The following is a 56,115-nucleotide window of genomic DNA, read 5'->3' on the forward strand; positions in this document are numbered from 1 at the left end:
AAAGGAAAATATTCGAACATGAAATGCGCGTCAGGGCGCGGATCAGGGCGTGACTGATCGTTCCCACGCAGAGCGTGGGAACGAGAATTCGCCGGGAGGGAGTTATGCGGGAGAGGGTTAAACGACTTCCAGACGAATCTTGTGCTGGCTCAGCAGTTGCGCCAGGGCCGGCACCGGTTGCTGATCGGTGACCAGGCAATCGATCAGGCTGATCGGGCCGAGGCGGATCATCGCGTTACGGCCGAACTTGCTGGAGTCCGCCGCCAGGATCACCTGCCGGGCATTGGCGATGATCGCCTGGGACACCCGCACTTCCTGGTAATCGAAGTCGAGCAGGCTGCCGTCTTCGTCGATACCGCTGATGCCCACCAGCGCAAAGTCGACCTTGAACTGGTTGATGAAGTCCACGCTCGCCTGACCCACCACGCCGCCGTCGCGACGCACGTTGCCGCCGGTCAGCAGCACATCGAAATCATCCTTGGCGCTGAGCATCGAAGCGACGTGCAGGTTGTTGGTGATGATCTTCAGGTGGCTGTGATTGAGCAGGGCGCGGGCAATCGATTCGGTCGTCGTGCCGATATTGATGAACAGCGAGGCGTGATCGGGAATCTGTGCGGCGATGGCTTCGCCGATGCGTTGCTTTTCATCGCGCATCTGATCGGCGCGCATCGCGTAGGCGGTATTTTCGACGCTGGAATCATAGGCGGCGCCGCCGTGGTAGCGACGCAGCAGATTGGCTTCCGCCAGTTGATTGATATCGCGGCGGATGGTTTGCGGGGTAACAACGAACAGCGTGGCCATTTCCTCGATGCTCACATAGCCGCGTTCGCGGACCAGCTCGAGGATTTGCTGCTGACGGGGAGGCAGATTCATGGGGCTTCCTTTGGGCTGCCGTGCAAAATTTGCCCATGATGACGCAGGAATCCGCTCCCTACCAGTTTCCAAACAACGTGAAAGCTACTTCGTGCTGGGCGCCTTCGGCGTTACGCAAGCAATCCTGCGTTAAAAACAGGCTCGGACTGCTCATTTACAAACCCGTAAAGTCGAGTGCGACCCCAGCCGGCCCTCGCCTGTTTTTGCCTTGTCTTGCCTTCGCTCGCTACGCTTTCACGCTGTTTGGACCAGCCTTAGTCAGTCCTCAGACTGGCTTATTCAGCGTCTTCACGTTCCCAGTCACGGGTACGGCTGACGGCTTTTTTCCAGCCTTTATAGAGCTTCTCTTTGGCTGCTTCGTCCAGGCTCGGTTCGAACTCGCGCTCGATCACCGCTTTGCCGCGCAGTTCTTCCAGGCTGCCCCAGAAACCGCACGCCAGGCCGGCCAGATAAGCTGCGCCCAGCGCCGTGGTTTCGCGCATTTTCGGACGTTCGACCTGGGTGCCGAGGATGTCGGCCTGGAACTGCATGAGGAAGTTGTTCGCCACCGCACCGCCGTCCACGCGCAGGGCCTTGAGGCGTTCGCCGGAGTCCTGTTGCATGGCGTCAAGGACGTCGCGGGTCTGGTAAGCGATCGATTCCAGCGCAGCGCGGATGATGTGATCCACGCGCACGCCACGGGTCAGGCCGAACAGGGCGCCACGGGCATACGGGTCCCAGTAGGGCGCGCCGAGACCGGTGAAGGCGGGCACCAGATACACGCCGTTGCTGTCCTTCACTTTATTGGCGAAGTATTCGGTGTCGTGGGCGTCGTTGACGATCTTCAGTTCATCGCGCAGCCACTGCACGGTCGAACCGCCGTTGAACACCGCGCCTTCCAAGGCGTAAGCCACTTCGCCGCGCGGGCCGCAAGCGATGGTGGTGAGCATGCCGTGTTGCGATTTCACCGCTTTGTCGCCGGTGTTCATCAGCAGGAAGCAACCGGTGCCGTAAGTGTTTTTCGCTTGGCCCGGCTCGACGCACATCTGGCCGAACAGCGCAGCCTGCTGGTCGCCGGCGATACCGCCGATGGCGATGCCGCTTTTGGTACGGCCGTAGATTTCCGACGACGCTTTGACTTCCGGCAGCATCTCGCGCGGGATGTCGAGGATCTCCAGCATCTTCGCGTCCCACTCCAGCGTGTGGATGTTGAAGAGCATGGTGCGCGAGGCGTTGGTGTAGTCGGTGACGTGGACCTTGCCGCCGGTGAATTTCCAGATCAGCCAGCTGTCGACGGTGCCGAACAGCAGTTCGCCGTTGCGCGCTCTCTCACGGCTGCCTTCGACGTTGTCGAGGATCCACTTCAGCTTGGTGCCGGAGAAGTACGGGTCGGTGACCAGGCCGGTGGTGTCGCGGATGTAGTCTTCATGACCGTCGCGCTTGAGCTGTTGGCAGATCTCGGTGCTGCGGCGGCATTGCCAGACGATCGCGTTGTACACCGGGCGGCCGGTGGTCTTGTCCCAGACCACGGTGGTTTCACGCTGGTTGGTGATGCCGATGGCGGCGACCTGGTCATGGTGCAGACCGGCCTGGGCCAGCGCTTCGACCATCACTGCGCTCTGGGTGGCGAAGATTTCCATCGGGTCGTGTTCGACCCAACCGGCTTGCGGGTAATGCTGGGCGAATTCGCGTTGTGCGGTGCAGACCACGTTCGCGTCACGGTCGAAAATGATCGCGCGGGAGCTGGTCGTACCCTGATCGAGGGCAATGATGTAGTTCTTGTTCTGAATGTCGGTCATGTCGATTGCCTTGGACGAAATAAGGGAGAGTGGGCCGGGGCGCGGGCTCTATAAGGGCAGGAACCCGCGCCGACTGTTTCAAGAAGTTCTTGGTTTGCCGTCAATGGCCGGTTCTGCATCCTTTGTAGCAGGTGTGGCGCCGGTCAGGTGACGGGCAATCAGCCCGCGATACCCGGCAGCGCCGAGGCAGGCACCGACAATCGGTGCAAAAATCGGAATCAGGAAGTACGGGATTTCACGTGCGCCAGTGAAGGAAATTTCACCCCAGCCGGCGAAGAAAGTCATCAGTTTCGGGCCGAAGTCCCGGGCCGGGTTCATCGCGAAACCGGTCAGCGGGCCCATCGAGCTGCCGATCACGGCAATCAGCAGACCGATCAGCAGCGGCGCCAGCGGGCCTTTCGGCAGGCCGTTGTTGTCGTCGGTCAGGGACATGATCACGCCCATCAGGATCGCGGTGATGATCACCTCGACCAGGAACGCCTGGGCCGTCGACAGCGCAGGGTTCGGGAAAGTGGAGAACACCGACGCCAGTTCGAGGCTGGCTTCAGTGCCACGAACCATATGGTGAGTCTGTTCGAAATCGAAGAACAGGTTGCTGTACAGCGTGTAGACCAACAGCGCGCCGCAGAAGGCGCCGGCGATCTGGGCCAGAATGTAGAACGGCAGTTTGCGCTTTTCGAAGTCGGCGAAAATGCTCAGGGCAATACTGACGGCGGGGTTCAGGTGCGCACCGGAAACGCCGGCGGTGAGGTAGATCGCCATGCTGACGCCGACGCCCCAGATGATGCTGATTTCCCACAGGCCGAAGCTGGCGCCCGCGACCTTGAGCGCGGCGACACAACCCGTACCGAAAAAGATCAGGAGTGCAGTACCCAGAAACTCGGCCAGGCACTGGCTCGAGAGCGATGGTTGCTGTAACGCAGTTGTCATTGAAAACCTCGGTTTTTGTTGTTGTCTGGCGCGTTGCCGACAGGGCAAGGCGCTATTTTCGCCGAGGCAGGATCCCCATCCTGTTCCCGGTTTACTGCTGGGTGCTGCGATGACGATAATTCTTACATTATTCAGATTCGAAAAAATATAGACAAGAAAAAAACCTGTCAAAGGTCGAAAGTGAACCGTCAGTCACAAATAAACTATCAGTCATGTGAATGATCCTGCGGGTCACCCGGCCTGCGCGGTTGTTACTGGCCTGCAAACCCCGGGAAACGTGGCGCGTGGTAGAGCCTTTTGCCCAGCGATGGCCTAAAATCCGCCGCAGGATTTTTTGCCACTGCCGAGCCCGGAGCTGCCATGACCCCTGCGTTGGACTTGTTGAAAAAAGTTCGTGCCGAACATCGCGTGCACAGTTACGAACATGACCCGAAGGCCGCGTCGTATGGTCTGGAAGCCGCGGAGAAACTGGGGCTCGATCCGGCGCAGGTGTTCAAGACGCTGCTGGCGGCCAGTGAGAAGGGTGAGTTGCTGGTGGCGGTGGTGCCGGTCGTCGGAAGTCTCGACCTCAAGGGGCTTGCCCACGCCGCCGGCGTGAAAAAAGTCGAGATGGCCGACCCGGCCGCCGCGCAGCGCTCCACCGGTTATCTGTTGGGCGGCATCAGTCCGCTGGGGCAGAAAAAACGCCTGCGTACTTTCATCGATAATTCGGCCCAGCCTTTTGCGACCATATATGTCAGCGCCGGTCGGCGCGGGCTGGAAGTGGAACTGGCGCCGGCGGTATTGGCGGAACACACCCAGGCGAAATTTGCCGACATCGGTCGCCCTTGACGTCTGTATGAAGAAAATTGGCCGGCACTGTCACTGGCGCTGATCCGGCCGGCGCTGCATGCTCGTTCGACTGACACAGGGAGAAGGTTATGCAGCTCGAGTTTCATCAGGTCGACGCGTTCAGTGATCGGCCGTTCAGTGGCAATCCGGCAATGGTCTATCGGCTCGACGCGTGGCTTGCGGATGAGCTGATGCAAAAGATCGCCGCCGAGCACAATCTGGCGGAAACCGCGTTTCTGGTGCGCGAAGGGCAGGCGTGGCACATCCGCTGGTTCACGCCGACCACCGAGGTGCCGCTGTGCGGTCACGCGACCCTGGCCAGCGCCTATGTGCTGTTCGAGATCTATAAGGAAAGCGCCGAGCGTCTGGACTTCACCTGCAAGTCCGGGCCGTTGAGTGTCAGCCGCGAAGGTGGCCGGTTGTGGCTGGATTTTCCGGCCATCGAAGCGGTGGAGAAAGGCGTCACCGTGGAGATCGAGCGGGCACTGAATGTTCAGGCAGTGGATGTCCTGAGTTCCAACGAGTTGTTCGTGGTGCTGGAGTCCGAGCAGGCGGTGCTCGATTGCACGCCGGACATGGTCGCCCTCGCCAAGCTACCGTGGTTGGGTGCGATCGTCACCGCGCGGGGCAATCAGCATGACTTCGTCTCGCGCTATTTCGCTCCGGCCATCGGCATCAATGAAGACCCGGTGACCGGTTCGACCCATTGCAGCCTGATACCGTACTGGTCGAAACGTCTGGGAAAATCCAGCCTCACTGCATGCCAGCGCTCGGCGCGGGGCGGCGAGCTGTTCTGTCGGCTGGAAGGTGAGCGGGTGAAGATCGGCGGGAATGCGACGCTGGTGGCCAGCGGCACATTGATGCTGGGCTGAGAGCAAAAAAACAGGGGAGCCATCAGGCTCCCTCATTGTTTGTGTGCAGATCAGTGCGCGGTGCTGTAACGGCGAACGCCGTTTTCCACCGCCGGAATCTGCGCAGCGGTGCTGCCGGAAGCCTGGAACAGCACCAGATGTTCCGCCGCCACACGAATCCCGACATCCGCACCCACCTGATGGTCGGCATGGCTCGGGAAGATCGATTCCAGCTGTGCGCCGGTCGGCAGTTGCAGGCGATACAGGGTCGAGGCGCCGAGGAAGGTCTTGCCGACGATTCGCGCTTTCAACCCGCTGTCCGGCGCGTAAACGATGTCGTCCGGACGCAGCAGCACATCCACCGCGCCACCGATCGGCCAGGTGTAGGCGCGATTGCCGCGCAGTTCGCCGAGTTCGGTCTGCACCGATTCCGGGCTGCCCAATTGGCCGCGAATGAAGTAACCCTGACCGATAAAACTGGCCACGTACGGTGTCGCCGGCTCGTGATAGAGGTTGTAGGGCGTGTCCCACTGCTCCAGCCGGCCTTCCTTGAACACGCCCACGTGATCGCTGACGGCGAAGGCTTCTTCCTGATCGTGAGTCACCAGAATTGCACTGGTGCCACGGGCTTTGAGGATGTCGCGCACTTCGTGGCTGAGCTTGCGGCGCAACTCGCCATCGAGGTTGGAGAACGGCTCGTCGAGCAATAAGAGTTGTGGCTCCGGCGCCAGGGCGCGGGCGAGGGCGACACGTTGTTGCTGGCCGCCGGACAGCTCATGGGGGAAGCGTTTGCCGAGGTTCTTCAGGTTGACCAGTTCCAGCAGCTCCTCGGTCACGCGCTCCTTGTTCGGGTGCTTGCGGATGCCGAAGGCGATGTTGTCCGCGACACTCAGGTGCGGGAACAGCGCGTAGTCCTGGAACACCATGCCGATCCGGCGTTTTTCCGGGGCGAGGGTGAAACCGGCGCTGGAGATCACTTCACCGCCGAGAGAGATTTCCCCTTCGTGCACCGGTTCGAAACCGGCAATCGCACGCAGGGTGGTGGTCTTGCCGCAGCCGGAGGAGCCAAGCAGGCAGCCGATGTCACCGGCGTTGAGGTGCAGATTGAGGTTCTGCACCACACGTTGATCTTGATAGCCGCAAGCGAGGTTGCGCAGGTTCAGCAGTAATTCATGACTCATGCGTGGTGATATGCCGGTTCGACAAGGAACTCGAGCAGGGCCTTTTGTGCGTGGAGACGGTTTTCTGCCTGATCCCAGGCGACGGAGCGCGGGTCATCGAGCAGGTCGAGGCTGATTTCCTCACCGCGGTGAGCGGGCAGGCAGTGCATGAATAGCACGTCATCGGCTGCCAGGTCGAGCAGGGCACGGTTGACCTGAAACGGCGCAAACAGCTTCAGGCGCTTGGCGGTCTCCTCTTCCTGGCCCATGGAGGTCCAGACATCGGTGCTGACCAGGTGCGCGCCACGCACGGCGTCTTGCGGGTCGCGGACGATGGTCACGCGGTCACCGGCCTTGGCCACGAACTCAGGGTTTGGTTCGTAGCCTTCGGGGCAGGCCACGCGCAACTGGAAGTCGAACTGGATCGCCGCTTCTATATAGCTGTTGCACATGTTGTTGCCGTCGCCGATCCAGGCCACGGTCTTGCCCTGGATCGAGCCGCGGTGTTCGAGGAAGGTCTGCATGTCGGCCAGCAACTGGCACGGGTGCAGGTCATCGGACAGGCCGTTGATCACCGGCACGCGTGAGTTGGCGGCGAATTCGGTCAGGGTGCTGTGGGCAAAGGTACGGATCATCACCGCATCGAGCATGCTCGACATGACGATGGCGCAGTCGCCGATCGGCTCGCCGCGGCCCAGCTGGGTGTCGCGCGGCGACAGGAAGATCGCCTGGCCGCCGAGCTGGATCATGCCGGCTTCGAAGGAGATGCGTGTGCGGGTCGAGGATTTCTCGAAGATCATCCCCAGGACGCGGTTTTTCAGAGGCTCGAACAGTACGCCGCGGTTACGCAGGTCCTTGAGCTCAACGCCTCGACGGATCACGCTGACCAGCTCTTCGGGCGTGCAATCCATCAGGGAGAGAAAGTGCCTTGCGCTCATCATTGACTACCTTTTTGCTACAAACCGCAGATGCTCAAAGCCTTGTTTATCGGAACAACGGGCGAGACCTGCGGCGTAAGCCGCACGGGGGCGACGAAATAGGGGAAGGCGCGATATTGACACTAAATGTCGCGTTTTTCCAATAGGCTACGGTTTTTGCAGAAATGCGCCGGGGTGTCAGCAGTGCGGACACTGTGATTTCCGGTCAGTTTTCGAGAGGGCAGCGAGGTCTTTGTACACTGGCCCCACCGGGGTTGGCAATCCGGCGCGGCGGGGATGGCAGCGCTCTGGTCGGTTTGCGACCGGTGAGCCACCGGTTCGCTTGGTCGGATGCGCAGGTTGAAACATTTGCTAAAGCAAAGTGCTGGGTTATAAATAAATCACGAGCGACGCAGGAAGCCTCCGCATGGAATCGAAAGAAAAACTGTTAATGGAACTGCTGGGCCACACGGCACGCTCATTGACCCACCTCACCGCCTCGATGACCTCGATGTCCTTCGAACTGATGCGCAGCGAAGACGACGTGGTCAAGGCCGCCAGTCGACAGATGATCGACCGTATGGCGACCATCAGCGCCGGGCTCGACGAGCATTGGCGACTGATCGGCGAACTCACCGGCGTCCACGTCGCCCACGAGCAGATCGAGACCATCCAGGAAATCCAGCTGGCCGCGCCGCCACAGCTTCCGGCGAACTGACGCGGGTCTATCGGCCGGCCTGATGGCCGCCGATTCACAAGACGAACGTCGCTGGCGCTGCATCGGGCTGCGGGCCATAGTTTTGTTCCCGCAGGCGTGATTGCCTGCCCAGAACAAGACAGAGACTGGCCATGACCAAGACTCTCCATCACCGTGCCTGCCACCTGTGTGAAGCCATCTGCGGCTTGACCATCGAAACCACCGAAACCGACGGTCAGGTGCAAATCACCTCGATCAAGGGCGATGCTCAGGACACGTTCAGTCGTGGGCACATCTGCCCCAAGGCCGTGGCGCTGCAAGACATCCAGAACGATCCGGATCGCCTGCGCCAGCCCATGCGCCGGGTCGGCAACGAATGGCTGCCCATCGAGTGGGACGAAGCGTTCGAGCTGGTCGCCGAAAAACTCTCGGCGATTCAGGAGCGTCATGGGCAGAACGCGGTTGCCGTGTATCAGGGCAATCCCAGCGTGCATAACTACGGGCTGATGACGCACAGCAATTACTTTCTCGGCCTGTTGAAAACCCGTAACCGCTATTCGGCGACGTCGGTCGATCAACTGCCCCATCACCTGACCAGCTACTTGATGTACGGCCACGGCTTGCTGCTGCCGATCCCGGATATCGATCACACCGATTTCATGCTGATTCTGGGCGGCAATCCGCTGGCGTCCAATGGCAGCATCATGACCGTGCCGGATGTCGAGAAGCGTCTGAAGGCGATTCAGGCCCGGGGCGGCAAAGTGGTGGTGGTCGATCCTCGGCGCAGCGAGACGGCGGCGATGGCCGATCAGCATCTGTTCGTGCGCCCCGGCGGCGATGCGGCGTTGCTGTTTGGTGTGCTCAACACGCTGTTAAGCGAAGGGCTGACATCTGACAGTCATTTGCCGGTGGACGGACTGGACGAAGTTCGCGCGGCGGTAGCGGGTTTCACCGCCGAAGCCATGAGCCCGTTGTGCGCCGTTCCCGCCGAGCAGATCCGCCAACTGGCCCGGGACTTCGCCGCTGCACCAAGTGCCGTTTGCTACGGCCGAATGGGTGTTTCCACTCAGGCCTTCGGCACGCTGTGTCATTGGGTTGTGCAGTTGATCAATCTGGTCACCGGCAACCTGGACCGCGTCGGCGGTGCCTTGTGCACCGAGCCTGCGGTGGATCTGGTGGCGTCGACTTCGGGCGGGCATTTCAACAAATGGCAGAGCCGCGTATCCGGGCGTCCTGAATACGGCGGCGAGTTGCCGGTCTCGGCGCTGGCCGAAGAAATGCTCACCGAAGGCGAGGGCCAGATTCGCGCGCTGATTACCGTCGCTGGCAATCCGGTGTTGTCCACGCCCAACGGCCGGCAACTGGAGCAGGCACTGGACGGGCTGGAGTTTATGGTCAGCGTCGACCTGTACATCAACGAAACCACGCGCTATGCCGACCTGATCCTGCCGTCGACCTCGGCGCTGGAGAACGATCACTACGACACCACCTTCAACCTGTTCGCGGTGCGCAACGTCAGCCGTTTCAATCGGGCGATCCTCGCCAAACCCGAGGGGGCACTGCACGACTGGGAGATCTTCGTCGGCCTGGCCAGGGCCTTTGCCGCGAAGACCGGCAAGGAGCTGAAACCGACGATGCCGCCGGCGAAGATGATCGATATGGGTTTGCGCATGGGCGCCTATGGCGATGCGTCCGAACACAAATTGTCGCTGGCGACGCTTTTCGATCATCCACATGGCGTTGATCTGGGAGCACTGAAGCCCAACCTGACACCGCGATTGAAGACCGCCAATCAACGAGTTCAGGCGGCGCCGCCGGAAATCCTCGCCGACCTGGCGCGCTTCGCCGCGTTGCAGGCGCCGGCCGCCGATGAGCTGTTGATGATCGGCCGCCGTCATGTGCGCAGCAACAATTCGTGGATGCACAATTACCATCGACTGGTGAAGGGCAAACCGCGTCATCAGCTGCTGATGAACCCGGACGATCTCGCCAGTCACGGGCTCAGTGATGGTCAGCTTGTGCGGGTCAGTTCGCGGGTCGGGCAGATCGAGGTCGAGGTGCTGGGCAGCGCGGACATGATGAAAGGCGTGGTCAGCCTGCCGCACGGATGGGGCCACGCCCGTCCTGGTGTGCAGTTGGCGATTGCCAGCGGCCAACCCGGCTCCAGCGCCAATGACCTGACCGATGAATGCCAGCTCGACGAGCTGTCAGGCAATGCGGCGCTCAATGGCGTGCCGGTGACGGTGGCGGCGGCTTGAGCAAGTCTGTCGGGGAGACCGAGCAGCGCGCTCGGGATTCCGTTACAATGCGCCACCGTGCCGACCCATGAGTCGGAAAGTTCAGCCGAGGTGCTCCATGGATATCATCGAAACGATTAAAGAGCAGATTGCCAACAACACCATTCTGCTTTACATGAAAGGCTCGCCGAATGCCCCGCAGTGTGGCTTCTCCGCGAAAGCTGCGCAGGCTGTGATGGGCTGTGGCGAGAAGTTCGCCTACGTCGACATCCTGCAGAACCCGGAAATCCGTGCCAACCTGCCGAAGTACGCCAACTGGCCGACTTTCCCGCAGCTGTGGGTAGCCGGTGAACTGGTCGGCGGCAGCGACATCATGGCTGAAATGTTCGCCAACGGTGAGCTGCAGACCCTGGTCAAGGAAGCATCCGCCAAGGCTGCTGCGGCCAAGTCCGAAGCCTGATTGGCTTCTGCCCGGATTTCGGCGAGCTGAAGTCCGGGCAATAAAAAGCCCCGCCTCTCGAAAGAGGGCGGGGCTTTTTAATGTCTCGAGTTTAGCGCTGGCTGATTACTCGTCTTCGCCCATCTGCGATTGCAGATAGTTCTCAAGACCGACTTTATCGATCAGGCCCAGTTGGGTTTCCAGCCAGTCGATATGTTCTTCCTCGGATTCAAGAATGTCTTCGAGCAGTTCGCGGCTGCCAAAGTCACCGACGGACTCGCAGTGGGCGATGGCGGCCTTCAGGTCAGCATGGCCGGTCTTCTCGATGCGCAGGTCGCATTCCAGCATTTCCTGGGTGTGCTCGCCGATGTGCAGCTTGCCCAGGTCCTGCACGTTCGGCAGGCCTTCGAGGAACAGGATGCGCTTGATCAGCTTGTCCGCGTGCTTCATCTCGTCGATGGATTCGTGGTACTCGTGCTTGCCGAGCTTGTTCAGGCCCCAATCTTCATACATGCGCGCATGCAGGAAGTACTGATTGATCGCGACCAGCTCATTGGCAAGGATCTTGTTGAGATGCTGGATGACTGTTACGTCGCCTTTCATGATGGGAGTCCTGCCCTAAGTAGCGGTATATAAGGCAGAGTTTGAGCTTGGTATTTATAAGTGTCAAACCTAAGTTATTGAATAATAAATGAAAATTAATCGGAATAAGAATGTTTGTGTTCCGCGTCTAGACGCTAAGCAGTTGATTTTCAGGCATAAAAAAACCGGACTTAAGTCCGGTTCTTCGAAATCGGGATAATTACGCGGCTGTAAATTCTGCCGGGTAGGGGATCGCGGCCTGGGCGGTTTGCAGCGTGGTCAGGGTTTCGCGAACCACTTCCTTCGCCAGGCACGCGCATTTGCCGCATTGGCTGGCGACGCCGGTGGCCTGACGGACTTCTTTATAGCTGCAGCAACCTTCATAGATCGCTTCGCGGATTTGTCCGTCGGTGACGCCAGTGCAGAGGCAAACATACATAAGTGAGAACCGTCGCTGGTTGTGACTCAATTGCGATGGATCTTAATGTTAACGAGAATGATTGTCAAAGTGCTTTCCGAAGGGTTTTCATCGCCAACGGCTGTGACTGACGAACGGTGGTGCATGGCTGAATGCCAGCCGGGATTTCGCGAAAAACCGTTAAGGCCAGTCGAAAAACGCAGTGTATGATGGTCGGCCCTTGCGAAGGGGGTTCGTGTCACAGGGCTGTCGCCTGAGGGTGGCAGGCTGGCCCGGACCCTGAACTTCAAGTTTCTACACCAGGAGATATCAATGAGCGTACTCGTAGGCAAACAAGCCCCTGACTTCACCGTCCCGGCCGTACTCGGCAATGGCGAGATCGTTGACAGCTTCACTCTGTCCTCGGCCATCAAAGGCAAATACGGCCTGGTGTTCTTCTACCCGCTGGACTTCACCTTCGTCTGCCCGTCCGAGCTGATCGCCCTGGACAACCGCATGGCCGACTTCAAGGCACGCAACGTAGAAGTGATCGCCGTATCGATCGACTCGCACTTCACCCACAATGCCTGGCGCAACACCCCGGTCAACAATGGCGGCATCGGCCAGGTGAAATACACCATGGCTGCCGACATGAAGCACGACATCGCCAAGGCCTACGACGTTGAGTCCGAAGGCGGCGTGGCTTTCCGTGGCGCGTTCCTGATCGACGACAAAGGCGTTGTCCGCTCGCAGATCGTCAACGACCTGCCGCTGGGCCGTAACATGGAAGAGCTGATCCGTCTGGTCGACGCTCTGCAATTCCACGAAGAGCACGGCGAAGTCTGCCCTGCCAACTGGAAAAAAGGCGACAAAGGCATGAACGCTTCGCCAGAAGGCGTTGCGGCTTACCTGACCGAGAACGCGGCTGCCCTGTAAGGCGCATCGTCGAGGTACAAAAAAACCGGCTCTTGAGCCGGTTTTTTCATGCGCGGGATTTAACCCGGCGACCCTCAGTCGTCGAAATCTTCCCAGCCGCCCATCTGTTTCCAGCGGTTGACGATGCCGCAGAACAGCTCGGCCGTCTTCTCGGTATCGTAACGCGCCGAATGCGCTTCACGACCATCGAAGTCGATGTCGGCTGCCTGACAGGCCTTGGCCAACACGGTTTGACCGTAAGCCAGACCGGCGAGGGTCGCGGTGTCGAAGCTGGAGAACGGGTGGAACGGATTGCGCTTCATGTCCAGCCGCGCGACGGCCGCGTTGAGGAAGCCCAGATCGAAGCTGCTGTTGTGGCCGACCAGAATCGCCCGCTTGCAGCCGTTGGCCTTCAAGGCCTTGCGCACGCCACGGAAGATGTCGGTCAGCGCCGTCTCTTCGCTGACGGCCATGCGCAACGGGTGATCGAGCTTGATCCCGGTGAACTCCAGTGCCGCCGCTTCAACGTTGGCGCCTTCGAACGGCTCGACGCGGAAGAAGTAGGTGTGATCCGGATAGACAAAACCCTTTTCATCCATGGCGATGGTGGTCGCGGCAATCTCCAGCAGAGCGTCGGTGGCCGAGTTGAAGCCACCGGTTTCTACGTCGACGACAACCGGCAGGTAGCCGCGAAAGCGTGCTGCCATTGGATGGCGGGAACCACCACCACCTTGACCGTCCAGTTCGTCGTCGAAATGGTCTTCACTCACGCGTGTTCCTCCAGCAGGCGCCAGCGCAGTTTTTCACCGGCGCGCAGCGGGATAACGGTCAGCTCGCCGAAAGGCAGGCTGGTCGGGGCGGTCCATTCGTCACGAACCAGGGTGATGCGATCGGTGTTTGCCGGCAGGCCGTAAAAACGTGGGCCGTTGAGACTGGCGAACGCTTCGAGCTTGTCCAGGGCATTGCGCTGTTCGAAGGCTTCGGCATACAGCTCGATGGCGGCGTACGCGGTGTAGCAGCCGGCGCAGCCGCAGGCGGCTTCCTTGGCGTGCTGGGCGTGCGGCGCCGAGTCGGTGCCGAGGAAGAACTTCGCGCTGCCGCTGGTGGCGGCGTCGAGCAGGGCTTCCTGGTGTGTGTTGCGCTTGAGGATCGGCAGGCAATAGAAGTGCGGCCGGATCCCGCCCACCAGCATGTGGTTGCGGTTGTAGAGCAGGTGATGCGCGGTGATCGTTGCGCCGACGTTTGCGGACGCCTCGTTGACGAACTGCACGGCATCGCCGGTGGTGATGTGTTCGAACACCACTTTCAGCGTCGGGAAACGCTCGACCACGCGGCGCATGTGCTCGTCGATGAAGATTTTTTCGCGGTCGAACACGTCGACGTCGCCACGGGTGACTTCACCGTGGATCAACAGCGGCATGCCGACTTCGGCCATGGCTTCCAGCGCCGGGAAAATCTTGTCGATGCTGGTGACCCCGGAATCGGAGTTGGTGGTGGCGCCGGCCGGGTACAGCTTGGCGGCGTGCACGAAACCGCTGGCCTTGGCCTCACGGATTTCTTCGGGCTGGGTGCGGTCGGTGAGGTACAGCACCATCAGCGGCTCGAAACGACTGCCAGCCGGGCGGGCAGCGAGAATCCGCTGGCGATAGCCGCCGGCTTCAGCGGCGTTGCGCACCGGAGGTACCAGGTTGGGCATGATGATCGCGCGACCAAAGGTGCGCGCGACATCCGCAACGGTGTTGGTCAACACGGCACCATCGCGAAGATGAATGTGCCAGTCGTCGGGACGCAGCAGGGTCAGGCGGTCGGACATGAGGGGATTCCAGGCGGGTCAAACTGAGGCGAATGCTACCGGAAAAGACTCTTGCAGGCACTCGCTATCAAGTTTTGCGACGAGCGTCCGATATCCCATAGGTATGCCGTAAAGATGTATGTCTCGGTCTTTTTTGTTGTAGAAGCCAATGGAGCCTCCCGTGCGCCAGCGATATTTAGCCTTGCTCAGTGTGTTTGCCAGCCTTCCCGCGATGGCACTGACCTACCAGACCCGTCTGGAGAACATTGAGTGGACGGTCGAGGGCGACAAGTTCGAGTGCCGTCTGACGCAGCCGATCACCGACTTCGGCTCGGGGCAGTTCGTGCGCAAGGCCGGTGAGCAGGCGACCTTTCGCCTGAACGCCTACAACGCCATGCTCGGCGGCGGTTCGGCAACCTTGCTGGCCGCGGCAGCGCCGTGGCAGCCGGGGCGTGGCGACATCAATCTGGGCACGGTTCGACTGGGCAGCGGCAACGTGCTGTTCAACAGTTCTCAATCCCAGGCCGGGCAACTGATCAGCGGTTTGATGGATGGTCGCAGCCCCGTGGTGCGCCGGGCCTCGGGCGATGGTCGGGTGTCTGAAGTGCGCCTGTTGCCGGTCAAGTTCAGCAAGGCGTTCAATGACTATCAGACCTGCGTGGCGAAACTGCTCCCGCAGAATTTCGATCAGGTCAAACAATCGCAGATCGGCTTCCCCGGCGAAGGCATCGAACTGGACGCCGCCGCCAAGGCCAAGCTGCAAGTGATGCTCGAGTACATGAAGGCCGATCCGACGGTCAATCACATTGAGCTCGACGGCCACTCCGACAACAGCGGCAATCGCCTGACCAATCGCGAGCTGTCGCGCCGCCGCGCGCTGGCCGTGGTCGACTTCTTCAAGGCCAACGGCATCCAGGAATCGCAGATCACCGTGCGTTTCCATGGCGAACGCTACCCGTTGGTCCCGAACACCAATGCCGCCAACCGGGCCAAGAACCGCCGGGTCAACGTGCACCTGGCGCGGGTGGCACCGACTACCGCACCGGCGCCTCAGGCCAGCACTCCGGCCAACACGGCGGCGACTTCCTGACCTGCCGGTCATCGTCGCCCTCTCGACAGATTCTGTCGCTTTGTCGTCTTAAGCTGTCGCGCCTCTGTAAATTATCGCGTTTGGGCGGTAGACTCCTCGGCTTTCCGTAGAACCCCGTGGAGTGATGGCATGGCGGACGTAAACAAGGTCGTTCTGGCGTATTCCGGCGGCCTGGACACTTCGGTGATCCTCAAGTGGCTGCAGGATACTTATAACTGTGAAGTCGTGACCTTCACCGCTGACCTGGGTCAGGGCGAAGAGGTCGAGCCGGCTCGCGCCAAGGCGCAGGCCATGGGCGTCAAAGAAATCTACATCGACGACCTGCGCGAAGAATTCGTGCGTGACTTCGTGTTCCCGATGTTCCGCGCCAACACCGTTTACGAAGGCGAGTACCTGCTGGGTACTTCCATCGCGCGTCCGCTGATCGCCAAGCGTCTGATCGAAATCGCCAACGAAACCGGCGCCGACGCCATTTCCCACGGCGCCACCGGCAAAGGCAACGACCAGGTGCGTTTCGAACTGGGTGCCTACGCACTCAAGCCAGGCGTGAAAGTAATTGCTCCATGGCGCGAGTGGGACCTGCTGTCCCGCGAGAAGCTGATGGACTACGCCGAGAAGCACGCGATCCCGATCGAGCGTCACGGCAAGAAGAAATCTCCGTACTCGATGGACGCCAACCTGCTGCACATCTCCTATGAAGGCGGCGTGCTGGAAGACACCTGGACCGAGCACGAAGAAGATATGTGGCGCTGGACCGTCTCCCCGGAGAAGGCTCCTGACACTCCGCAATATTTGGAACTGACCTACCGCAACGGCGACATCGTCGCGCTGGACGGCGTCGAAATGACCCCGGCCACCGTACTGGCGACCCTGAACAAGATCGGTGGCGAGCACGGCATCGGTCGTCTCGACATCGTCGAGAACCGTTACGTTGGCATGAAGTCCCGTGGCTGCTACGAAACTCCGGGCGGCACCATCATGCTGCGCGCTCACCGCGCAATCGAGTCGATTACCCTGGACCGCGAAGTCGCTCACCTCAAAGACGAGCTGATGCCGAAATACGCCAGCCTGATCTACACCGGCTACTGGTGGAGCCCTGAGCGTCTGATGCTGCAACAGATGATCGACGCTTCCCAGGTCAACGTGAATGGCGTCGTGCGCCTGAAACTGTACAAGGGCAACGTGATCGTGACCGGCCGCAAGTCCGACGATTCGCTGTTCGACGCCAACATCGCGACCTTCGAAGAAGACGGCGGCGCCTACAACCAGGCCGATGCGGCGGGCTTCATCAAGCTCAACGCACTGCGCATGCGCATCGCTGCCAACAAGGGCCGCAAGTTGTTCTGAATCGTTTGGTTCGGATGTGAAACAAAGGCCTTGTCGTAAGACAAGGCCTTTGTGTTTCTGGGCGCTCCGTTCTTCAAACTGATCCGGATCTGTATTTTCGTTGCGGTTGCTGTGCCCGTCTTCTGCAGCGCGTTCAAACCTTTTCCACCTGGATCATACTCATTGAATCCACGTCGTAAGCAATGCAGTAGGTAGTTCCGGCAGCCTTCTTTGCTTGTTTAAACGATTTTAAGACGTTTTCTGTTAATGAAACGTCCGATATCGAGCGGGTCAGGAACAGGAATATTCTGAGCGAGTGCTTGGAAGAGGGTGGGATTTTTTTCAATAGCGCGTCTGTGTCAAATTCGACACTTCGTCCCCTGATATCAACGATATATAGCGTAGTGAAAGATTTTTGCAGTTTTACTGTGTGCAATTCTATATCGGGCTGAGTCGCTGTTTCATGCAAGTGGGATGCAGTTTCCTCAAAAGCCTTTAAAAAGCTGTCGTCGTTTTCAAAATCCGAAGGTGCATAAAGGGACCGATAGTTGAAATTAAGGGTTATGAAGAAAAGGAACGACAGGAAAAAAGGAAAACTGATTAGAAGCCAGATGTAGATCTTCCGGTCTTCGTTATCCAGAAAGGGCAAGGAAACCGCTGCGGAAGTCTCGGTTATCAATGCAAATACGGCGATAATGTTTATGGGGTTGTTGATCTTTCTGTCGGTTTTTAACATGTGCTCTGCTCATGAAGTTGTTGGTCTCGTTATGGGGTTTCTAATGATTTGTATAGCGGGCTGTCAGATTGATGGTCTGACGCTGGTTAGTTGGTGTTTATCGGAAATGTCGTTGAATTAATATAGGTATGTTGTTTCTGGTTTTTATTTCTTTTGGTTGGTTTTTTTGTTGGGGGGCTTTGTCAAGATATTGTCGAGTTTCGAACGGTTGGGTGGCGGGTTTTATGTTCTTCAAGACTGTCATTTTTCTCGTGGTCCTTTTCTGTAGGAAAAATCTTTATTGGCTGTAGGAGTTGTCTCTTGATGCCGGTATGAATGAACTTCTCCATGCCATGAGTGAAATGACTGCGTTATTGTGCCGGTTCTAAAAATTCGAACAGCGAAACTGGACTTGCCCATGAATAAAGTGCTGATCGTGGATGATCACCCCGTCATTCGTCTTGCGGTGCGTATGCTGATGGAACGTCATGGCTACGAAGTCATTGCAGAAACCGACAATGGAGTGGATGCATTACAACTTGCCCGTGATCAGATGCCGGATATCGTAATACTGGATATCGGCATACCGAAACTGGATGGACTGGAAGTCATTGCGCGTCTTACGACAAGTGCGATGCCGTTGAAGGTGCTCGTGCTGACATCCCAGTCGCCTGGGCACTTTTCCATGCGCTGCATGCAATCGGGGGCGGCGGGTTATGTTTGCAAGCAACAGGATCTGACGGAGTTGCTGAGTGCAATCAAGGCGGTACTGTCCGGATACAGCTATTTTCCGAATCAGGCGTTGCATACGGTGAGGACCAGCCTGGGAAACGCCAGCGAGGCCGATATGGTGGATCGCCTGTCCGGGCGTGAAATGATGGTGTTGCAGCAACTGGCGCGCGGCAAGACCAACAAGGAAATCGCCGACGGGATGTTCCTCAGTAACAAGACCGTGAGTACCTACAAGACCCGATTGCTTTTAAAGCTCAATGCGCGGTCGCTGGTGGATCTGATTGAGTTGGCGCAGCGGAACGGCCTGGTCTGAGAGTTTCTGTGGCTGACGGATCATGGGCGGATCGGAATCAGCGTATGCCAGAAAGAGAAAAGCCTCCGTTTCGGGAGGCTTTCAAATATCAGAGATCAAAGTCGTAATCGGCCAATTGCTTCTGCAGTCGGCGCTCCTCAAGCAGGTTGTCGATGGTTCGGCGCTTGCTGAGATTGGTCTTGGCAACTTCAACCACCGGTTCGGCGTCTTCGGCTTCGGCAGCGATGAAATCGTCGTCTACATCCAGTTGTTCTTTGCTGTCAGTCATAAGGTCAACTCCAGGCTAAGACTGCCTTTGGCGCCCCTTATATCGATATTCCAGCAGATGGTAAAAAAGATTTTTTCAATCGATAAATCAATAACTCCAATAGCCGCTCAATCGTCGGAAGTCTTGTGCTTGTACTCGCACAAATCTTCGATCCGACAGCTGCCACAGCGGGGCTTGCGTGCCAGACACACATAGCGTCCGTGAAGAATGAGCCAGTGGTGCGAGTCGAGCAGGTATTCCTTTGGCACGAACTTCATCAGCTTCTTTTCCACCTCGACCACATTTTTTCCCGGTGCAATGCCGGTGCGGTTGCTGACCCGGAAAATGTGGGTGTCAACGGCCATGGTCAACTGTCGGAACGCAGTGTTGAGCACGACATTGGCAGTTTTGCGGCCAACGCCCGGCAAGGCCTCCAGTTCTTCGCGAGTCTGCGGGACTTCGCCATTGTGCAGCTCGACCAGGAGACGACAGGTCTCGATCACGTTTTTGGCCTTGCTGTTATAGAGGCCGATGGTCTTGATGTATTCGGACAGACCTTCAACGCCTAGCGCGTGAATGGCCGCCGGCGTGTTCGCCACCGGGAACAGCTTGGCCGTTGCCTTGTTCACCCCGACATCCGTCGATTGCGCGGACAGAATCACTGCGATCAACAGTTCGAAAGGCGAAGAATAGGCCAGCTCGGTCTTGGGTTCGGGGTTGTCCTCGTGAAACCGGCGGAAGATCTCCAGACGTTTTGCGGCATTCATGGGTGATGCGTTTCCTCGGGTAGGTCGGCAGGGCGAGTCCAGGCCTGACGGGCGGCCAGTAACAGTCCAAGCAATATGAAGGCGCCGGGAGCCAGCGTCGCGAAATGAAGACTGTCGCCGAACAGAATCAAACCTTGCCAGTGTTCCGACAAATGATGGCCGATGCTGCCCTGACCGATCAGCTCACGCAACATCGCAAGCGCAATCATCAGCGCGACAAACAGCCCGCACTGTTTCAGACGTTCACGTACAGGCTGGCGAAAAAATCCATCGTGCTCCAGCACGACGCACTGCAAGCCAATCAACCCGGCATAAAGACTGATCAGTTGATGCCACTGCAGCGCACCGCGTTGCAGAACAATATCGGCGCAGCCCGCAAGGGTTGCGGCCAGCACCAGGCTGACCGGCAACAGGCTCTCGCTGCTCAGGCGCGAGCGCAGCGGTGCCATGCACAAACTGTAAACGCCCACGACAACCGTAAACATCAACAGCGTCGCCAGCGCACCCGCCACGGAGTCGGTGGCACCGATCAACAGCACCAGCATCATTGAATTGGACAGAGTCGCTGACGTATTCATTGCGCGCTCCCGAGCAGGGTGGTCCGGTGTTCATCGAAATAACGCAGGGCATCGTGGAGTGCGTTGATCGCCGCACGAGACGTAATGGTTGCGCCCGCGATCTGGTCGAATTGCCCCTGATCCTTCTTCAAGGCCCACCCGGCGTCCGTCGGTTGGTTGCTCGATTTTCCGCTAAAGGTCTGAAGCCAGCTATTTGGCCAGTCGCCGATATGTCCACCCAGCGAAGGCGTTTCGTTTTGCTCGAGGGTTTTGACACCGAGCAATCGACCGTTGGCGTCGATGGCAATCAGCAACTGGATATTGCCGGCATAACCTTGGGCCTGGCTGCGTAACAGCACCGCCACGGGTTGGCCGCTTTTGCTCGCCCGATAAGTGCCCAGCAACTGACTGTGGCTCAGGTTGATGTCGGTCAGCGCCAGAGGTTGTTCAAGCGGCTGATTGTCGTAACTGTCGGCCGGAAGCACGTCCAACAGCTTGCGACTTTCAAGCAGACGCTGTTCGGCGGCGATCTGCGGTGCGTTGCTGCGTTGCACCAACCACGTCACGCCGATGCCCAACGCAGTAATCAAAGCCAGTGTGATCAGGCTGCTCGTGCGATTCATGGCGCCACCTGCGCCTGACGGGCCATGGCGAAACGCTCAAGCGCCGGCACGCACAGGTTCATCAGCAGCACGGCAAACGCCACGCCGTCGGGGTAACCACCCCAGGTGCGAATCACATAAGTCAGCAACCCCACGCCGACGCCGAACAGCAGGCGGGCGAGCGGACTTTTGGCGCCCGACACCGGTTCAGTGACGATGAAGAACGCCCCCAGCATCGTCGCGCCGCTCAGCAGGTGAAACAGTGGCGAGCCGTGGGAGTCCGATCCCGAACCGTTCCAGCACAACAGGCTGATCACGAACAGGCTGGCGAGCATGCCGACCGGCGCGTGCCAGCCAAACACCCGACGCTGCAACAGCAACAACCCACCGCCGAGGAACGCCAGGTTCACCCATTCGACGCCGTGCCCGCCAACGCGACCGAACGCCGGATCGCCGGCAAACAGTTCATCCATGGTCAGGCTTTTATTGATGCGCAGACTGTCCAGCGCGGTGGCCTGAACCCAGGCGTCCGGTTGCGCGCCCAGATTGAACACCTGGCCAAAAGCCGCCGTCAGCTCCATGCCGTGGGCCGGCCAGTGGGTCATCGGCTGAGGGAACATCACCATGGCCAAGGCAAAGCCGAGCATGGCCGGATTGAAAGGGTTTCGGCCCACGCCACCGTACAGATGTTTGCCCAGCAGCAGGCCCGAGGCGATCGCCGTGACCGTCAGCCACCACGGGCAATAGGGCGGCAGCGCGATCGCCAGCAGCGTGGCGCTGACCACCGCGCTGCCATCGCTCAAGGTGGACTGCAGCGGTTGCCGGCGCAGATAAGTCACGGCAGCTTCAACACCCAAGGCCGTGACGACGGACAGGATCAGGTTGATCAACACGCCCCAGCCGTAAAACCAGAACAACGCCAGCCATCCCGGCAATGTCGCCAGCAAAACCAGCTTCATTGCCTGTTGCAGGCGCTCGTCTCTGGTTTCAATGGATGACATGGGCTTGTACCTGCCGCTCTGCTTCTTGCAGGCGGGCGCGGGCCTTTTCGAGGATGTCGGCGGGCGTGCCGTCGCGCCGTTGCAGTTTGTTCAGGTCGGCGCGAGCGTAGGCCAGTTCGGTTTTCAGCTGACGCAGCTGATCGTCGATCGGACGTTTCTCGACACGCACAAGCTCGGGCGCCGGTTGATCACTGGCGGCTTCGGCGCTGTGCAGGGCCTGTTCAGCGTCACGCAGCGCTTGCTCCAGTAAGGCGATCTCGGCTGGCGGGGCCTCTGCGGTTTGCGCTTTTTTCAGTTCGGCACGGCGCATCGCCAACTGGATTTTCGCCCGTTTCAGATCGGCGTCCTTTGCCGGGGCGGCCACGACCGGCGCAGGTGCCGCGCTGCTTTCCAGCTTCGCAAGTGCCTGTTCGGCCGCTTCGAACTGTTGTTGCAGGACGATCAGTTGCGATTGCTGATCGAAGGTCGGCGGATGACCGAAGGCCTTGAGCGACTTGTTCAATTGCGCCCGACTCATGGCCACGTCGATCTTGGCTTTTTTCAGCGCAGCATCGGCGGTCGCGGCTTTTTGTGCGCGCACCCGTTCCAGCGCTGCCTGCACCGGATCGAGCGTGGTGGCGGCGACTTCGACCTGGGCCGCGCGCTGCGCCCGGGCTTCGCGTTCGGCCTGCTTCTGCTGTTCTTCACGTTGCAGGCGAGCATTGCGTCGTTCGAAACGCTGGCGGGCGTGATCCCGTTTGGCCGCACGAGCCTGTTGTTCTTCAAGGCTGGTGGCCAGACCACCCACCACCGGCAGCGTGCCGAGCGGCAACGGGTGCATTTCGATGCAGTCGACCGGGCAGGGCGCCACGCACAGATCGCAACCGGTGCATTCGTCGATGATGACGGTGTGCATCAGCTTCGCCGCGCCGACGATGGCGTCGATCGGGCAGGCCTGGATGCACTTGGTGCAGCCGATGCATTCGGCCTCGCGGATGTAGGCCACTTGCGGCGGCGCCGAACCGCGACTGGTGTCCAGCTCCAGCACCGGGATTTTCAACAGTTCGGCCAGCGCCGCGATGGTTTCGTCGCCACCCGGCGGGCACTTGTTGATCGGCTCGCCGTTGGCGATGCCTTCAGCGTAGGGTTTGCATCCGGGATGGCCGCACTTGCCGCATTGGGTCTGCGGCAGCAGGGCATCGATGCGTTGAATCAGACTCATGTTTTGATCAGTCCACTGAATCCGAGAAAAGCCACGGCCATCAGTCCGGCGCCGATCAACAGGATCGGCAGGCCACGAAAGGGCAGGGGAATATCGTTGTCGGCTGTGCGTTCGCGCAAATCGTTGAACAGGCTCAACACCAGCCAGAAACCCAAGCCGGCGCCAAGGCTCAGCGCTGTGGCATGCAACAGACCCGTGTCCGCTTGCGCGTTGATCAGCGTCAGTCCCAGCACACCGGCATTGCCCAGCAGCAGCGGCCACAAACCATCGAATGGCAGAGCGGGGAGCCAATACGCCAACAGCTTCAGCAACGGCGTGATCAGCAAGATGCTCAACGGCATAAACACAAACAGGCGCAGGAATTCCAGTTGCAACGGCACCAGCAGCCAATGCCAGAGCACGTAACCCGCCACACCGACAAGCAGCATCAGACACAACGTCGCCAGCCCCAGCGCATGCACTTGTCGACGCTCACTGCCCAGCAGCGGATCGACACCCAGCGGCCAGTGCAACACGAAGTTGTTGATCAGCGCAGCACTGAAGAGCGTAAGCACGAGTTCGGTCATGGTTCTGCCGGCAGGAACGGGCCTGTGTCACTTAAGGTTAGGCATTATCCGGCAGCCGTGGAGGGCGGGCCAGATATGAAAAATCCCACAGGCGCACGGAGCACGCCTGTGGGATCTGTCAGGGCAGAATCTTACTTGATGCGCTGACCCGGCTTGGCGCCGCTGTCCGGGCTCAGCAGGTAGATTTCTTCACCACCAGGGCCGGCTGCCATCACCATGCCTTCGGAGATGCCGAACTTCATTTTCCGTGGCTTGAGGTTGGCGATCATCATGGTCAGGCGGCCGTCGAGCTTCGACGGATCCGGGTAAGCGCTCTTGATCCCGGAGAACACGTTGCGTTGCTCGTCACCGATGTCGAGGGTCAGACGCAGCAGCTTGTCCGCACCTTCAACGTGTTCAGCCTTGACGATCAGCGCGACGCGCAGGTCGACGGCGGCGAAGGTGTCGAAGTCGATTTCCGGCGACAGCGGATCCTTGGCCAGTTCGCCATTGCCGGCAGGTGCGGCGGCGCCGGTGTCGGTCTGGCTGGCGGTCAGGTCTTCTTTCGAGGCGTCGGTCATGGCTTGCACTTTTACCGGGTCGATGCGGGTCATCAACGGTTTGAATTCGTTCAACTGGTGGTTGGCCAGCAGGGTGGTGTGGTCGTTCCAGGTCAGCGGCGCGACGTTGAGGAACGCCTCGGCATCGGCGGCCAGCACTGGCAGCACCGGTTTGAGGAAGATCACCAGCTGACGGAACAGGTTGATCGCCGTGGCGCAGACTGCCTGGACTTCATCCTGCTTGCCTTCCTGCTTGTTCAGCGACCACGGGGCCTTGTCGGCGATCCACGCGTTGGCGCGGTCGGCCAGGGCCATGATTTCGCGCATGGCACGGGCGAAGTCGCGGGCTTCATAGGCGTCGGCGATGCTCGGCGCAGCGGCCAGGAAGGCTTCGGTCAGTTCCGGTGCGGCGTTGGTGTCCACCAGCAGACCGGCGTTACCCTTCTGGATGAAACCGGCGCAACGGCTGGCGATGTTGACCACTTTGCCAACCAGGTCGGAGTTGACCTTCTGCACGAAGTCTTCGAGGTTCAGGTCGAGGTCATCCACGCCACGGCCGAGTTTGGCCGCGTAGTAATAGCGCAGGTATTCCGGCGACAGGTGATCCAGGTAGGTACGGGCCTTGATGAAGGTGCCGCGGGACTTGGACATCTTCTGGCCGTTGACGGTCAGGTAGCCGTGTACGTTGATCCCGGTCGGTTTGCGCAAACCCGCACCTTCGAGCATCGCCGGCCAGAACAGGGCGTGGAAGTTGACGATGTCCTTGCCGATGAAGTGGTACAGCTCGGCGGTGGAGTCCTTGCCCCAGAACGCGTCGAAGTCCAGCTCCGGCGTGCGGTTGCAGAGGTTCTTGAAGCTGGCCATGTAGCCGATCGGCGCGTCCAGCCACACGTAGAAATACTTGCCCGGCTCGCCCGGGATCTCGAAGCCGAAGTACGGCGCATCGCGGGAGATGTCCCACTGTTGCAGGCCGGCGTCCAGCCATTCGGCGATCTTGTTGGCCACGGCGTCCTGCAGGGTGCCGCTGCGGGTCCAGGCCTGGAGCATTTCCTGGAAGTCCGGCAGCTTGAAGAAGAAGTGCTGGGAATCCTTGAGCACCGGAGTGGCGCCGGAGATGGCCGACTTCGGATCCTTCAGGTCGGTCGGCGCGTAGGTCGCGCCGCACTTTTCGCAGTTGTCGCCGTACTGGTCCTCAGTGCCGCACTTCGGGCAGGTGCCCTTGATGAAGCGGTCGGCCAGGAACATTTTCTTTTCCGGGTCGAAATACTGGGTGATCGAACGTTGGGCGATGTGCCCGGCGTCACGCAGCTTCAGATAAATTTGGCTCGACAGCTCACGGTTCTCTTCGGCGTGAGTGGAGTGGAAGTTGTCGAAGTCCACCAGGAACTCGGCAAAGTCGGCGCTGTGTTCAGCCTGGACATTGGCGATCAGTTGTTCCGGGGTGATGCCTTCCTTTTCCGCGCGCAGCATGATCGCCGAACCGTGGGCGTCGTCGGCGCAGACATAAATGCACTGATTGCCGCGATGCTTCTGGAAGCGCACCCACATATCGGTCTGGATGTATTCCAGCATATGGCCAAGGTGGATCGAACCGTTGGCGTAGGGCAGGGCGCTGGTGACGAGAATCTTGCGTGGTTCGGACATGTGGGGCTTCGCTACTTGATGAAACGGAGGTCGGCCACTATAAAGCGCCGGGAAAGATATTTCACCTCTGCAAATCGTTGCCGGACATGCCGTCCGGAGGACAGAAGGGGTAGGATACCCGCCATCTTTTCCCAGTCTTGTTATCGGAGTTGCCCATGAGTGCCGTCACTCGCGCAGCGGTGGAAGCCGTCCTCAGCCAATACACCGACCCTTACCTGAACCAGGATCCGGTCAGCGCCGGTTGCGTGCGCAACATCGAAATCACCGGCGATCGCGTCAGCGTGCAGCTGGAAATCGGCTATGCCGCCGGTCTGTTCAAGAGCGGCTGGGCGCAATTGCTGCAACTGGCCATCGAAAACCTCGACGGCGTGGTGACTGCGAAGGTCGAGGTCAACAGCGTGATCGCCGCGCACAAGGCCCAGGCGCAGATTCCCGGGCTGGCCAATGTCAAGAACGTGGTCGCCGTTGCGTCGGGCAAGGGCGGGGTGGGCAAATCCACCACCGCCGCCAACCTGGCACTGGCGCTGGCCCGTGAGGGCGCGAAGGTCGGGATTCTCGACGCCGATATCTACGGCCCGAGCCAGGGCATCATGTTCGGCATTCCCGAGGGCACCCGCCCGCAGGTCAAGGATCAGAAATGGTTCGTGCCGCTGCAGGCCCATGGCGTGGAAGTGATGTCGATGGCGTTCCTGACCGACGACAACACGCCGATGGTCTGGCGCGGGCCGATGGTGTCCGGCGCGCTGCTGCAACTGGTCACGCAAACCGCCTGGGGCGACCTGGATTATCTGGTGATCGACATGCCGCCAGGCACCGGCGACATCCAGCTGACTCTGGCGCAGAAAGTGCCGGTGGCCGGCGCCGTGATCGTCACCACGCCGCAGGATCTGGCGCTGCTTGATGCGCGTAAAGGCGTGGAGATGTTCCGCAAGGTCAACATTCCGGTGCTGGGCGTGGTGGAAAACATGGCCGTGCACATCTGCTCGAACTGCGGGCATGCCGAGCATCTGTTCGGTGAGGGTGGTGGCGAGAAGCTGGCGACCCAGTTCGGCGTCGAGCTGCTGGCCTCGTTGCCGCTGTCGATGCTGATCCGCGAACAGGCCGATGGCGGCAAGCCGACGGTGATTGCCGAGCCGGACAGCCAGATCGCCATGGTCTATCAGGAGCTGGCCCGCCACGTCGGCGCGCGGATCGTGCTGCAGGAAGCGGCGTCGCCGGCAATGCCGAACATCACCATCAGCGACGATTGATGGCTGTGGTTTAAACAAAAACGCCCCGGTGCCTGTGCACCGGGGCGTTTTTCATTGCGCGACAGAGGTCAGATGCGCAACCCGCCGTCCATCTCCAGAATCCGGCCGGTGTAGTAGTCGTTCTCGAAGATGTACGCCGCCGAATGGGCGATCTCTTCCGGTTTGCCCATGCGCTTGAGCGGAATGCCCGAGGTCATTTTCTCCAGCGCTTCGGGTTTCATGCCCAGGGTCATCTCGGTTTCGATGAAGCCCGGGGCAATGCCCGCTACACGAATGCCGTAGCGCGCCAGTTCCTTCGCCCAGGTCACGGTCGCTGCCGCCACGCCGGCCTTGGCGGCGGAGTAGTTGGTCTGGCCGACGTTGCCCGCGCGGGAGATCGACGAGATGTTGATGATCGCGCCGCTGTTCTTCAGCTCGACCATTTTCGCCGCCACTTCACGGGTGCAGAGGAACACGCCGGTCAGGTTGACGTCGATCACCGCCTGCCACTGGGCCAGGCTCATCTTGGTCATCTCGCCGTCCTTGACCTTGAGCAGCAGACCGTCGCGCAGGATCCCGGCGTTGTTGATCAGGCCGTGGATCGCGCCGAAGTCTTCGGCGACCTGGGCAACCATGTGCGTCACCTGCTCTTCGTTGGCGACGTTGCACAGATAGCTGCGGGCCTCGACACCCTTGGCCTTGCAGGCCGCGACGGCGTCGTCGAGTTTTTCCTGGTTCAGGTCGACCAGCGCCAGCTTCGCGCCCTTGCCCGCGAAATACTCGGCCATCGAGCGGCCCAAGCCTTGGCAACCGCCAGTGATAATGATTACTTTGTCGTTGAGTTGCATTCGCATGCCCCCGAGAGCAGGTCAGAGTGGTCCTTACAGGTAGCCTCTCGATCTGCACCGGCCAGCAGCCTGTTGCACATGAGAACTGCCCGATGGCGAGTGGGACAAAACCCATGCGCCTGTCCGTTTTTTCGACGGATTCTATTTAAGGAGTCATAAATTGAGCGTTGAAGTGGCCAAGAATGCCCGAGAATTGCTTCTCAAGGAATACCGTGGCGTGCTGTCGACCCACTCCAGATCGATGCCCGGTTTTCCGTTCGGCTCCGTGGTTCCCTACTGCCTGGACGACCAGGGCCGGCCGCTGATCCTGATCAGCCGCATCGCCCAGCACACTCACAACCTGCAGAAAGATCCGAAATGTTCGCTGCTGGTGGGTGAGCGCGAGGCCGACGATGTGCAAGCCGTTGGTCGCCTGACCTATCTGGCCGAGGCGGAAAAACTCGAAGACGCTGCCGCCATCGAAGCCGCCGCCGAGCGTTACTACCGCTACTTTCCCGACTCGCAGAATTACCACAAGGCCCACGATTTCGACTTCTGGGTGCTCAAGCCGGTACGCCACCGCTATATAGGCGGCTTCGGCGCGATCCATTGGGTCGACCAACTGACACTGGCCAACCCGTTCGCCGGCAAGGCCGAGATCAGCATGGTCGAGCACATGAACAGCGACCACGCCAAGGCCATCGCGCATTACGTGGACCTCGCCGGTCTGCCGAAAACCGTACCGGCGCAACTGGCCGGGATCGACACTGAAGGCATGCACCTGCGCATCGGACAGGCGTTGTACTGGCTGCCGTTTCAAACCCCCTGTCATACGCCGATACAAGTGCGCGAGGCCTTGGTTTCTCTGGCTCACGCCGAGGTCTGGCCAAAAAATGCGCTGGCCGACGCTTGAATTCACGAAAGGGCGACGTCATCTAAGGCTTACTGCAAGGCATTTCTTGCGTTGAGGAAACTTTGATGCGCCCTTTTTTGTTGCTCTTTCTGCTGTTCCCGGTGTTGGAGCTGTTCGTATTCGTCAAAGTGGCAGGGGCTATCGGGTTTTTCCCGGCCCTGCTGCTGATCATTCTCGGCTCGATGTTCGGCGTGTTCGTGCTGCGCATCGCCGGGTTGGCCACTGCACTGCGTGCCCGTGAAAGCCTGAACCGCGGCGAACTGCCTGCGCAGACCATGCTCGAAGGCCTGATGCTGGCCCTGGCCGGTGGTCTGTTGATCCTGCCGGGCTTCATCAGCGACGTGGTCGGTCTGGTGCTGCTGTTGCCGTTCAGCCGTCGGCTGGTCGCCAACAAGATGCGCCAGCGCGCCGAAGAACAGGCCATGCGCCAGCGAGCGTTCGCCGATGACCTGCAACCTCGCGGCGGTCCCGCGCCGCGCCAGCCTCTTGGCCGTGAAGGCGACGTGATCGAAGGCGAGTTCGAACACCGCGACAGCAAGTAAGTTCTGCATCGACACGGCACCTTCGGGTGCCGTGTTCGTTTATGGCACGAATTCATGCAGCCGCATGAAAATTTTTTGTCTCCAGCCCTTGTAATAAGCTTATGCGCCCTTATGTATCGGTCACCGCAAGGTTCCGGCATATGAGTCGGACAGACTTTCGCGGCTCGCTCGACGAGCCGCAACCGGCGCAGGCCGGATTCGTTAAACCCGCCGGGACTACACCGGCCGATGAAAACCACAATTAGGAGAGATCGACAATGAAGCTTCGTCCTCTGCATGACCGCGTCGTCATCCGTCGCAGCGAAGAAGAAAAGAAAACCGCTGGCGGTATCGTCCTGCCAGGTTCGGCTGCTGAAAAGGCCAACCACGGTGTGATCGTCGCTGCAGGTCCAGGCAAGACTCTGGAAAACGGTGAAGTGCGTGCGCTGGCCGTTAAAGTCGGCGACAAGGTTGTGTTCGGTCCTTACTCCGGCAGCAACACTGTGAAAGTCGACGGCGAAGACCTGCTGGTAATGGCTGAGAACGAGATTCTCGCTGTACTGGAAGGCTGATTCCCCGCTCATTTTCCCGCTACTACAAAGTATTTAAGGAATATCGATCATGGCTGCTAAAGAAGTTAAGTTCGGCGATGCCGCTCGCTCCAAGATGCTCAAAGGCGTCAACGTTCTGGCTGACGCGGTAAAAGCGACCCTGGGCCCGAAAGGCCGTAACGTGATCCTCGAGAAGAGCTTCGGCGCTCCGACCATCACCAAGGACGGCGTTTCCGTCGCCAAGGAAATCGAACTCGAAGATCGCTTCGAAAACATGGGCGCGCAGCTGGTCAAAGACGTTGCCTCCCGTGCCAACGATGACGCCGGTGACGGTACTACTACCGCTACCGTTCTGGCTCAGTCGATCGTTAACGAAGGCCTGAAAGCCGTCGCTGCCGGCATGAACCCGATGGACCTGAAGCGCGGTATCGACAAAGCGACCATCGCGATCGTCAAAGAACTGAAAGCCCTGTCCAAGCCATGCGCTGACACCAAGGCCATCGCTCAGGTCGGCACCATCTCCGCCAACTCCGACAACTCCATCGGCGACATCATTGCCGAAGCCATGGAAAAAGTCGGTAAAGAAGGCGTGATCACCGTTGAGGAAGGCTCGGGCCTGGAAAACGAACTGTCGGTTGTAGAAGGCATGCAGTTCGACCGTGGCTACCTGTCCCCGTACTTCGTCAACAAGCCGGACACCATGGTCGCCGAGCTCGACGGCCCGCTGATCCTGCTGGTCGACAAGAAGATCTCGAACATCCGCGAAATGCTGCCAGTGCTGGAAGCCGTTGCCAAAGCCGGCCGTCCACTGCTGATCGTGGCCGAAGACGTTGAAGGCGAAGCCTTGGCGACTCTGGTTGTGAACAACATGCGTGGCATCGTTAAAGTCGCAGCCGTCAAGGCTCCAGGCTTTGGCGACCGTCGCAAGGCCATGCTGCAGGACATCGCCGTTCTGACCGGCGGTACCGTGATCTCCGAAGAGATCGGCCTGAGCCTGGAAAGCACCACCCTGGAACACCTGGGCAACGCCAAGCGCGTCACCCTGTCCAAGGAAAACACCATCATCGTCGACGGTGCTGGCGTTCAAGGCGACATCGAAGCCCGCATCGCTCAGATCCGTGCCCAGGTTGCCGAGACCTCCTCGGACTACGACCGTGAAAAACTGCAAGAGCGTCTGGCCAAGCTGTCCGGCGGCGTTGCAGTGATCAAGGTTGGCGCTGGTTCCGAAGTTGAAATGAAAGAGAAGAAAGCCCGCGTTGAAGACGCCCTGCACGCAACCCGTGCAGCCGTTGAAGAAGGCGTGGTACCTGGCGGTGGCGTTGCGCTGATCCGCGCTCTGGAAGCCCTGACCGAACTGACCGGCGACAACGCTGACCAGAACGTCGGTATCGCTGTGCTGCGTCGCGCTGTTGAAGCGCCGCTGCGTCAGATCGCTGCCAACTCCGGTGACGAGCCAAGCGTAGTCGTCAACGAAGTGAAGAACGGCAAAGGTAACTTCGGTTACAACGCTGCTTCCGGCGAGTACGGCGACATGATCGAAATGGGCATCCTGGACCCAACCAAGGTGACCCGTTCGGCTCTGCAAGCTGCAGCCTCCATCGGCGGTCTGATCCTGACCACCGAAGCTGCCGTTGCTGACGCACCGAAGAAAGAAGGTGCAGCTGGCGGCGGTATGCCAGACATGGGCGGCATGGGTGGCATGGGCGGCATGATGTAAGCCAGCCTTACCCCGGTAACGAAAAACCCCGTCTGCGAGAGCAGACGGGGTTTTTTATTGCCCGCGTTTCAGGGGTCAGGCGTTGGCCGGTTGTACCCGAGTCATGGCCGGGGTCTTGGCTGCCGGGCGATACAGAATCCAGTAATACGAGCCCAGACAGATCAGCCAGCAGAAGATCGCCGTCCAAACGTTATGAGAAAAGAAGTGCGCGCCCTGCATCATCCGGCTGATCGAGAACACCGACCCCAGCGCAAAGGCAAAGATGAACGCCTGACGGGCCAGCCGCGGGCGACGATCACGCAGCACGAAGAACAGCGCAAACAAGGTAAAACCTGTAGCCGCATGACCACCCGGCCAGCAACGACCGGGCTTGTCGGTAGGCGGGCGATGCTCCAGCAGTTTGCTGTAGGTTTCGTGGCCGCCGAACTGTTCGAGGCTCCAGGGGCATTGCACTGCCGTCACCGCTTTCACCGGCGTGACAAACGAGGTGGCCAAACCCAGCGACAGCACCAGGCAGCCCAGCTCACGCTTGAACGGTTTGAGCCGCTCGATGAAAAACGCACCGATGAACCCGAGGATGGCAAACACCGAAAAGGCGATCACCACTTGTTTGGCGCGGTCGTGGAGGATGTTTTCCAGGAAGTAACTGTGGCGGCCGATGAAGTCGCCGGCAGCCGGGTCATAGAAAAGCCGGGCCAGATCCATGTCCAGATCGGTCAGCTCCAGCAACACCAGAATGACGGCCGCCACGGCGGGAATCCCCAGGCACAACCAGAAATTCAGTGGGCGAGGGGCAGGGCGTACAACGCTTGATGACATGACATATCCAGAGCGGGAAACGCCCCGGGGCATCAGCCCGGGGCGCTTCGATTAACGTTCGCTGACTTGCTCGGCGCCCTCCCTGGGCGCTTTCCAGCCAAGCAGCTGTTGCTTGAAGCCATAACTGGCCGTTTGGTAATAGGTGATGGCGCGGCTGATCAGCGGGTCGTCGCTGCCGGCCCTGGACTCGCGACTTTCGGTCAGCGCATCGTCATGCCGGCGCAGGCCCTGGCGCGGGCTGAGAATCGCCAGATCCTTCCCATCGAACAGTCCCAGATGTTGATAGTTGCCGACCACGACTCGCGGTGGCAGCGGGTTGTCCTGCAGCAGGTTGCGACCGAAGAACGTCGATTGGTAATCCAGGTTCAGCAACCCCAGCAGGGTTGGCGCTAGATCGATCTGGCTGGCCAGTTGCGCGTTTTCCCGTGGTTCGATCAGCTTCGGTGCATAGATGAACAGCGGGATCTGGTAGTTGCTGATCGGCAAGTCTTCCTTGCCCGCGCTGCCGGCGGTGTGATCGGCTACAAAGATGAAGATCGTATTGTCGAACCACGGTTTCTGTCGCGCCTGCTCCAGGAACTGGCCGATGGCGTAGTCGGTGTATTTCACCGCGCCATCGCGACCGTTGCCGGACTTGATGTCGATCCGATTGTCCGGATAGGTGTAAGGGCGGTGGTTGGAGGTGGTCATCAGTTGCAACAGGAAAGGCTGCTGCCTGGCGTAATCGGCATCGGCCAGCTTCAGGGTCTGCTTGTACAGATCCTCGTCGGCCATGCCCCAGGCATTCTTGAAGTGAATTTCCGATTCATCGACGCTGCTCTGATCGACGACGCGGTAGCCGTTGCCGCTGAAGAACGCGTTCATGTTGTCGAAATAACCGCGTCCGCCGTAGACGAACACGCTGTCGTAGCCGACGGCGCTGAGCTGCTGGCCGAGGCTGGCGAAGCCGCTTTCGCGGCCGATGCGCTTGACGATCGAACGGCCGGGCGTCGGCGGAATGGCCAGCGTGATGGCTTCCAGGCCCCGATCAGTGCGGGTGCCGGTGGCGTAGAAATTGTTGAAGTACAGGCTCTGCTTGCGCAAGGCATCCAGATTCGGTGTCAGGTTGCGCTCATCGCCGTTGCTGCCCAGGTACTTGGCACTCAGGCTTTCGATGGTGACCAGCACGATGTTCGGTTTTCGCACAGTGCCCGGGTTGTCGATCACCCGGCGGATGTCCTGTGGATCCTGGCCGATGAAGCGCGCGTTGGGTTCGCTCAATTCAGCGCGAATCTGGCCGGCGACTTTTTCCGGCGACAGACTGCTGTAGAACTGGCCATAGTCCAGTTCATTGTTACGGAACGCGGCGAAGAACTGATACGGGCCATTGCTCGCCAGTTCATTCTGATAGGCGTTGCCGCCCTGAGCGCGCGGCGCGTCCTGACTGAGCAGTTGCAGGCTCAGTCCCGCCACCACCAACAGACTGAGGGCATTGAGCAGGCGACCGCGCAGTGGCGGCAACGGGGCGTCCAGCGCCGCGTTGAAAGGTTTGCGCAACGCGAAACTCAATGCGACGGCGAGCAGCGCAAGAATGCTCAGCAACGTGCCGATCGGGTAGGACTCCAGCACGTTATTCAAGACTTCATCGGAGTACACCAGATAGTCGACGGCGATGAAGTTGAAGCGCACACCGAACTCGTCCCAGAACAGCCATTCGGCCACGGAGGTGAACAGCATGGCGAACAGACTGACGGTCAACAGTCCCTGAAGGAACCAGCGATGACCGCGCCGGCGCCACAAGGCCGGCGGACACAGCAGTAAATACAGGCCCATCGGCAGCGCGGCATAGGTGAGAAAGCCCAGGTCATACAGCAAGCCGATGCCGAACATGGAAAGCGCGACGCCGCCGGCCTCATCCAGATGAGTCAGCAACAGCACGGTTCGGGTCAGGAGAAACACCACCAGCCAGGCGCCGGTGACCAGCAGCAGAAAGCGCACAGGCGCTGTCTTGAAGAAGTCCATTGTCTACATTCCTTATATCTAATGGCGCGAGAGTCTCGCGTTGTCACTGTAGTCAGGTTGTGAACCGATAGTGAAAAACTTGTTAACGAATGAATTTGGTTGAAAGACTGGATTTGTGCTGCTTGCCGCCCTAGCCGTGAGTCGGCGATGGCCGTAAGCTGCGCGGGCCAAGACGGCCGCTACCGTGTACGGAGGAGGTGCCCATGCGAATTCTATTGGTCGAAGACAACCGCGATATCCTGGCCAATCTGGCCGATTACCTGGGGCTCAAAGGCTACACCGTCGATTGCGCCCAGGACGGTCTGTCGGGGCTGCATCTGGCCGCCACCGAGCATTACGACCTGATCGTGCTCGACATCATGCTGCCGGGGATCGACGGCTACACCCTGTGCAAGCGCCTGCGCGAAGACGCCCGTCGTGATACGCCGGTGATCATGCTCACCGCCCGGGATCAACTCGATGACCGTTTGCAGGGCTTCAAGTCCGGAGCCGACGATTATCTGGTCAAGCCGTTTGCGCTGTCGGAACTGGCGGCCCGGGTCGAAGCCGTGATGCGCCGCACCCAGGGCGGCGGCCGTCGTGCCCTGCAGGTCGGTGATCTGAGCTATGACCTCGATACCCTCGAAGTGACCCGCGAAGGCAAATTGCTCAAGCTCAACCCGGTCGGCCTCAAACTGCTGGCGGTGCTGATGCAAAAGAGCCCGCATGTCCTGCGTCGGGAAATTCTCGAAGAAGCGCTGTGGGGCGATGACTGCCCGGACAGCGACAGCCTGCGCAGCCATGTTCACCAATTGCGCCAGGTGATCGACAAACCATTCTCCAAGCCATTGCTGCACACCGTGCATGGCGTGGGTTACCGCTTGGCCGAGGGCCGCGATGGAGTTTAAGCAAAGCCTTGCCCAGCGGATCATCATCGCCTTTGCGCTGATGAGCGCGCTGGTAGCCGGGGCGTTTGCCATGGGCATCGTCGCGACCGTGCACCTGGTCGAGGAAAAACTGATTTCCGCCGGGCTGGGCGGCGACCTGCAACGCCTGCTGTTGATGGACAACGTCTCGGACTGGAGCCATCGACCAGAACCGGATCAGTTGTTTTATTTCAGTGGCGGGCCGGGGGATTTCGAGCTGCCCAAGGACCTGCGACACCTGGATTCAGGTTTCCATGAAGTCTTTCGCGAGCAGCTGTCGTATCACGCAATGGTCGAGATCGTTGATGGTCGGCGTTATGTGCTGCTGCAGGATCAAAGCGATTTTGAAGAGCGCGAGCGCGTATTGTTCGCCGTAGTGCTGGTGGGCTTCGTACTCAGTCTGGCACTGGCGGTGTTCCTCGGCTGGGTGCTGGCCCGCAAGGTGATGGCCCCGGTGGTGCGGCTGGCCCGCCAGGTACGTCATCGCGATCAGTTGCTCGGACTGGCGCCTCCGCTGGCGCCCGACTACGCGGCGGACGAGGTGGGCGAGCTTGCGGTGGCGTTCGACGCGACACTTGGGCGATTGCGTCAGGCACTGACGCGGGAACGCTTGTTTACCAGCGACGTCAGCCATGAGTTGCGTACACCTCTGATGGTGTTGGCCAGCTCCTGTGAACTGCTGCTGGAAAACCCGGGTATCGATCAGCGCGGCAAGGCTCAGGTTCAGCGCATCGCGCGGGCCAGTGAGGAAATGCGCGAACTGGTGCAGACCTTCCTGATGCTGGCACGGGCCCAACGTGAAGACGCCGGCGCAGCGCCCCAGCAAAGCCTCTCGCAAGTGGCTGACAGTTTGCTGTGCCTGTGGCGAGAGCCCATCGAATCCAAGGGCTTGCAGCTGATTTTCGAACCGGGCAATCCGCCCGACACCCGTTACAACGCGACACTGCTCAATGCCGTGATGGGCAACTTGCTGCGCAACGCCTTGCACTACACCGAGCAGGGGTTCATTCGCTTGACCCTCAATGCCAACGGTTTTGTGGTCGAGGATTCGGGCGTCGGCATTCCCGAGGAAAAGCGCGAGGCGATGTTCCAGCCTTTTGTGCGCGGCAACGAAAAACGCGGAGAAGGGCTGGGATTGGGTCTGTCACTGGTTCAACGCATCTGCGAGAACCAGGGCTGGAGTGTCACTTTGAGCACGATGGAGCCTAATGGCTGCCGTTTCGAGGTGGATCTGGGCAAGCGCTGAAAGCTGTGCATCTGACACGAGAGTGCCTCCAACCTGTCTAAATCCTGTATAACCTTGAAATAGTTTGCCGGTTTACATGACGTTTTTTTCACAAAGGGATGACCTGACGCTGACACGCCGCTGCTTAAGGTGACGTCATCAGTAATTTCAGGAGTCCTGGTGATGGCCGGCCCGATCAAGCTCGATTTTTCCGAAAAATACGACGACAACCATGCGCAGAAGTACCTGCGTAAACATCAGGACGGTCTGGGGCGTCGTTTGTCCAATTGGCGAGATCAGCAGTTGGCCCGCAAGGCGTTGACCCTTGTTGGCGAGCCGGGCCTGGTGCTGGACCTGCCATGCGGTGCTGGACGTTTCTGGCCACTGCTGGCGGAAAAACCCAATCGGGTGATCATCGGAGCGGACAACTCCGAGTCGATGATCAAGACCGCCATGCAGGCACAACCGGCGGATGTGGTGAAACGGGTACAACCCTTGCACACATCTGCGTTCGACATTGCCTTGCCTGATAACGCCGTCGACAGCATTTTTTGCATGCGACTGCTGCATCACATCGGCGAAGCCGAGCACCGCCGGGCGATTCTACGCGAGTTCGAGCGTGTCACCCGGGACAGCGTAATCATTTCGCTGTGGGTGGACGGCAATTTCAAGTCCTGGAAACGCAAGCGCGCCGAGCGCAAGCGTGGGCAGGAAGGTTACCAGAATCGATTTGTGTTACCGGCCGCAACGGTTGAAAAGGAATTCGAAGAAGCAGGATTCCGGATCCAGGAACAACTGGACTTTATTCCGCTCTATGCCATGTGGCGAGTCTACGTATTACGCAAGAGGTAAGAGGATGGCAGTGCAATTTGCAGCAGAAGCGGAAGTCGCTCCCGAGGATCGCTTCGACTACTACTGGAACCAGCGCGGTGAGTGGGTGGAAGAACCCAATGTGCGTCGTGGTGGCGAAAGTGGTGTGCAGCGGGTGGTGGGGCGCGATGGTCAACTGCTGTATGCCAAGCGCCAGACCGGACATATCTATCGCAGCTGGCGGCACCCGTTCGGGCGGCCTACCGTGTTGCGTGAACTGGATGCGCTGACCGGGGTTTCCCGTCTCGGGGTTCGTGTTCCTGAAATCGTGTTCTGTGGTGCGCAGCCCGATCCGAAATTCAATTGGCGCGCGCTGTTGGTGACCAAATCCCTCGATGGCTTTCAGGAGTTTGAGCAATGGAAGGCCGCCGGCGGTCGTGAGCAATATGGCGAAGCCGTCTATGAACGCGTGCTCAAGGACCTCGCCGAAAACCTGGCGCGCATGCACAAGGGCCGTTGGCAGCACAGCTGCATCTACATCAAGCACGTGTTCGTGCGGGTGACGGGCGCAGGTGAATCGGCCAAGGTCGAAGTCGCTCTGATCGATCTGGAAAAATGCCGTCAGCGTCTGACCGCTCATCGCGCGGCCGCCCATGACATGAAGCAACTGCGCCGCCACTCGTCGTTCAGCGCTACGGACTGGAAAAAACTCGTCTACTTTTATGAGACGGCGTTTGGCAGCGCTATCAAAGGTTTATAGCGATGAAACTAGAAATTGCACGAGGTTTGTTTCTGGTAGGAGCCTTGGCAGTTGCATCATTGGCGGTGGCGGCCTGGGAACAGCCACGCATGCAGGTCATTGGCGCATCGGCCAGTGATCCGCATTGCCCGATGCCACGGGTGGCGAAAGCCGCCGTGGCCACACAACCGGATCATGATCTATTGCTGTTCATGTTCGGACTTTCTCAAGGGATGAGGCCGCAGAGTTGAATCGTTCGATTAGAGCCAAAGGCCTCGCCAATGCGAGGCCTTTTTTATTGCGTCATGGCTTGTTTTACTGCGTCATGCCTTGGGATCGGGTTTCGCCAGCACGGTGTAAACACACGGCAGGACAAACAGCGTAAACAGCGTCCCGATCGACATCCCGGTTGCAATCACCGTCCCTATGTCGAAGCGGCTGACCGCACCGGCGCCGGTGGCCACGATCAGCGGCACCATGCCGAACACCATCGCCGCCGTGGTCATCAACACCGGGCGCAGACGAATAGCCGCTGCTTCCTCCACCGCCTCGCGGGGTGTCAGGCCCTTCTCCTTGCGCAGCTGGTTGGCGAACTCGACGATCAGGATCCCGTGCTTGCTGATCAGCCCGATCAGCGTCACCAGTCCGACCTGGGTGTAGATGTTCATGCTCGACCAGCCGAGGAACAGCGGAATCAGCGCCCCGCAGATCGACAGCGGCACGGTCACCAGAATCACCAATGGATCGCGGAAGCTTTCGAACTGCGCCGCCAGCACCAGGAAAATGATCGCCAGCGCTAACGCGAAGGTCACCCACAGCGCGCTGCCTTCCTGGACGAACTGCCGCGATGCGCCGCCGTAATCGAAAGCAAAACCGGCCGGGGCTTCTTCCCGGGCGATCTGCAACACGCTGTCGATGGCTTCCCCCATGCTCACCAGCGGGAACCCGGACAGCTTGGCCGCGTTGAGTTGCTGGAACTGGTTGAGTTGCCGCGGTCGCGCGCGGTCAGTGACGGTGATCAGGGTCGACAGCGGCAGCAGTTCGCCCTGGGTGTTTTTCACGTAGTAATTGTTCAGCCAGTCCGGGTTATCGCGGTAGGCCCGTTCGACCTGGGCGATGACCTTGTAGCTGCGGCCTTCGATGGTGAACCGGTTGATTTCCGCCTCGCCCAGCAAAGTCGCCAGCGTACCGCCCAGATCCTGCATCGACACACCCATCTGCGCAGCCTTCGCGCGGTCGATGTCGACCACCACTTCGGGTTTGTCGAAAGCCAGATCAAGGTCGACGAAGGCGAACTTGCCCGACTCCATGGCGCGCTTCTTGATCCGGTCGGCCACTTGCAGCAACAGCTCGTAGTCGTTGGCGGTGTTGATCACAAACTCGAACGGCAGGCCCTCACCGGTGCCGGGCAGGGATGGCAGGTTGAAACCGAAGATCTGCAGGCCCGGAATGCCCTCGAGTTTGCCCTGTACCTCGGGGAGGATTTCCATTTGCGTGCGGCTGCGCTCGTTCCAGGGCTTGAGCAGGAAGCCGCCGATGCCGCTCTGCACGCCGTTATAACCGTTGATCTGGAACGATGAGTAGTACTCCGGGAACTCCTTGAAGATCTTGATGAACTCGTCGGTGTAGGTGTTCAGGTAATCGAGGTTGGTTGGCTGCGGGGCGTTGGCCATCATGAAGATGATGCCCTGATCCTCGTCCGGCGCCAGTTCCGACTTGGTGAACTTGAGCAGCACCGGAATCAGGCACAGCACGATCACCGCAAACACCAGTACCACCGGCCGGGTATTGAGCGTGCCGTGCAGCATGGCTTGATAGCGCCGCTTGAGGCTGTCGAAAATCCGGTCGAGGCGGTGGGCCAGGCCAGTGGGGTTTTCATCGTGGCGCAGCAGCATGGCGCACATCATCGGCGACAGGGTCAGCGCGACGACGCCGGAGATTACTACCGCCCCGGCCAGGGTCAACGCAAACTCCTTGAACAGCGCCCCGGTCAGCCCGGTCAGGAAGCCGATCGGTGCGTAGACCGCCGCGAGGGTGATGGTCATCGACACCACCGGCATGGCGATTTCCCGGGCGCCTTCGAGTGCGGCCTCCAGTGGTGTCTTGCCTTCCTCGATGTGCCGGTGAATGTTTTCCACCACCACAATCGCGTCGTCGACCACCAGCCCGATGGCCAGCACCATTGCCAGCAGGGTCAGCAGGTTGATCGAGTAGCCCATCATCTGCATGAAGAACATCACGCCGATCATCGATAGCGGAATGGTCACCACCGGAATCACTACCGAACGCAGGGCACCGAGGAACAGGAACACCACCACGATCACGATCAGCACCGCCTCGAACAGGGTTTTCACCACTTCGTCGATGGACGCCTGGATGAACAGCGTGGCGTCGTAGGCGATTTCGCTCTTGAGATTGGGCGGCAGCTGGGCTTCCAGCTCCGGCATGATCTTGCGTACTTCCTTGATCACTTCCAGCGGGTTGGCCCCGGGCGTGGCCTTGATCCCGATGTATACCGAGGGCGTACCGCCGAATGAACTGATCGAGTTGTAGTTCTCCGCGCCCATCTCGACCCGCGCCACATCGCTGAGCAGCACCCGGCTGTCGCCGCTGACCTTGAGCGGAATCTTGCCGAAGGCTTCGGCGGACTTCAGTTCGGTGTTGGCGTTGATGCTGGTGACCACGTATTCGCCTTTCACTTCGCCGGCGGCGGAGAGGAAGTTGTACTGGCGCACCGCATTGGTCACGTCGCTGGCACTGAGGCCGAAGCCGGCGAGTTTCACCGGGTCAATCCACAGGCGCATGGCGAACACCTGGTTGCCGAGAATCTCCGCTTCGGCCATGCCCGGCAGGGTCGCCAGTTTCGGCTGGATCACCCGCGACAGGTAGTCGGTGATCTGCGGGTTGTTCAGCTCCTTGCTGAAGAAGCTGATGTACATCAGTGCCGAGGCGTCGGCGGCTTCCTTGCTCAGCACCGGATCTTCGGCGTCCTGGGGCAGTTTGTTCTTCACCTCGTTGGCCTTGGCCAGCAATTCGGTGAACAAACGGTCGCTGTTGGAGCCGATGCGCGCATAGATCGAAATCACCGAGAAGTTCTGGCGACTGACCGAGGTCATGTAGTCGATGCCTTCGGCGCTGGCCAGGCTCTGTTGCATCGGCTGGGTGATGTAGCCCTGGATGGTTTCGGCGTTGGCCCCGGGGTACGCGGTGGTCACCGTGATCAGGGCGTTTTCCATTTGTGGGTACTGGCGCAGCGGCAGTTTGCTCCAGGCCTGGAAGCCCAGCAGCACAATCAGCAGGCTGACCACGGTGGCGAGCACCGGGCGGCGGATGAACGGATCAGTAAAAGCCATGGGGTTTCCTTGATCAGTCGGCGCGGGGCGGACTGTTCTGCTCGCCGAGGGTCTTGTCGTCGCTGATGGCAATGTGGGCGCCGTTGTCCAGTTTGATCTGGCCGGCCGTCACCACCTGTTCGCCGCTCTGCACGCCCTTGTTGATCATCACCTGACCATCACGGCGTTCGCCGGTCTCGACAAACCGACGCTCGGCGATCAGTACCGGTTGGCCCTTGTCGTCTTTCTCGACGGTGCCGTCTTCGGCTTTCTTCTGGGTGACCACGTACGTCGAGTTGCCGTAGAGGGTGTAGGTGATCGCGCTTTCCGGGACCACGATGTGTTTCTGCGGATCCGGCAGCAGCACCTCGATGCTGGTGAACATGCCCGGCAGCAACTTGCCATCGGGGTTGGCCAGGGTGGCGCGCACGAGGATGTTACGGGTGGTGCTTTCGACGATCGGGTTGATGGCGCTGATGGCGCCGGTGAAATGCTGGCCGGGATACGCCGCGACCGTGATCTGTACCGGTTGACCGATAGCCAGTTTCGGCACCGACTGTTCGGGCACGTAGAAGTCGGCGTAGAGACTGCTCAGATCCTGCAGGGTGGCGATCTTGGTGCCGCTGGCGAGGTAGTCGCCGATGTCGACGAGGCGGATGCCGATGGTGCCGCTGAAGGGCGCGACGATGCGTTTTTTGGCCAGCGCCGCATTGAGCTGATTGACCGTGGCCTTGTTCTTTTGCAACTGCGCCGAGAGCCGGTCGAATTCGCCTTTGGAGATGGCGCTGCTGCCGACGAGCTGGCTGCCGCGACCGTAATCCAGCTGCGCGAGGCCGAGATCGGCCTTGGCGGTTTCGAGGAAGGCGGCTTCGACGGCGCTGTCCAGTTGCAGCAAGGGTTGGCCGGCCTTGACCTTCTGCCCCGATTCGAACTTCAGCTCGGTGACGGTGCCGGCGTTCTCCAGACTCAGGTCGACACCTTGCAAGGCCTTCAGCGTGCCGACGGTGGGCAGGCGCATCTGCCACGGGCGCTCGACGGCCGTGGCCACGGCGACGCTGATCGGCGGCTTCGGTTTGGAAAAGCCCTGGATCATCGTATAGATCGAGAAGGCCTTGTAACCGGCGAGAAGCAGAACGATCAGCAGTACAACACCCAACATGATCAGCATGCGGCGACGCAGCATATTTCCAGTTCCTTGGAGAAAATCAGGCGAGACAGGCGGGCACATTACCCCGAGTCCGGCAGGGATTCCAACTGCCAGTTTTTTCCGGGTGTAAGGGAGGAAGGTGGAGAAAAGCGGGGCCGCCGACCGAGCGGTCGGCGGCGAATTTCAGGCCATCAGATGAAGATGGTTGTCCCAGAGCCCTGCGGGCAAATCCAGCGGTTTGGCGAGCAGATCATCCTGGCGGCAATCGTAGTAGCGGCAACGTCCCTGACCGGAGGTCACGACAAACCCGTCCTTCACCGCACCGACACCGGCGCAGTCGGGTAATGGCGCGTCGAGGCGCACTTCGCCGCTGTCCAGGTCCCAGATGAAGAAACGGTTGCCACGCGGTGCGGTCAGTGCCACCAGCCGCAGGTCGCTGTGCACGGCGACGCTGGCGGTGTAATGCCCCATCGACTGCAACTGATGCTCCGGCACCGGGAACGCCACGAATGGCTGGCCGGGACGTTTGATCGCCAGCAGCTCCGAACGCTCGTGGGAAGGCCCCATGAATTGCTGGCCGGCAACGATGGTGCCATCGCTGGCAATCCCCAGGTGGCGCACGCTGTTCATCTGCTGGGCGAGGGTTTCCTTGCTCAGCAGGGTGCCGTCCCGTTGCATCAGCACCAGGCTCGGCTCCATGGCGTCGAGGTTCATGTCGACCCGGCTTTCGGCCTCGGTGCGGATCCCGCCGTTGGCCACCACCAGGGTTTCACCGTCGGGCATCCACGACACCTGATGCGGGCCGAGACCGTGGGTGGAAAGCTCGCCGCTGTGCACCAGTCGTTCGCCTTCGAATCTGTACACCCCGAGCAGGCCACGGCCCGGATCGGTGGTGTCGTTTTCGGTGGCGTACAGGTAGTCACCGCTGTGGTGGATCACCGCGTGGCCGTAGAAATGCCGGTTCGGCTGCGAGGTCACGGTTTGCAGCAATGCACCGTTGCGCAGGTCGATCAGGTAGCTCTCGGTGCCCGGCCGGCGGGCGACGAACAGCGCGATCGACAGCGTCGGGTGATTGATGATGTCGTGGCAACGCTGGCCGACTTCGGTGGCGAACACTTGGGTGCCGTCCAGTCGATAACCGACGGCGTAATGCTTGCCGTCGGTGTCGTCCCGCGCCGACAACAGCAGCGGGCTTTGGTGCTTGCGTTTGAACAGCGTCCAGCCGCCCAGCGTCACTGCTCCCAGCAGCAAACTACCTAAAGTCAGAGCCTGGCGTCGCAGCATGGCACGTGCCCTCATCAGTCACCGTCGTTGGCGTTGAAGCCCAGTTGAATGCCCAGCGCCTTGGCCAGCTCGCCTTCGTGCAGGCGGTGGACGACGTTGAGGCTGTCGTAGATATCGTTGAGCTGCTGGCGACCGGCGTCATCGTTGAGCATTTCGGTCAGCGAGCGCTGAGTGCTGCCGAACAGTTTGAGCGACGCCGCGTAGGCTGCATCGATCTTGTCCGCCAACGGTTTCTGCTCCGCCGGCAGCAGGCCGCGCAGACCTTTGTTGTCGACGCCTTCCCAGACGGTTTTGGCCGCTGCGAGGCTGGCTTCCAGCGCCTCCATGGACGACTGGCTGCGCCATGCGTCAGCCTGGAACGGCTGAGGCACGCCCTTGCTCTGGCGGCCCATCGGCGTGCCGAGTTTTTTCTTCAGGGTGTCGAGGGCGGTGACCTGAACCCGCAGCAGATCGGCGATCGCTTCGTGGGAGTCGGCGTAGCGCTGGTTCGGGAACTTGCTCATCTGCGCGAGCATGCCGTCGGTGTTGTTCCAGCTGCTGAGGATCTCTTCGGCCAGTTGTTTCTGACGCTCGCCGATGGCCACCAGCAGTGGGCAGTATTTGGCTTTCTGCGCGTCGTTGGCCACGTCAGGCTTGGCGTCGAACAGAATGTACTCGTAAGCGGACAGGCCTTGCACCACAACGCTGGACTTGGCCAGTGCGGCGGCGTCGATCTGCGGCTGCGCGGTGACCAGTTGCTCGACCTGACGGCCGACCAGGTTTTTCTTGTCCGGCCAGAATTGCACCTGCCACGAGCGGTTGCCCTCGGCCAGCGGGCCGATCAGCAGCGGTTGCAACTCGGCCCAGGCTTTCTGCGCATGCAGGAAGTCGGCACGGGCGGTGTCCAGCGACTCTTTACCCTGGCAGTAGGCGAGGGCGCTGACGGCCAGTTGCTTGTCGGCTTCGACCCAGCGGGTGTAGGTCGGCAGGATCACCGATTTGGCGATGGCCGCCGAGGTGACGGCTTGCGGATCCTGCGGCGAGCACGCGCCGAGGGCCAGTGCGGCAAGGCTGGTGAACAACAGCTTGGGACGGAACATGTCGGGCTCCCGATTCGTTCAAGTGTTTAAAGTGAGTTCAAGAACGCCAGCAGCGCGGCACGCTGCTCGGCGTTGAAAGACAAAACCTGTTGCTGCGCCGCTTTCGCTTCGCCGCCATGCCAGAGCACGGCTTCGAGCAGATTGCGGGCGCGGCCGTCATGCAGAAACTGGGTGTGGCCGCTGACCGTTTGCGTCAGGCCGATGCCCCACAGCGGCGGGGTGCGCCAGTCGCGGCCGGAGGCCTGGAATTCAGTACGGTTGTCCGCCAGGCCTTCGCCCATGTCGTGCAGCAGCAGATCGCTGTACGGGCGAATCACTTGATGGGCCAGTTCAGGTTCGGCGGCATTGGCGGCGGTGGTGTATTTCGGCGTGTGACAGGCCTGGCAGCCTGCCTGGAAGAACAGGTTCTTGCCGGCCAGCACCTGCGCATCGTTGACCCCACGGCGCGCGGGAACGGCGAGGTTGCGGCTGTAGAACAGCACCAGGCGCAGGATGTTGTCGCTGACTTCCGGCTCGCCGTCCGGGCCATTGCCGTTCGGCGCCTGTTTGCAGGCGGTTTGCGCGTCGGTGCAGTCATCAAACGGTCTCAGGCTGGTCGTGAGGCCCATATCACCAGAAAACGCGTGAACATTTTGTTGATTGAGGTTCGGCTGGCCGGCTTTCCAGCCAAATCGCCCCATGACGGTCTTTTGTTGCTCATCATCCCAGACCCGGTTGGGCCGGCCGTTGATGCCGTTGTTCTCTTTGGCCTGCGCGGCGGCGTTGGCGAGGATCGCTTCTTCCGGGATCGCTTCGAGCAGGCCCAGGCCGATCATCGGCGGTGCAACGCGGGCCGAGAAACGTGTGTCCGGGTGCATCGGGCCATAGCTGAGCTGGGTGATCTGCAGGACCGGTTTGCGCAACTCGACTTCGGTGCCGTCCTTGAAGCGTACCGGCACCGGCGTGTAATCGACCCGCACCTTGCCTTCCGGCGCGACGCCGGGGACGGCCATGTCCTGGAACTGGCCGCCGTAGACCGGCTCGGGCACTACGCCCACCTGTTCGATGACCTTGGCATAGGCCGGCGCATCGGGAATCGACAAACGCACCAACATCGACACCGCGTTGGCCGCATCCGGCGTCGGCGGATGGCCGCGGCCGTCCTTGATGTGGCAGTTCTGGCAGGCGTTGGTATTGAACAGCGGGCCGAGGCCGTCGCGGGCGGTGGTGGTCGACGGCGCGATCACCCACGGGCTGCGAAAGAAACTGTTGCCGACGCTGAAGTCCACCCGCCGCGAGGGCGGCAGGTTGGCCGACGGCAGGGAGAACGCGTTCTGATCGCTCTTGCGCACGGTCGCCGCGCCGCCGGAACGGGCTTCACCCGGCTCGGCCTTGGTGAAACGCGGGGCGTCATCGCAGGCACTCAGGCCCAGGGCCAGAAACAGTGCGGACAAGCGAAGAGGCAGCGAGGGCATCAGACTTCCTGCAAGAGGGGCGAATTTAAAGGCGCAAAGTCTAACAGGGCGAGTGGGTTTGAATAAGAGGAATTATCGTTTGCTTGATATGGAGCAGGTTTCCTGTGAGACCAAGGCGCGGCCATCGCTGGCAAGCCAGCTCCCACAGTGATTGCTGGCGTACACATATTTTGCAAACACCTGAAAACCTGTGGGAGCTGGCTTGCCAGCGATGGGGCCATCAGCATCACCACAAATAGCAGCTATGAAAAAGGCGACCCGAAGGTCGCCTTTTTTAACGCGGACGCTGTGATCAGAACTCGTGATCAGCGTTGTCCGGGTTCAGGTCGCTGATGCCGAGCTTGCCGGCTGCGGCCTCGATCGAACCGGTCTGCTTGACCAGCGAAGCGATGGCGTCGCGAACGATCTGGTTACCAGCCGTGTTGCCGGCTGCGATCAACTGGTCGTAGTGCTCACCCTTGTTGGCGTGATCGACCATGACCTGGATCTTGGCCTCGGTGGCGGCCAGATCGGCTTTCAGCGCGGTGTCGGCAGCCGGGTCGACCTTGGCCACCAGCGACGACAGGCTGGCGCCGGTCAGTTTGGTGCCATCGACGCGGGTGTACTCGCCCAGGTAAACGTTACGAATGCCCTTGGCATCGTAGAAGTGCGAGTTGTGGGTGTTGTCGCTGAAGCAATCCTGTTCGTCTTCCGGGGAGTTCGCTTCCAGGGACACCTTCATGCGCTCGCCGGCCAGCTCGCCCAGGGACAGGCTGCCCATGCCGAACAGCATTTTGCGCAGGCCGCTTTCAGCCGGTTCGGCTTCCAGGGTGGCGCGGTAGTTGTCGGCCACGTTCGGCTTCCAGTTGGCGACCATTTCTTCCAGGTCGCTGACCAGCAGCTGGGTCACGGCTTTCAGGTAGGCACGACGACGGTCGTTGTGACCGCCGGTGGCGCCTTTGCCTTCCAGGTAGTCCGACGGTGGACGGTTGCCGGCGCCAGGGCCGGTGCCGTTCAGGTCCTGGCCCCAGAGCAGGAATTCGATGGCGTGGTAGCCGGTGGCAACGTTGGCTTCGGAACCGCCCAGCTCGTTCAGGCTGGCGAGTTTTTCCGGGGTGATGTCCTTGACGTCGACCTTGTCTTCGCCGACCTGTACTTCGGTGTTGGCGATGATGTTGGCGGTGGCGCCCGGGTTGCCCAGTGCGTGTTCGTAGGACTTGTCGACGTAGTCGATCAGGCCTTCGTCCAGAGGCCAGGCGTTCACCTGACCTTCCCAGTCGTCGATGATGGTGTTGCCGAAGCGGAACACTTCGCTCTGCAGGTAAGGAACGCGGGCAGCGACCCAGGCAGCCTTGGCGGCTTTCAGGGTGTCGGCGTTCGGCTTGGCGAGGAACGCGTCGACGGCGGTTTGCAGGGTTTTCGCGGTGGATTCGGCATCGCTGTAAACGGCGAAGACCATGTCGGCGTAGTGCGAGACAACGGCTTTGCCGGCGGCCTCGTCGACTTTACCGGCAGCAGCAGGCGCAGCCGGTGCAGCGGTGCTCGCAGCCGGAGTCGGCGCAGGAGCGGCGGCCTTTTCTTTGTCTTTACCTTCGCCGCAACCGGCGAGGGAAATAGCGATGGCCAGCAGACTGGCGGTAGCCAGAGGCATACGAATCATGGCGAACATCCTGCTTCGGTGATTGAGTGGACAGGCGCGGGGGTGCGCAAAACTGCGACATAATGCAAATCTTTCGCATTATGTGTAAAGGGTTGTAGCTGGAAATATTTCTTATTTGCGCGGGGTCTGCGCTGGATCAACAGCGAGGTTGATGCCCGGCAGAACCCGGGTTGCGTCGGGCCTGGCAGGCACGTTTCAGAGGATGGCCGCGTTGCTGCGCTGGGCCTGCTTGAGATAAATGCCCAACTCGCGCGCCGGCAGCGGTTTGCTGTAGTGGTAGCCCTGACCTTCGTGGCAGCCTTCGGAAATGATGTAGGTTTCCTGTTCGGCGGTTTCCACGCCCTCGGCGATCACCTGCATGCCCAGGCTCTTGCCCAGTTGGATGATGGCGCGAACGATGGTCGCATCATCGTCGTCATCCAGCAGGTCCTGGACGAAGCTCTTGTCAATCTTGATCTTGTCCAGCGGCAGACTCTTGAGATAACTCAGCGAGGAATAGCCGGTGCCGAAGTCGTCGATAGCGATCAGTGCGCCGGAGCGGCGCAGGCTCAGCAGGTGCTGGGCGGCGGTGCTGATGTCTTCCATCAGGCCGGTTTCGGTGACTTCCAGCTCCAGGCTGCGTGGCGGCAGGCGGTACATCTGCAGCAGGTTGTTGACCACCCGTGGCAGCTCGGCGTGGTGCAGTTGCACGGTGGACAGGTTGACTGCCATGCGCAGGTCGACGAAGCCTTGATCGTGCCAGTCGCGCAGTTGCTTGCAGGCCTGATCCAGCACCCATTCGCCGATGGCGATGATGGTGCCGTTCTGTTCCGCCAGCGGGATGAACAGGTCCGGCGGCACCAGGCCGTGTTCCGGATGCTGCCAGCGGATCAGGGCCTCGACCCCGACTACGCGATGATCGCGGTAGCTGATCTGCGGCTGATAGACGAGGTAGAACTGGTCGCGCAGCAAGGCGTCGCGCAGGTCTTTTTCCAGTTCGCGGCGGCGGCGCATCTCGCTGTCGACGCTCGCGATGTAGAACTGATAGCGATTGCGCGAGCGGGTCTTGGCCAGGGTCATGGTCTGCTCGGCTTTCTGCAGCAGCTTCTCGGTGCTGTCGCCGTCTTCCGGGAACAAGGTGATGCCGATGGTCGCGCGCAGGCGGATCTCCTGATGATCAAGGGCGAACGGGGCTTCCAGGTCATCGAGGATACTTTGCGCCAGCTCCGCCGCTTCGTAGGGTTGCTCGATATCGGCCTGCACCAGCGCGAACTGGTCGCCACCGAGACGGGCGAGGGCGCCGAGGCGACCGCTGTGGGCACGAAGCCGGTCAGCCAGGGCCAGCAGCAACTGGTCACCGGTCTGGTAGCTGAATTGTTCGTTGATGCCTTTGAAATCGTCCAGACCTACGCAAAGGACGGCGACCCGCCGTTGCAGCTTGCCGGCATCCACCAGAATCTTGTCCAGCTGCTGCTGCAATTGCTGGCGATTCGGCAGGCCGGTGAGGAAATCGTATTGGGCCATGCGCAGCAGGCTGTTTTCCGCTTCATGGCGCAGGTGGGTATTGCGTTCGATGGATTCGAGTAGCTGGTTGGCGGTGTTGATCCAGATCCCCAGTTCGTTTTTTTCGTGACCCTTGAGCTGCGGGATCTTGTGTTCGCTGGGGCGGTCCGGGTTGATCTCGGTGAGGTGCTCGATGATCCGCGACAGCGGTTTGGTCAGCAGCCAGTGATAGACCAGATACAACACCAGGCCCATGGCCAGGGCGCGCAACACGCCGGAAATGAAGATGATCACCGAACTGACAATGAAACCCTGACCGTAGGTGGCGGTGTCGAGGGTGATGCTCAGGTCGCCGTAATATTCGCTGTACGGCCCGCGCCCCACCAGTTGGGTGGTGAACGTGCGTTCCTGGCCGAGGATCAGGTCGGTCAGCCAGCGGCTGTTGGATTGCTGCAGCTCACGCGACTTTTGCGCGAGCATCGCTTCGTTGGGATGGCCGATGGACGCCTGACGCACGGCGTCGTCCTGGAACAGGCCTTCGATCACCTGCATGCCCATCTCCCGGTCCAGGCTGTAGACCGCCTGGGTGGAGGGATCGCGGAACATGTCGAGGATGCGCTCGGCATCGCCGGCGACGGCCTGGCGTGTTTTATAGGCATCGAACACGATCTGCGCGCAGCTCAAGACCACGCCGACGATCAATGCCGACAGGAGCACGACCCGGAGCAACTTCACCGACAAGCTGTTCTTGAGTTCCAGCTTCAAAGGGTTATTCCTTGTTCCGTGCGGGTAGCGTCAAGTTGCCATGAGTATTGGCAATCCCGTGTTGGCAGTCAAAGGGACAATCGAGCCGCGGAAAATTTGTCCGTGGCCTTGGCCGATATGCTGCTGTCTGGAGTATTTGCCCTGGTTGTACTGTGTCGGTAGTTTCGGTCTCCAACTTGAGGGGCGTCGGACAATTTTTCCTCTTTTGATGTTAGTTCGCCGTGGCTTGGGAGCAAGGCGAGAAGGGCTGCTTCAGGTGTGGGAAAAAGCCTTGTTTGTGATGCAACGCACTCACGATTATTTACGCAGGTATAAAAAAACCCGGCAAAGCCGGGTTTTTGTCTGGCGTGCAGCTTAAGCGGTGAAGGTCTTGCCTTCGAACTGCTCGGCCACGAACTTCCAGTTGACCAGGTTCCAGAACGCCTCGACGTACTTAGGACGCAGGTTACGGTAGTCGATGTAGTAAGCGTGTTCCCAGACGTCGCAGGTCAGCAGCGGGGTGTCGCCGCTGGTCAGCGGGTTGCCGGCGCCGATGGTGCTGGCCAGGGCCAGGGAACCGTCAGCCTTTTTCACCAGCCAGCCCCAGCCGGAACCGAAGGTGCCGATCGAGGTTTTGCTGAACTCTTCCTTGAACTTGTCGAACGAACCGAAAGCCGCGTTGATGGCTTCAGCCAGTGCGCCGGTTGGTTGACCGCCGGCGTTTGGCGCCAGGCAGTTCCAGTAGAAGGTGTGGTTCCAGACCTGAGCGGCGTTGTTGAAGATGCCGCCCGAGGAAGTCTTGACGATCTCTTCCAGGGTCTTGCCTTCGAACTCGGTGCCTGGCACCAGGTTGTTCAGGTTCACGACGTAGGTGTTGTGGTGCTTGTCGTGGTGGAATTCCAGGGTTTCCTTGGAAATGTGCGGCTGCAGGGCATCGTGTGCGTAAGGCAGCGGCGGCAATTCGAAAGCCATGATGATTCTCCTAATCAGGTCTGTTGCGGTGAGCGCAAGGCCGATCACGGGCGGCCAGAAATGCACCGGCGAGTTTTTACTCTTTGCGGCGCAGGGTTCGGATCATAGCACCGGGGGTGCGGCTTAACCACGCAACAACTGTGTGGGATAGAGGTTCCAGAGCTGTTTGGAATAAATCATGAAGCCAATATCAATTGCCCTGCCACGGTGAACATCATTACCGCCACCAACAGATCGAGAATCCGCCACGTACTCGGCCGTGCCAGCCACGGTGCCAGCCATGCTGCACCGAGGGCGAGGGTGAAAAACCACAGCAGCGAAGCACTCGCCGCGCCCACGACATAGGCGCCGGGCACCGACTGTTGTGCGCCGAGAGAACCGATCAGCAAGACGGTGTCGAGATAGACGTGCGGGTTGAGCAGGGTCACCGCCAGTGCGCTTAGCATCACCGCGCGCAGCGAACGCACGGTCTGGTTTTCACCCTGTTGCAGGCTCTGTTTCGAAAACGCCCTGCGCAACGCCTGGCTGCCGTACCAGATCAGGAACACCGCGCCGCCCCAGCGGGCGACCGCCAGCAATGTCGGGTTCTGCGCCAGCACCGTGGCCAGACCGAACACACCCGCCGCCACCAGCAGCGCATCACAGGCGACGCACAGCGCGGCGACCGGCAGGTGATGCTCACGCCGCAGGCTCTGGGCCAGGACAAAGGCATTTTGCGTGCCGATCGCCATGATCAGCCCGAACGCCACCAGCAAACCGTTGGTATAGCTTTGCCACATGACGATTACTCCGCGTTGGCTGCGAGGTCGCGCAGCACTTGCATGGCACGTTCGGCGTCGGCCTGACCGACGAACAGATGATCGTGGTAATAGCCGGCAATCACGTTGCAGCTGATGCCGGCCTTGCCCAGTGCGGTGGCGAAGGCGGCGGTCAGGCCGACGGCTTCCAGTGCCGAATGCACGTTCAGCGTGATCCACGCCGCGACATAGTCGAAGCTGAACCCGGCGCGCTCGGCGTGGGAGCGTTCGAGAATCACCGTCAGGCCTTCCTGTTCACGGAAACTGCCTACGACTTCCAGGCCGCTCGGCAACTCGCCGTCGGACAAGGTGCAGAACACGAATTCGCCGGCATTGAGCTGCGGGCTCATGCTGCGCAGCAGGGTGGTCAACGAGGTTTCGCCAGCCATGGGGGTGATCCTTGATAAAGAGTGCTTGCTGGCTATTCTCCCGGTTGACGTTGTATAAGAAAAACCAATAGTGCTGATCGCTCATTAGGAAAACTGATGTTCGACTACAAATTGCTTTCCGCTCTGGCCGCCGTGGTCGAGCAGGCCGGATTCGAACGGGCGGCGCAGGTGCTGGGCCTTTCGCAATCGGCGATCTCCCAGCGGATCAAATTGCTGGAAGCGCGGGTCGGCCAGCCGGTTCTGGTGCGTGGCACGCCGCCGTCGCCTACCGAAATTGGCCGGCGCCTGCTCAACCATGTGCAGCAGGTGCGCCTGCTCGAACGGGATTTGCAGACGCTGGTGCCTGCGCTGGACGAAGAGGGCCTGCCGGAGCGCCTGCGTATCGCCCTGAATGCCGACAGTCTCGCCACCTGGTGGGCCGAGGCGGTGGGCGACTTCTGCGCCGAACAACATCTATTGCTCGATCTGATCGTCGAAGACCAGACCGTCGGCCTGAAACGCATGCGCGCCGGTGAAGTGGCCGGTTGCCTGTGCGCCAGCGAGCGGCCGGTGGCGGGGGCACGCAGCGTGTTGCTCGGGGCGATGCGCTATCGAGCGCTGGCCAGCCCGGCGTTCATCGAGCGGCATTTCCCCGACGGCGTGCGGGCCGAACAATTACCGCGCACCCCGGCGCTGGTGTTCGGCCCTGACGATTTTCTCCAGCATCGATACCTCGCGTCCCTCGGCGTCGATGGCGGTTTCGAACATCACCTGTGCCCGTCGTCCGAAGGTTTCCTCCGCCTGACCGAAGCCGGGCTCGGCTGGGGCCTGGTGCCGGAATTGCAGGTCCGCGAGCAACTGGAGCGCGGCGTGCTGCGCGAACTGTTGCCAGATAAACCGATCGACGTGCCCTTGTACTGGCATCATTGGCGCAATGGCGGTCAGTTGCTCGGGCTGTTGACCGAGCAATTGGTGCGCTCGTCGGCGCAATGGCTGGTGGCCTGAAAGCAGCTACGAGCGTCAAGCTGCAAGCGCCAAGTAAAGCGCTTGCGTACTGTTTTTACCTTGCAGCTCGAAGCTCGAAGCTTGCAGCTGGTTTTGTTGGAGCTCTACATGAAAATTCTGGTCACCGGCGCAAGCGGCTTCATTGGCGGACGCTTTGCGCGTTTCGCCCTGGAGCAGGGCCTGGACGTGCGGGTCAACGGTCGCCGGGCCGAGGGTGTCGAGCATCTGGTGCGTCGCGGTGCCGAGTTCGTTCAAGGCGATCTGAGCGATCCGGATCTGGTGCGGGAATTGTGCAATGACGTCGAAGCCGTGGTGCATTGCGCCGGCGCGGTTGGCCTGTGGGGCCGCTATCAGGACTTCCATCAGGGCAATGTGCAAGTCACCGAAAACGTGGTCGAGGCCTGCCTGAAGCAACGGGTTCGGCGGCTGGTGCATCTGTCGTCGCCCTCGATCTACTTTGACGGTCGCGACCACCTCGGGCTGACCGAAGAGCAAGTGCCCAAGCGCTTCAAGCATCACTATGCGGCGACCAAATACCTGGCCGAGCAAAAGGTCTTCGGCGCTCAGGAATTCGGCCTCGAAACCCTCGCCCTGCGACCGCGCTTCGTCACCGGCGCCGGCGACATGAGCATCTTCCCGCGCTTGCTGAACATGCAGCGCAAGGGCCGTCTGGCAATCATCGGCAACGGTCTGAACAAGGTCGATTTCACCAGCGTGCACAACCTCAACGAAGCGTTGCTCAGCAGCCTGCTGGCCGACGCCTCCGCGCTGGGCAAGGCCTACAACATCAGCAACGGCGCTCCGGTGCCGCTGTGGGATGTGGTCAATTACGTGATGCGCAAGATGGAAGTCCCACAGGTCACCAAGTATCGTTCCTACGGCCTGGCCTACAGCGTGGCGGCGCTCAACGAAGGTGTGTGCAAGCTCTGGCCCGGGCGTCCCGAGCCGACCCTGTCGCGCCTGGGCATGCAGGTGATGAACAAAAATTTCACCCTCGACATCAGTCGCGCCCGGCATTATCTGGACTACGATCCGAAAGTCAGTCTGTGGACGGCCCTCGATGAGTTCTGTGGCTGGTGGAAGGCTCAGGACATTCGTTGATACGAATCTGCCGGCCGGCACTGAACCGCGCCACGGCTTGAGGGTCAACCCCAGCGGCCGCGGGGTTTATACTTCGCGCCAATCTGCCATCACCGCGTTTCACAAAGGTTGCCTCAATGTCCATGCGTAACGATGCCCACGACGATTTCGACGATGTACCGAGCCTGCGCGCCGATACCCTCGATGACGACGATTTTCCGGTCACCGCCCGCACCACCGTGCATTCGCGCACGCCACCCGTGGTCAAGGTCAAGGCCGCCAGCACCGGGCCGTTGTGGGCACTGGTCGGCGCATTGTTCTTCGCCTTCATCGGTCTGGCCTGGTGGAGCTTCCAGCAGATTTCGCTGATGGAGCAGCAGCTGGTGGCGACTCAGGAAAGTTTCGCGCGCATCAGTGAGGAAGCGGCGGGGCGTCTGCAGGACATTTCCGGCAAGGTCGTGGCCAGCCAGACCAACGTCACCACCGACAGCGAAGCCCTGAAGCTGCAGATCAAACAGCTGCAAAGTGCGCTTCAGGATCAGAGCAAACAGCAGCAGGGCGTGGCCGGGCAGGCGACGGATCTGGACAAGCGCCTGGCGCAGATGACTGCCCAGACCACCGAACTGCAGAACGCCAACACCCAGTTGCAAGCCCAGGTCAAAGCCCTGAGCGCCGAACTGGCAACGCTGAAAAGCACCCCGGCCGACACCAGCAAGGTCGACGCCCAGCTCAAGAGCTTCGATGCTCAGGTGAAGGGGTTCGATGCGCAGTTCAAGAGCCTCGGTGCCGACATCACGGCCCTGAAAAAACAAACTGGGTCGAACCCTGCGATCGATCGTCTGGAGCAGGAAATCGTCATCCTCAAGAGCGAGCAGGACAACCGTCCGGCCGCTTCGCAGGGTGGCACCAACACCGCCGAGTTCGACGCGTTCCGCGCGCAGATGACCCGCAACATCAACACCCTGCAAGCGCAGATCCAGAACCTGCAACAGCAACTCAACGCGCGTCCGTAAGCCTCTTGTGTGGCGAGGGCACGCGCCCTCGCCACAGCAACATTCAGAAGCGTTCTGAATATCCATACATGCCTTCAGGCCGTCTACGCTCTTGAAACACCAACAAGAACGGGGGATGCGTCATGGGGTTTGTGCACAAGCTGGCTTGGCTCGGCGCGGTGCTGCTGTTGAGTTTCGGTCAGGCCAACGCGGCCACCACGGAAAAAGACGACAGCAAGGCCGCCATCGCCTTGCTGGAAAAGGCGCTGGCCTATTACCACGACAACGGCGACAAGGCGTTCGCAGCGTTCAGCCGCCAGGGCGAATTCGTCGACAAGGACCGTTACGTGTTCGTGGTCGACACCAAGGGCGTGATGCTCGCCAGCGGCGGGCCGTCGTCGGCATTGATCGGTCGCGACGTCAGCGAAGTCCTCGGGCCGGACTTGCAGAAGTCCTTCAAGGACGCCCTGAAGGTGCCGGAAGGCAACGGCATCCAACAGGCCGAATACCGCTGGCAGAACTGGTCAGACGGCAAGGTCGAGCGCAAGCACGTTTACTATCAACGCATCGGTCAGCGGATTCTGGCGGTGGGTTATTACCTTCCGCGCGCGTCGGCGGAGCAGGCGAAAGCGTTGCTCGAAAAGGCAGCCACTGACCTGACCAGGGATGAGAAGGGCACGCTGTCCGCGATCAACTCACTCAGGGGCGGTTACCTGCAGGACGACCTGTATGTGTTCGTGGTCAATCTCGACAACCACCGCTACGTTGCCCATGGCACCAACCT

The 56,115-nt window shown here is 60.4% G+C and carries 54 protein-coding genes (1 of these 54 cut by a window edge); 23 read left to right on the forward strand and 31 right to left on the reverse strand.

Annotated features, from left to right (window positions below; all coding sequences use genetic code 11):
* Positions 1-117: 117 nt before the first annotated feature.
* From ACTJK9_RS10650 to ACTJK9_RS10660, 3 genes are all read right to left on the reverse strand, one after another.
* The gene (locus tag ACTJK9_RS10650) at positions 118-873 is read right to left on the reverse strand and encodes a DeoR/GlpR family transcriptional regulator (RefSeq protein ID WP_007953179.1); all 756 of its coding nucleotides are present in this window, start codon (positions 871-873) and stop codon (positions 118-120) included.
* A gap of 275 nt (positions 874-1,148) precedes the next feature.
* A complete protein-coding gene (gene glpK / locus ACTJK9_RS10655) occupies positions 1,149-2,651 on the reverse strand; it encodes a glycerol kinase GlpK (RefSeq protein ID WP_039765827.1) in 1,503 nt (500 codons plus the stop codon).
* 78 nt (positions 2,652-2,729) lie between these two features.
* Complete coding sequence (locus ACTJK9_RS10660; RefSeq protein ID WP_064599156.1) at positions 2,730-3,581, reverse strand: MIP/aquaporin family protein; 852 nt, start codon at positions 3,579-3,581, stop codon at positions 2,730-2,732.
* Positions 3,582-3,941: 360 nt separating this feature from the next.
* Here ACTJK9_RS10660 and ybaK point away from each other — a divergent pair, with 360 nt between their 5' ends.
* Together ybaK and ACTJK9_RS10670 are read left to right on the forward strand one after the other, a co-directional pair.
* A complete protein-coding gene (ybaK, locus tag ACTJK9_RS10665; RefSeq protein WP_007953184.1) occupies positions 3,942-4,412 on the forward strand; it encodes a Cys-tRNA(Pro) deacylase in 471 nt (156 codons plus the stop codon).
* Positions 4,413-4,501: 89 nt separating this feature from the next.
* Complete coding sequence (locus tag ACTJK9_RS10670; RefSeq protein ID WP_221398030.1) at positions 4,502-5,284, forward strand: PhzF family phenazine biosynthesis protein; 783 nt, start codon at positions 4,502-4,504, stop codon at positions 5,282-5,284.
* A gap of 50 nt (positions 5,285-5,334) precedes the next feature.
* On the opposite strand, the gene ACTJK9_RS10675 is transcribed toward ACTJK9_RS10670, so the two are convergent.
* Together ACTJK9_RS10675 and argF are read right to left on the reverse strand one after the other, a co-directional pair.
* Positions 5,335-6,444 (reverse strand): ABC transporter ATP-binding protein, encoded by a 1,110-nt coding sequence (locus ACTJK9_RS10675; protein WP_064599152.1) that lies wholly within the window; start codon positions 6,442-6,444, stop codon positions 5,335-5,337.
* Positions 6,441-7,361, reverse strand: a complete 921-nt coding sequence (gene argF, locus ACTJK9_RS10680; RefSeq protein WP_064599150.1) for an ornithine carbamoyltransferase — start codon at positions 7,359-7,361, stop codon at positions 6,441-6,443. The genes ACTJK9_RS10675 and argF overlap by 4 nt, the downstream gene beginning before the upstream one ends.
* A 406-nt stretch (positions 7,362-7,767) precedes the next feature.
* Between argF and ACTJK9_RS10685 the strand changes: the two genes are divergently transcribed.
* The 3 genes from ACTJK9_RS10685 (at position 7,768) to grxD (ending at position 10,734) form a co-directional block, all read left to right on the forward strand.
* Entirely contained in the window at positions 7,768-8,058 is a 291-nt protein-coding gene (locus ACTJK9_RS10685; protein WP_085610874.1) for a hypothetical protein, read from the forward strand.
* A 131-nt stretch (positions 8,059-8,189) separates the two neighbouring features.
* Positions 8,190-10,295 carry a molybdopterin oxidoreductase family protein gene (locus ACTJK9_RS10690; protein ID WP_440813730.1) on the forward strand — a complete coding sequence of 702 codons (2,106 nt, stop codon included), beginning with the start codon at positions 8,190-8,192 and terminating at the stop codon, positions 10,293-10,295.
* Between the two features lie 97 nt (positions 10,296-10,392).
* Positions 10,393-10,734, forward strand: a complete 342-nt coding sequence (gene grxD / locus ACTJK9_RS10695; protein ID WP_039765841.1) for a Grx4 family monothiol glutaredoxin — start codon at positions 10,393-10,395, stop codon at positions 10,732-10,734.
* A 105-nt stretch (positions 10,735-10,839) separates the two neighbouring features.
* Here grxD and bfr read toward each other — a convergent pair whose 3' ends face one another.
* Both bfr and ACTJK9_RS10705 read right to left on the reverse strand, forming a co-directional pair.
* Entirely contained in the window at positions 10,840-11,316 is a 477-nt protein-coding gene (gene bfr, locus ACTJK9_RS10700; protein WP_064599145.1) for a bacterioferritin, read from the reverse strand.
* 199 nt (positions 11,317-11,515) lie between these two features.
* Positions 11,516-11,734: a bacterioferritin-associated ferredoxin gene (locus ACTJK9_RS10705; protein WP_085610872.1), complete on the reverse strand. Its 219-nt coding sequence runs from the start codon at positions 11,732-11,734 to the stop codon at positions 11,516-11,518.
* Between the two features lie 291 nt (positions 11,735-12,025).
* Between ACTJK9_RS10705 and ACTJK9_RS10710 the strand changes: the two genes are divergently transcribed.
* Positions 12,026-12,628 carry a peroxiredoxin gene (locus ACTJK9_RS10710; RefSeq protein WP_007953195.1) on the forward strand — a complete coding sequence of 201 codons (603 nt, stop codon included), beginning with the start codon at positions 12,026-12,028 and terminating at the stop codon, positions 12,626-12,628.
* A 74-nt stretch (positions 12,629-12,702) separates the two neighbouring features.
* Here ACTJK9_RS10710 and rnt read toward each other — a convergent pair whose 3' ends face one another.
* Together rnt and pyrC are read right to left on the reverse strand one after the other, a co-directional pair.
* Positions 12,703-13,377, reverse strand: coding sequence for a ribonuclease T (rnt, locus tag ACTJK9_RS10715; protein WP_007953196.1), 675 nt, complete (start codon positions 13,375-13,377; stop codon positions 12,703-12,705).
* On the reverse strand, positions 13,374-14,420 hold the full coding sequence (gene pyrC / locus ACTJK9_RS10720; RefSeq protein WP_085610870.1) for a dihydroorotase: 1,047 nt from the start codon (positions 14,418-14,420) through the stop codon (positions 13,374-13,376). Before pyrC ends, rnt begins: the two co-directional genes overlap by 4 nt.
* A gap of 160 nt (positions 14,421-14,580) precedes the next feature.
* Between pyrC and ACTJK9_RS10725 the strand changes: the two genes are divergently transcribed.
* Together ACTJK9_RS10725 and ACTJK9_RS10730 are read left to right on the forward strand one after the other, a co-directional pair.
* Positions 14,581-15,489: a flagellar protein MotY gene (locus ACTJK9_RS10725; RefSeq protein WP_007953200.1), complete on the forward strand. Its 909-nt coding sequence runs from the start codon at positions 14,581-14,583 to the stop codon at positions 15,487-15,489.
* Between the two features lie 129 nt (positions 15,490-15,618).
* The gene (locus ACTJK9_RS10730) at positions 15,619-16,836 is read left to right on the forward strand and encodes an argininosuccinate synthase (protein ID WP_007953201.1); all 1,218 of its coding nucleotides are present in this window, start codon (positions 15,619-15,621) and stop codon (positions 16,834-16,836) included.
* 133 nt (positions 16,837-16,969) lie between these two features.
* On the opposite strand, the gene ACTJK9_RS10735 is transcribed toward ACTJK9_RS10730, so the two are convergent.
* Positions 16,970-17,551, reverse strand: a complete 582-nt coding sequence (locus ACTJK9_RS10735) for a hypothetical protein (RefSeq protein WP_085610869.1) — start codon at positions 17,549-17,551, stop codon at positions 16,970-16,972.
* Between the two features lie 397 nt (positions 17,552-17,948).
* Between ACTJK9_RS10735 and ACTJK9_RS10740 the strand changes: the two genes are divergently transcribed.
* On the forward strand, positions 17,949-18,575 hold the full coding sequence (locus ACTJK9_RS10740; protein WP_007953203.1) for a response regulator transcription factor: 627 nt from the start codon (positions 17,949-17,951) through the stop codon (positions 18,573-18,575).
* A gap of 88 nt (positions 18,576-18,663) precedes the next feature.
* On the opposite strand, the gene ACTJK9_RS10745 is transcribed toward ACTJK9_RS10740, so the two are convergent.
* From ACTJK9_RS10745 to metG, 8 genes are all read right to left on the reverse strand, one after another.
* Positions 18,664-18,843, reverse strand: coding sequence for a PA3496 family putative envelope integrity protein (locus tag ACTJK9_RS10745; RefSeq protein ID WP_039765850.1), 180 nt, complete (start codon positions 18,841-18,843; stop codon positions 18,664-18,666).
* 107 nt (positions 18,844-18,950) lie between these two features.
* A complete protein-coding gene (gene nth / locus ACTJK9_RS10750; RefSeq protein ID WP_039765852.1) occupies positions 18,951-19,589 on the reverse strand; it encodes an endonuclease III in 639 nt (212 codons plus the stop codon).
* A complete protein-coding gene (locus tag ACTJK9_RS10755; protein ID WP_221398026.1) occupies positions 19,586-20,167 on the reverse strand; it encodes an Rnf-Nqr domain containing protein in 582 nt (193 codons plus the stop codon). Before ACTJK9_RS10755 ends, nth begins: the two co-directional genes overlap by 4 nt.
* Positions 20,164-20,769, reverse strand: a complete 606-nt coding sequence (locus tag ACTJK9_RS10760; RefSeq protein ID WP_440813738.1) for an RnfABCDGE type electron transport complex subunit G — start codon at positions 20,767-20,769, stop codon at positions 20,164-20,166. The genes ACTJK9_RS10755 and ACTJK9_RS10760 overlap by 4 nt, the downstream gene beginning before the upstream one ends.
* Complete coding sequence (locus ACTJK9_RS10765) at positions 20,766-21,749, reverse strand: RnfABCDGE type electron transport complex subunit D (protein ID WP_440813741.1); 984 nt, start codon at positions 21,747-21,749, stop codon at positions 20,766-20,768. The genes ACTJK9_RS10760 and ACTJK9_RS10765 overlap by 4 nt, the downstream gene beginning before the upstream one ends.
* Complete coding sequence (rsxB, locus tag ACTJK9_RS10770; RefSeq protein WP_440813743.1) at positions 21,736-22,950, reverse strand: electron transport complex subunit RsxB; 1,215 nt, start codon at positions 22,948-22,950, stop codon at positions 21,736-21,738. Before rsxB ends, ACTJK9_RS10765 begins: the two co-directional genes overlap by 14 nt.
* Entirely contained in the window at positions 22,947-23,516 is a 570-nt protein-coding gene (locus ACTJK9_RS10775; RefSeq protein ID WP_103387009.1) for an electron transport complex protein RnfA, read from the reverse strand. Before ACTJK9_RS10775 ends, rsxB begins: the two co-directional genes overlap by 4 nt.
* Positions 23,517-23,647: 131 nt before the next feature.
* Positions 23,648-25,699: a methionine--tRNA ligase gene (gene metG / locus ACTJK9_RS10780; protein ID WP_440813745.1), complete on the reverse strand. Its 2,052-nt coding sequence runs from the start codon at positions 25,697-25,699 to the stop codon at positions 23,648-23,650.
* 155 nt (positions 25,700-25,854) lie between these two features.
* Between metG and apbC the strand changes: the two genes are divergently transcribed.
* Positions 25,855-26,949 (forward strand): iron-sulfur cluster carrier protein ApbC, encoded by a 1,095-nt coding sequence (gene apbC / locus ACTJK9_RS10785; RefSeq protein WP_221398021.1) that lies wholly within the window; start codon positions 25,855-25,857, stop codon positions 26,947-26,949.
* 68 nt (positions 26,950-27,017) lie between these two features.
* Here apbC and ACTJK9_RS10790 read toward each other — a convergent pair whose 3' ends face one another.
* Positions 27,018-27,776, reverse strand: coding sequence for an SDR family oxidoreductase (locus ACTJK9_RS10790; RefSeq protein WP_011335726.1), 759 nt, complete (start codon positions 27,774-27,776; stop codon positions 27,018-27,020).
* Positions 27,777-27,936: 160 nt separating this feature from the next.
* On the opposite strand from ACTJK9_RS10790, the gene ACTJK9_RS10795 reads away from it, so the two are divergent.
* The 4 genes from ACTJK9_RS10795 (at position 27,937) to groL (ending at position 31,457) form a co-directional block, all read left to right on the forward strand.
* Positions 27,937-28,668, forward strand: a complete 732-nt coding sequence (locus ACTJK9_RS10795) for a HugZ family protein (protein ID WP_440813749.1) — start codon at positions 27,937-27,939, stop codon at positions 28,666-28,668.
* Positions 28,669-28,733: 65 nt separating this feature from the next.
* Positions 28,734-29,210, forward strand: coding sequence for an FxsA family protein (locus ACTJK9_RS10800; protein ID WP_085610860.1), 477 nt, complete (start codon positions 28,734-28,736; stop codon positions 29,208-29,210).
* A 257-nt stretch (positions 29,211-29,467) separates the two neighbouring features.
* A complete protein-coding gene (locus ACTJK9_RS10805) occupies positions 29,468-29,761 on the forward strand; it encodes a co-chaperone GroES (protein WP_003227685.1) in 294 nt (97 codons plus the stop codon).
* Positions 29,762-29,810: 49 nt separating this feature from the next.
* Positions 29,811-31,457 carry a chaperonin GroEL gene (groL, locus tag ACTJK9_RS10810; RefSeq protein WP_039765873.1) on the forward strand — a complete coding sequence of 549 codons (1,647 nt, stop codon included), beginning with the start codon at positions 29,811-29,813 and terminating at the stop codon, positions 31,455-31,457.
* A gap of 75 nt (positions 31,458-31,532) precedes the next feature.
* On the opposite strand, the gene ACTJK9_RS10815 is transcribed toward groL, so the two are convergent.
* Both ACTJK9_RS10815 and ACTJK9_RS10820 read right to left on the reverse strand, forming a co-directional pair.
* Entirely contained in the window at positions 31,533-32,276 is a 744-nt protein-coding gene (locus ACTJK9_RS10815; protein WP_440813754.1) for a phosphatase PAP2 family protein, read from the reverse strand.
* A 51-nt stretch (positions 32,277-32,327) separates the two neighbouring features.
* The gene (locus ACTJK9_RS10820; protein WP_440813757.1) at positions 32,328-34,277 is read right to left on the reverse strand and encodes an LTA synthase family protein; all 1,950 of its coding nucleotides are present in this window, start codon (positions 34,275-34,277) and stop codon (positions 32,328-32,330) included.
* Between the two features lie 203 nt (positions 34,278-34,480).
* Between ACTJK9_RS10820 and colR the strand changes: the two genes are divergently transcribed.
* From colR to ACTJK9_RS10845, 5 genes are all read left to right on the forward strand, one after another.
* Positions 34,481-35,164: a two-component system response regulator ColR gene (colR, locus tag ACTJK9_RS10825; RefSeq protein ID WP_085610857.1), complete on the forward strand. Its 684-nt coding sequence runs from the start codon at positions 34,481-34,483 to the stop codon at positions 35,162-35,164.
* Entirely contained in the window at positions 35,154-36,428 is a 1,275-nt protein-coding gene (locus ACTJK9_RS10830) for a sensor histidine kinase (RefSeq protein ID WP_064599121.1), read from the forward strand. Before colR ends, ACTJK9_RS10830 begins: the two co-directional genes overlap by 11 nt.
* A 162-nt stretch (positions 36,429-36,590) precedes the next feature.
* Positions 36,591-37,259, forward strand: coding sequence for a class I SAM-dependent methyltransferase (locus ACTJK9_RS10835; protein ID WP_221398019.1), 669 nt, complete (start codon positions 36,591-36,593; stop codon positions 37,257-37,259).
* 4 nt (positions 37,260-37,263) lie between these two features.
* Positions 37,264-37,977: a lipopolysaccharide kinase InaA family protein gene (locus ACTJK9_RS10840; RefSeq protein ID WP_064599119.1), complete on the forward strand. Its 714-nt coding sequence runs from the start codon at positions 37,264-37,266 to the stop codon at positions 37,975-37,977.
* Between the two features lie 2 nt (positions 37,978-37,979).
* Positions 37,980-38,207: a hypothetical protein gene (locus ACTJK9_RS10845; protein WP_011335717.1), complete on the forward strand. Its 228-nt coding sequence runs from the start codon at positions 37,980-37,982 to the stop codon at positions 38,205-38,207.
* A 72-nt stretch (positions 38,208-38,279) separates the two neighbouring features.
* Here the strand turns inward: ACTJK9_RS10845 and ACTJK9_RS10850 are convergent, their stop codons facing one another.
* The 10 genes from ACTJK9_RS10850 to ACTJK9_RS10895 all read right to left on the reverse strand — a co-directional run bounded on the left by ACTJK9_RS10850 (position 38,280) and on the right by ACTJK9_RS10895 (position 52,275).
* Entirely contained in the window at positions 38,280-41,309 is a 3,030-nt protein-coding gene (locus tag ACTJK9_RS10850) for a multidrug efflux RND transporter permease subunit (protein WP_440813763.1), read from the reverse strand.
* 13 nt (positions 41,310-41,322) lie between these two features.
* Positions 41,323-42,471 (reverse strand): efflux RND transporter periplasmic adaptor subunit, encoded by a 1,149-nt coding sequence (locus ACTJK9_RS10855; protein WP_103387002.1) that lies wholly within the window; start codon positions 42,469-42,471, stop codon positions 41,323-41,325.
* A gap of 147 nt (positions 42,472-42,618) precedes the next feature.
* The gene (locus ACTJK9_RS10860) at positions 42,619-43,719 is read right to left on the reverse strand and encodes a DUF1513 domain-containing protein (protein ID WP_440813767.1); all 1,101 of its coding nucleotides are present in this window, start codon (positions 43,717-43,719) and stop codon (positions 42,619-42,621) included.
* 14 nt (positions 43,720-43,733) lie between these two features.
* A complete protein-coding gene (locus ACTJK9_RS10865) occupies positions 43,734-44,798 on the reverse strand; it encodes an imelysin family protein (RefSeq protein ID WP_074688445.1) in 1,065 nt (354 codons plus the stop codon).
* A gap of 26 nt (positions 44,799-44,824) precedes the next feature.
* Positions 44,825-46,252, reverse strand: coding sequence for a di-heme oxidoreductase family protein (locus ACTJK9_RS10870; protein ID WP_440813769.1), 1,428 nt, complete (start codon positions 46,250-46,252; stop codon positions 44,825-44,827).
* Between the two features lie 292 nt (positions 46,253-46,544).
* On the reverse strand, positions 46,545-47,891 hold the full coding sequence (locus ACTJK9_RS10875; protein ID WP_440813771.1) for an imelysin family protein: 1,347 nt from the start codon (positions 47,889-47,891) through the stop codon (positions 46,545-46,547).
* A 195-nt stretch (positions 47,892-48,086) separates the two neighbouring features.
* The gene (locus ACTJK9_RS10880) at positions 48,087-50,138 is read right to left on the reverse strand and encodes a putative bifunctional diguanylate cyclase/phosphodiesterase (protein ID WP_039765890.1); all 2,052 of its coding nucleotides are present in this window, start codon (positions 50,136-50,138) and stop codon (positions 48,087-48,089) included.
* Between the two features lie 354 nt (positions 50,139-50,492).
* Positions 50,493-51,089 (reverse strand): superoxide dismutase, encoded by a 597-nt coding sequence (locus ACTJK9_RS10885; RefSeq protein ID WP_003227660.1) that lies wholly within the window; start codon positions 51,087-51,089, stop codon positions 50,493-50,495.
* A 176-nt stretch (positions 51,090-51,265) separates the two neighbouring features.
* Positions 51,266-51,868, reverse strand: a complete 603-nt coding sequence (locus ACTJK9_RS10890; protein ID WP_085610850.1) for a LysE/ArgO family amino acid transporter — start codon at positions 51,866-51,868, stop codon at positions 51,266-51,268.
* A gap of 5 nt (positions 51,869-51,873) precedes the next feature.
* Positions 51,874-52,275 (reverse strand): ACT domain-containing protein, encoded by a 402-nt coding sequence (locus ACTJK9_RS10895; protein WP_085610849.1) that lies wholly within the window; start codon positions 52,273-52,275, stop codon positions 51,874-51,876.
* A 96-nt stretch (positions 52,276-52,371) separates the two neighbouring features.
* Between ACTJK9_RS10895 and ACTJK9_RS10900 the strand changes: the two genes are divergently transcribed.
* The 4 genes from ACTJK9_RS10900 to ACTJK9_RS10915 form a co-directional block, all read left to right on the forward strand.
* Positions 52,372-53,259 (forward strand): LysR family transcriptional regulator ArgP, encoded by an 888-nt coding sequence (locus ACTJK9_RS10900; RefSeq protein WP_085610848.1) that lies wholly within the window; start codon positions 52,372-52,374, stop codon positions 53,257-53,259.
* Between the two features lie 108 nt (positions 53,260-53,367).
* On the forward strand, positions 53,368-54,360 hold the full coding sequence (locus ACTJK9_RS10905) for an NAD-dependent epimerase/dehydratase family protein (RefSeq protein ID WP_039765898.1): 993 nt from the start codon (positions 53,368-53,370) through the stop codon (positions 54,358-54,360).
* 116 nt (positions 54,361-54,476) lie between these two features.
* Positions 54,477-55,352, forward strand: coding sequence for an ATPase (locus ACTJK9_RS10910; protein ID WP_440813775.1), 876 nt, complete (start codon positions 54,477-54,479; stop codon positions 55,350-55,352).
* A gap of 122 nt (positions 55,353-55,474) precedes the next feature.
* A protein-coding gene (locus ACTJK9_RS10915; RefSeq protein WP_085610846.1) for a cache domain-containing protein crosses the window boundary here: on the forward strand, positions 55,475-56,115 show its 5' portion. The gene runs 208 nt beyond the window's last position; only the first 641 of its 849 coding nucleotides appear in the window; the start codon lies at positions 55,475-55,477; its stop codon lies beyond the right edge, outside the window.

Origin of the sequence: Pseudomonas sp. 22082 (genome assembly GCF_052046055.1) — a bacterium.
Lineage (GTDB): Bacteria > Pseudomonadota > Gammaproteobacteria > Pseudomonadales > Pseudomonadaceae > Aquipseudomonas > Aquipseudomonas pharyngis.

Excerpts from the sequence above, each read along its gene's own strand:
- ACTJK9_RS10650 (WP_007953179.1), bottom strand. The coding sequence starts at position 873 with ATGAATCTGCCTCCCCGTCAGCAGCAAATCCTCGAGCTGGTCCGCGAA.
- glpK (WP_039765827.1), bottom strand. The coding sequence starts at position 2,651 with ATGACCGACATTCAGAACAAGAACTACATCATTGCCCTCGATCAGGGT.
- ACTJK9_RS10660 (WP_064599156.1), bottom strand. The coding sequence starts at position 3,581 with ATGACAACTGCGTTACAGCAACCATCGCTCTCGAGCCAGTGCCTGGCC.
- ybaK (WP_007953184.1), top strand. The coding sequence starts at position 3,942 with ATGACCCCTGCGTTGGACTTGTTGAAAAAAGTTCGTGCCGAACATCGC.
- ACTJK9_RS10670 (WP_221398030.1), top strand. The coding sequence starts at position 4,502 with ATGCAGCTCGAGTTTCATCAGGTCGACGCGTTCAGTGATCGGCCGTTC.
- ACTJK9_RS10675 (WP_064599152.1), bottom strand. The coding sequence starts at position 6,444 with ATGAGTCATGAATTACTGCTGAACCTGCGCAACCTCGCTTGCGGCTAT.
- argF (WP_064599150.1), bottom strand. The coding sequence starts at position 7,361 with ATGAGCGCAAGGCACTTTCTCTCCCTGATGGATTGCACGCCCGAAGAG.
- ACTJK9_RS10685 (WP_085610874.1), top strand. The coding sequence starts at position 7,768 with ATGGAATCGAAAGAAAAACTGTTAATGGAACTGCTGGGCCACACGGCA.
- ACTJK9_RS10690 (WP_440813730.1), top strand. The coding sequence starts at position 8,190 with ATGACCAAGACTCTCCATCACCGTGCCTGCCACCTGTGTGAAGCCATC.
- grxD (WP_039765841.1), top strand. The coding sequence starts at position 10,393 with ATGGATATCATCGAAACGATTAAAGAGCAGATTGCCAACAACACCATT.
- bfr (WP_064599145.1), bottom strand. The coding sequence starts at position 11,316 with ATGAAAGGCGACGTAACAGTCATCCAGCATCTCAACAAGATCCTTGCC.
- ACTJK9_RS10705 (WP_085610872.1), bottom strand. The coding sequence starts at position 11,734 with ATGTATGTTTGCCTCTGCACTGGCGTCACCGACGGACAAATCCGCGAA.
- ACTJK9_RS10710 (WP_007953195.1), top strand. The coding sequence starts at position 12,026 with ATGAGCGTACTCGTAGGCAAACAAGCCCCTGACTTCACCGTCCCGGCC.
- pyrC (WP_085610870.1), bottom strand. The coding sequence starts at position 14,420 with ATGTCCGACCGCCTGACCCTGCTGCGTCCCGACGACTGGCACATTCAT.
- ACTJK9_RS10730 (WP_007953201.1), top strand. The coding sequence starts at position 15,619 with ATGGCGGACGTAAACAAGGTCGTTCTGGCGTATTCCGGCGGCCTGGAC.
- ACTJK9_RS10735 (WP_085610869.1), bottom strand. The coding sequence starts at position 17,551 with ATGTTAAAAACCGACAGAAAGATCAACAACCCCATAAACATTATCGCC.
- ACTJK9_RS10740 (WP_007953203.1), top strand. The coding sequence starts at position 17,949 with ATGAATAAAGTGCTGATCGTGGATGATCACCCCGTCATTCGTCTTGCG.
- ACTJK9_RS10745 (WP_039765850.1), bottom strand. The coding sequence starts at position 18,843 with ATGACTGACAGCAAAGAACAACTGGATGTAGACGACGATTTCATCGCT.
- nth (WP_039765852.1), bottom strand. The coding sequence starts at position 19,589 with ATGAATGCCGCAAAACGTCTGGAGATCTTCCGCCGGTTTCACGAGGAC.
- ACTJK9_RS10755 (WP_221398026.1), bottom strand. The coding sequence starts at position 20,167 with ATGAATACGTCAGCGACTCTGTCCAATTCAATGATGCTGGTGCTGTTG.
- ACTJK9_RS10760 (WP_440813738.1), bottom strand. The coding sequence starts at position 20,769 with ATGAATCGCACGAGCAGCCTGATCACACTGGCTTTGATTACTGCGTTG.
- ACTJK9_RS10765 (WP_440813741.1), bottom strand. The coding sequence starts at position 21,749 with ATGTCATCCATTGAAACCAGAGACGAGCGCCTGCAACAGGCAATGAAG.
- rsxB (WP_440813743.1), bottom strand. The coding sequence starts at position 22,950 with ATGAGTCTGATTCAACGCATCGATGCCCTGCTGCCGCAGACCCAATGC.
- ACTJK9_RS10775 (WP_103387009.1), bottom strand. The coding sequence starts at position 23,516 with ATGACCGAACTCGTGCTTACGCTCTTCAGTGCTGCGCTGATCAACAAC.
- metG (WP_440813745.1), bottom strand. The coding sequence starts at position 25,699 with ATGTCCGAACCACGCAAGATTCTCGTCACCAGCGCCCTGCCCTACGCC.
- apbC (WP_221398021.1), top strand. The coding sequence starts at position 25,855 with ATGAGTGCCGTCACTCGCGCAGCGGTGGAAGCCGTCCTCAGCCAATAC.
- ACTJK9_RS10790 (WP_011335726.1), bottom strand. The coding sequence starts at position 27,776 with ATGCAACTCAACGACAAAGTAATCATTATCACTGGCGGTTGCCAAGGC.
- ACTJK9_RS10800 (WP_085610860.1), top strand. The coding sequence starts at position 28,734 with ATGCGCCCTTTTTTGTTGCTCTTTCTGCTGTTCCCGGTGTTGGAGCTG.
- ACTJK9_RS10805 (WP_003227685.1), top strand. The coding sequence starts at position 29,468 with ATGAAGCTTCGTCCTCTGCATGACCGCGTCGTCATCCGTCGCAGCGAA.
- groL (WP_039765873.1), top strand. The coding sequence starts at position 29,811 with ATGGCTGCTAAAGAAGTTAAGTTCGGCGATGCCGCTCGCTCCAAGATG.
- ACTJK9_RS10815 (WP_440813754.1), bottom strand. The coding sequence starts at position 32,276 with ATGTCATCAAGCGTTGTACGCCCTGCCCCTCGCCCACTGAATTTCTGG.
- ACTJK9_RS10820 (WP_440813757.1), bottom strand. The coding sequence starts at position 34,277 with ATGGACTTCTTCAAGACAGCGCCTGTGCGCTTTCTGCTGCTGGTCACC.
- colR (WP_085610857.1), top strand. The coding sequence starts at position 34,481 with ATGCGAATTCTATTGGTCGAAGACAACCGCGATATCCTGGCCAATCTG.
- ACTJK9_RS10830 (WP_064599121.1), top strand. The coding sequence starts at position 35,154 with ATGGAGTTTAAGCAAAGCCTTGCCCAGCGGATCATCATCGCCTTTGCG.
- ACTJK9_RS10835 (WP_221398019.1), top strand. The coding sequence starts at position 36,591 with ATGGCCGGCCCGATCAAGCTCGATTTTTCCGAAAAATACGACGACAAC.
- ACTJK9_RS10840 (WP_064599119.1), top strand. The coding sequence starts at position 37,264 with ATGGCAGTGCAATTTGCAGCAGAAGCGGAAGTCGCTCCCGAGGATCGC.
- ACTJK9_RS10845 (WP_011335717.1), top strand. The coding sequence starts at position 37,980 with ATGAAACTAGAAATTGCACGAGGTTTGTTTCTGGTAGGAGCCTTGGCA.
- ACTJK9_RS10850 (WP_440813763.1), bottom strand. The coding sequence starts at position 41,309 with ATGGCTTTTACTGATCCGTTCATCCGCCGCCCGGTGCTCGCCACCGTG.
- ACTJK9_RS10855 (WP_103387002.1), bottom strand. The coding sequence starts at position 42,471 with ATGCTGCGTCGCCGCATGCTGATCATGTTGGGTGTTGTACTGCTGATC.
- ACTJK9_RS10860 (WP_440813767.1), bottom strand. The coding sequence starts at position 43,719 with ATGCTGCGACGCCAGGCTCTGACTTTAGGTAGTTTGCTGCTGGGAGCA.
- ACTJK9_RS10865 (WP_074688445.1), bottom strand. The coding sequence starts at position 44,798 with ATGTTCCGTCCCAAGCTGTTGTTCACCAGCCTTGCCGCACTGGCCCTC.
- ACTJK9_RS10870 (WP_440813769.1), bottom strand. The coding sequence starts at position 46,252 with ATGCCCTCGCTGCCTCTTCGCTTGTCCGCACTGTTTCTGGCCCTGGGC.
- ACTJK9_RS10875 (WP_440813771.1), bottom strand. The coding sequence starts at position 47,891 with ATGATTCGTATGCCTCTGGCTACCGCCAGTCTGCTGGCCATCGCTATT.
- ACTJK9_RS10885 (WP_003227660.1), bottom strand. The coding sequence starts at position 51,089 with ATGGCTTTCGAATTGCCGCCGCTGCCTTACGCACACGATGCCCTGCAG.
- ACTJK9_RS10890 (WP_085610850.1), bottom strand. The coding sequence starts at position 51,868 with ATGTGGCAAAGCTATACCAACGGTTTGCTGGTGGCGTTCGGGCTGATC.
- ACTJK9_RS10895 (WP_085610849.1), bottom strand. The coding sequence starts at position 52,275 with ATGGCTGGCGAAACCTCGTTGACCACCCTGCTGCGCAGCATGAGCCCG.
- ACTJK9_RS10900 (WP_085610848.1), top strand. The coding sequence starts at position 52,372 with ATGTTCGACTACAAATTGCTTTCCGCTCTGGCCGCCGTGGTCGAGCAG.
- ACTJK9_RS10905 (WP_039765898.1), top strand. The coding sequence starts at position 53,368 with ATGAAAATTCTGGTCACCGGCGCAAGCGGCTTCATTGGCGGACGCTTT.
- ACTJK9_RS10910 (WP_440813775.1), top strand. The coding sequence starts at position 54,477 with ATGTCCATGCGTAACGATGCCCACGACGATTTCGACGATGTACCGAGC.